This is a genomic window from Hymenobacter psychrophilus (assembly GCF_900107135.1).
Classification (GTDB): Bacteria; Bacteroidota; Bacteroidia; order Cytophagales; family Hymenobacteraceae; genus Hymenobacter; species Hymenobacter psychrophilus.
Genome location: NZ_FNOV01000003.1, coordinates 397,402 through 438,932, shown reverse-complemented (window position 1 = coordinate 438,932; position 41,531 = coordinate 397,402). Strand labels below are relative to the sequence as shown.

General features: G+C 62.2%; 34 protein-coding genes (1 of these 34 running past the window's edge). 22 read left to right on the top strand and 12 right to left on the bottom strand.

Annotated elements, in window-relative coordinates; translation table 11 throughout:
• From BLW21_RS06805 to BLW21_RS06745, 13 genes are all read left to right on the top strand, one after another.
• On the top strand, positions 1-338 hold a 338-nt coding region (locus tag BLW21_RS06805), incomplete at its 5' end, for a transposase (RefSeq protein ID WP_139255111.1).
• 674 nt (positions 339-1,012) lie between these two features.
• On the top strand, positions 1,013-2,047 hold the full coding sequence (locus BLW21_RS06800; RefSeq protein WP_092738691.1) for an amino acid--tRNA ligase-related protein: 1,035 nt from the start codon (positions 1,013-1,015) through the stop codon (positions 2,045-2,047).
• A 118-nt stretch (positions 2,048-2,165) separates the two neighbouring features.
• Complete coding sequence (locus BLW21_RS06795) at positions 2,166-3,005, top strand: dihydroorotate dehydrogenase (RefSeq protein ID WP_092738690.1); 840 nt, start codon at positions 2,166-2,168, stop codon at positions 3,003-3,005.
• Positions 3,006-3,121: 116 nt separating this feature from the next.
• Positions 3,122-3,883 (top strand): orotidine-5'-phosphate decarboxylase, encoded by a 762-nt coding sequence (gene pyrF, locus BLW21_RS06790; protein ID WP_092738689.1) that lies wholly within the window; start codon positions 3,122-3,124, stop codon positions 3,881-3,883.
• 139 nt (positions 3,884-4,022) lie between these two features.
• A complete protein-coding gene (gene pyrE, locus BLW21_RS06785; protein ID WP_092738688.1) occupies positions 4,023-4,640 on the top strand; it encodes an orotate phosphoribosyltransferase in 618 nt (205 codons plus the stop codon).
• Between the two features lie 126 nt (positions 4,641-4,766).
• Positions 4,767-7,796 carry a phosphoribosylformylglycinamidine synthase subunit PurL gene (locus BLW21_RS06780; protein ID WP_092738687.1) on the top strand — a complete coding sequence of 1,010 codons (3,030 nt, stop codon included), beginning with the start codon at positions 4,767-4,769 and terminating at the stop codon, positions 7,794-7,796.
• A gap of 2 nt (positions 7,797-7,798) precedes the next feature.
• Positions 7,799-9,358, top strand: coding sequence for a phosphoribosylformylglycinamidine synthase subunit PurQ (locus BLW21_RS21715; RefSeq protein WP_092738686.1), 1,560 nt, complete (start codon positions 7,799-7,801; stop codon positions 9,356-9,358).
• Positions 9,359-9,441: 83 nt separating this feature from the next.
• Positions 9,442-10,377, top strand: coding sequence for a phosphoribosylaminoimidazolesuccinocarboxamide synthase (locus tag BLW21_RS06770; protein WP_092738685.1), 936 nt, complete (start codon positions 9,442-9,444; stop codon positions 10,375-10,377).
• A gap of 1 nt (position 10,378) precedes the next feature.
• A complete protein-coding gene (locus tag BLW21_RS21470; protein WP_175470883.1) occupies positions 10,379-10,762 on the top strand; it encodes a nuclear transport factor 2 family protein in 384 nt (127 codons plus the stop codon).
• Positions 10,763-10,829: 67 nt separating this feature from the next.
• Positions 10,830-12,116 carry a phosphoribosylamine--glycine ligase gene (purD, locus tag BLW21_RS06760; RefSeq protein ID WP_092738683.1) on the top strand — a complete coding sequence of 429 codons (1,287 nt, stop codon included), beginning with the start codon at positions 10,830-10,832 and terminating at the stop codon, positions 12,114-12,116.
• A complete protein-coding gene (purN, locus tag BLW21_RS06755; protein ID WP_245711830.1) occupies positions 12,100-12,720 on the top strand; it encodes a phosphoribosylglycinamide formyltransferase in 621 nt (206 codons plus the stop codon). Before purD ends, purN begins: the two co-directional genes overlap by 17 nt.
• A 66-nt stretch (positions 12,721-12,786) precedes the next feature.
• Complete coding sequence (gene purF, locus BLW21_RS06750) at positions 12,787-14,298, top strand: amidophosphoribosyltransferase (RefSeq protein WP_092738681.1); 1,512 nt, start codon at positions 12,787-12,789, stop codon at positions 14,296-14,298.
• Between the two features lie 191 nt (positions 14,299-14,489).
• A complete protein-coding gene (locus tag BLW21_RS06745) occupies positions 14,490-15,626 on the top strand; it encodes an AIR synthase-related protein (RefSeq protein ID WP_092738680.1) in 1,137 nt (378 codons plus the stop codon).
• Between the two features lie 20 nt (positions 15,627-15,646).
• Here the strand turns inward: BLW21_RS06745 and BLW21_RS06740 are convergent, their stop codons facing one another.
• From BLW21_RS06740 to BLW21_RS06705, 8 genes are all read right to left on the bottom strand, one after another.
• The gene (locus tag BLW21_RS06740) at positions 15,647-17,893 is read right to left on the bottom strand and encodes an ATP-binding protein (protein ID WP_092738679.1); all 2,247 of its coding nucleotides are present in this window, start codon (positions 17,891-17,893) and stop codon (positions 15,647-15,649) included.
• Positions 17,890-18,435: a hypothetical protein gene (locus BLW21_RS06735; protein WP_092738678.1), complete on the bottom strand. Its 546-nt coding sequence runs from the start codon at positions 18,433-18,435 to the stop codon at positions 17,890-17,892. The genes BLW21_RS06740 and BLW21_RS06735 overlap by 4 nt, the downstream gene beginning before the upstream one ends.
• Positions 18,436-18,543: 108 nt before the next feature.
• The gene (locus BLW21_RS06730) at positions 18,544-19,086 is read right to left on the bottom strand and encodes a VOC family protein (RefSeq protein WP_092738677.1); all 543 of its coding nucleotides are present in this window, start codon (positions 19,084-19,086) and stop codon (positions 18,544-18,546) included.
• Between the two features lie 415 nt (positions 19,087-19,501).
• Entirely contained in the window at positions 19,502-19,972 is a 471-nt protein-coding gene (locus tag BLW21_RS06725) for an META domain-containing protein (protein ID WP_092738676.1), read from the bottom strand.
• Positions 19,973-20,089: 117 nt separating this feature from the next.
• Positions 20,090-20,692, bottom strand: coding sequence for a DUF4136 domain-containing protein (locus tag BLW21_RS06720; protein WP_092738675.1), 603 nt, complete (start codon positions 20,690-20,692; stop codon positions 20,090-20,092).
• Positions 20,693-21,030: 338 nt separating this feature from the next.
• Positions 21,031-21,732 (bottom strand): DsbA family oxidoreductase, encoded by a 702-nt coding sequence (locus tag BLW21_RS06715; protein WP_092738674.1) that lies wholly within the window; start codon positions 21,730-21,732, stop codon positions 21,031-21,033.
• An 89-nt stretch (positions 21,733-21,821) separates the two neighbouring features.
• A complete protein-coding gene (locus tag BLW21_RS06710; protein ID WP_092738673.1) occupies positions 21,822-22,307 on the bottom strand; it encodes a DUF2141 domain-containing protein in 486 nt (161 codons plus the stop codon).
• A gap of 81 nt (positions 22,308-22,388) precedes the next feature.
• Positions 22,389-24,917, bottom strand: a complete 2,529-nt coding sequence (locus BLW21_RS06705; RefSeq protein WP_092738672.1) for a TonB-dependent receptor — start codon at positions 24,915-24,917, stop codon at positions 22,389-22,391.
• Positions 24,918-25,069: 152 nt separating this feature from the next.
• Between BLW21_RS06705 and BLW21_RS06700 the strand changes: the two genes are divergently transcribed.
• Positions 25,070-25,522 (top strand): META domain-containing protein, encoded by a 453-nt coding sequence (locus BLW21_RS06700; RefSeq protein ID WP_139255110.1) that lies wholly within the window; start codon positions 25,070-25,072, stop codon positions 25,520-25,522.
• Positions 25,523-25,612: 90 nt separating this feature from the next.
• Here BLW21_RS06700 and BLW21_RS06695 read toward each other — a convergent pair whose 3' ends face one another.
• Positions 25,613-28,480 (bottom strand): hypothetical protein, encoded by a 2,868-nt coding sequence (locus BLW21_RS06695; RefSeq protein ID WP_245711829.1) that lies wholly within the window; start codon positions 28,478-28,480, stop codon positions 25,613-25,615.
• Between the two features lie 150 nt (positions 28,481-28,630).
• Here BLW21_RS06695 and msrA point away from each other — a divergent pair, with 150 nt between their 5' ends.
• The 3 genes from msrA to BLW21_RS06680 all read left to right on the top strand — a co-directional run bounded on the left by msrA (position 28,631) and on the right by BLW21_RS06680 (position 31,530).
• Positions 28,631-29,323, top strand: coding sequence for a peptide-methionine (S)-S-oxide reductase MsrA (msrA, locus tag BLW21_RS06690; RefSeq protein WP_092738669.1), 693 nt, complete (start codon positions 28,631-28,633; stop codon positions 29,321-29,323).
• A gap of 199 nt (positions 29,324-29,522) precedes the next feature.
• Positions 29,523-30,680: a methionine aminotransferase gene (locus tag BLW21_RS06685; RefSeq protein ID WP_092738668.1), complete on the top strand. Its 1,158-nt coding sequence runs from the start codon at positions 29,523-29,525 to the stop codon at positions 30,678-30,680.
• A gap of 67 nt (positions 30,681-30,747) precedes the next feature.
• A complete protein-coding gene (locus BLW21_RS06680) occupies positions 30,748-31,530 on the top strand; it encodes an amidohydrolase (protein WP_092738667.1) in 783 nt (260 codons plus the stop codon).
• 55 nt (positions 31,531-31,585) lie between these two features.
• Here BLW21_RS06680 and BLW21_RS06675 read toward each other — a convergent pair whose 3' ends face one another.
• The gene (locus tag BLW21_RS06675) at positions 31,586-33,916 is read right to left on the bottom strand and encodes a T9SS type A sorting domain-containing protein (protein ID WP_092738666.1); all 2,331 of its coding nucleotides are present in this window, start codon (positions 33,914-33,916) and stop codon (positions 31,586-31,588) included.
• 42 nt (positions 33,917-33,958) lie between these two features.
• Between BLW21_RS06675 and BLW21_RS06670 the strand changes: the two genes are divergently transcribed.
• Positions 33,959-35,260 carry a UDP-N-acetylmuramoyl-tripeptide--D-alanyl-D-alanine ligase gene (locus BLW21_RS06670; RefSeq protein ID WP_092738665.1) on the top strand — a complete coding sequence of 434 codons (1,302 nt, stop codon included), beginning with the start codon at positions 33,959-33,961 and terminating at the stop codon, positions 35,258-35,260.
• Between the two features lie 97 nt (positions 35,261-35,357).
• Here BLW21_RS06670 and rfbC read toward each other — a convergent pair whose 3' ends face one another.
• Positions 35,358-35,900, bottom strand: a complete 543-nt coding sequence (gene rfbC / locus BLW21_RS06665) for a dTDP-4-dehydrorhamnose 3,5-epimerase (protein WP_092738664.1) — start codon at positions 35,898-35,900, stop codon at positions 35,358-35,360.
• Positions 35,901-35,954: 54 nt separating this feature from the next.
• On the bottom strand, positions 35,955-37,085 hold the full coding sequence (locus BLW21_RS06660) for a glycosyltransferase family 4 protein (RefSeq protein ID WP_092738663.1): 1,131 nt from the start codon (positions 37,083-37,085) through the stop codon (positions 35,955-35,957).
• 186 nt (positions 37,086-37,271) lie between these two features.
• On the opposite strand from BLW21_RS06660, the gene BLW21_RS06655 reads away from it, so the two are divergent.
• The 4 genes from BLW21_RS06655 to BLW21_RS06640 all read left to right on the top strand — a co-directional run.
• Positions 37,272-38,354 (top strand): erythromycin esterase family protein, encoded by a 1,083-nt coding sequence (locus tag BLW21_RS06655; protein ID WP_092738662.1) that lies wholly within the window; start codon positions 37,272-37,274, stop codon positions 38,352-38,354.
• A 312-nt stretch (positions 38,355-38,666) separates the two neighbouring features.
• A complete protein-coding gene (locus BLW21_RS06650; protein ID WP_175470881.1) occupies positions 38,667-39,053 on the top strand; it encodes a c-type cytochrome in 387 nt (128 codons plus the stop codon).
• A 99-nt stretch (positions 39,054-39,152) separates the two neighbouring features.
• Positions 39,153-40,502, top strand: a complete 1,350-nt coding sequence (gene hflX, locus BLW21_RS06645) for a GTPase HflX (protein ID WP_217633841.1) — start codon at positions 39,153-39,155, stop codon at positions 40,500-40,502.
• Between the two features lie 236 nt (positions 40,503-40,738).
• Positions 40,739-41,531, top strand: the 5' portion of a protein-coding gene (locus BLW21_RS06640) for a M43 family zinc metalloprotease (protein WP_092738660.1). Its footprint extends 488 nt past the window's final position; the window shows 793 of its 1,281 coding nt (coding positions 1-793); the start codon lies at positions 40,739-40,741; its stop codon lies off the right edge, out of view.

Genomic DNA, 41,531 nt, shown 5'->3' with positions numbered 1-41,531 from the left:
AGCTCACCCCAGGTGAACAAGCCGATTGCACCGTGCTACCGGAACTGCTGGCCGCCCTGCCCGAAAAGCCCGGCGCTGTGGTGGCCGATAAGGCCTACGACACGAACGCCGTGCTAGCGGCTGTGGCCGGGCAACACGCGCAAGCCGTGATTCCGCCTAAGGCCAACCGGATAGACCAGCGGGCCTATGATGAGAACCTGTATGCGGACCGCAACAAAGTCGAACGCTTCTTTGGCCGGCTTAAGGAGGCGCGGGGCTTTGCCACCCGCTACGAGAAAACCGCCACCTGCTTCTTAGCCGGCGCTCACCTGCTCGCCGCCCTCGATTGGCTCCGATGACTGTCCACACAGTCTAAATCGGGCCCGCCTGCTGCCTTAACCGGATAGGCTGAACATGTGTCTGCCCTAGGTAAATGACCTATTCCGAATTGGGGTAAAAGCAGGAAGCAGGGAGGGGTGCCCGAGGTATTTTTGCTCTTATATAGTACGGAAGCACTGGAAGGAGATATGAAAAATTGTACTATACTAATTTAGTTAAATTTGATGAACAGCTTTCAGTAACAAGTAAACAGCAAAGATAAGGCGTCGATATGCATGTCGGGCAATATAATTAAGGGGTCTAAACAATTTGACTAACAAGTAAATAACTCATCATAGGGTGTCAATATGAAACGTGAGAAAACGCTCGTGTTAACAATTTGGTAATATAAAGGTAACACGGGTAAACTTGCAGGGGTAGATGAAATTGGTACTTTTGCATCGTGCTTCAGCTAAATCAACATTTCCTGATGAAGCGCGGGACCGAGCGAAACGCCGTCCTGCGAGATGACCGAAAGGCCATTCCCTCCGTCGTTTCCCCTATTGATTCTTCCGTTTTCCCGGCTTTTTTGCCTTTCACCGCTTCGGTTTCCGAAGCGGTTTTTTTATGTCCGGCCCATTCGGCCGGTGGCCGCCTGGAAAGCGCCTGACCCTGATTCTTCCTCTTTTTTCAACCCATACCCTCACCACCCAACATGAATGACAATACTACCCTCGCTCAACAGATGGTAGCCGCCGTTCCTGCCGCCTCCCGCAACGTGAACCTGAGCACGGACCCCAAGCGGATGGCCGTGATTAAAGTATGGGACGCCATGTTCCGCGGAGCTCGCAAGTATGTGGAGTCGGAAGGCTTCATCGGCATCCACAACATGCCCCACATTGTGGGCGTAACCGGGGCCTGCGAAAACACCGACACGCTGTTCACCATCGACTGGTACGATGGTAAGAAGATGTTCCTGCCCCAGAGCAACCAGCTCTACATCGAAATGCTGACCCAGGCCATTGGCGGCGGCCGGGTGTATGGCGAAATCCAGAGCTTTCGCAAGGAGACGAAGGCCGACAACCGCCGGCTGGCCCAGTTCAGCCTGTTCGAGATTGAGCACGTGGGCGACCTCGACGAGCTGCTCGGTCACCTCTCGTGCATTGTAGCCGGAGCCGCCCGCCAGGTAGCCCAGGACTGCCCCAAGGAGCTGGAGCTGTTCGGCCGCGACGCCGCCGACCTGAGCAACCTGACCTTCAAGCGCCTGAGCTACGCTCATGCTATCGAGCTGCTCAAAACAGAAGGCTTCCCTGACCTGTTGTGGGGCGACGACTTGGGCGCGGCCGAAGAAAACCGCCTTACCGAGCTGATGGGCCCGATGTTCGTAACCCACTACCCGGCCGACATCAAGTTCTTCAACATGCGCAACAACGCCGACGACCCTCGCGTGGTGAACTCCTCCGACCTGCTGCTGCCGTTGGCCGGCGAGTCGGCCGGTTCGGCCGAGCGTGAGTTCGACGCCGACAAGCTGCGTCACAAGCTCGAAACCAGCTCCATGCTCGAAGGCCTCATCCGTCAGGGCATGAAGCTGTCGGACTTCGACTGGTACCTCGACTTCCACAAAGAAAACGACGTAAAGCTGCACTCCGGCGCTGGCGTGGGCATGGCTCGGGTAGCCCAGTTCATCCTTGGCCAAACCGACATCCGCGACTGCGTACCCTTCCTCATCAACCACGAAAACGTCATCTAGCCTTCCTTTCCAGCAAGCGCCCGGTCATTGGCCGGGCGTTTTGCTTTAGGGAGAGGTATAGAACTGGAACTGTCATTCGGACAGCCACCTAATGGTAACTAAGTCCTAACTTACAGCTATGCAACTCGGTACGCTCACTTTACAGAACCCAGTGTGCTTGGCAGCTGCTCCGTGGCAGCTGGCCGGCGACGGGTATGAACGGCTGGGCGCCATCTTCACCCGCACCGTGACGATGGAGCCGCAGCCAGGCCATTACGAGGAAGGTATCTGGCAGGTAGATGACCAGACACTGCTCAATGCCAGTAACATGCGCACCGAAAGCGCCGAGATTCTGGTGCAGGAGTTTCTGCCCGGATTGCGCCGGTTTGGGGTGCCGGTGCTGGTAAGCATTACGGCTCCCGGCGTGCCGGGCTTCCGCAAAATTGCCCGGTTCCTGGCCCGTGAGGTGGGCAGCCTGATTGCGGGCGTGGAGGTATACATCACCCAGCCCGACACCGGAAACGGGGCGGAGCTGACGGCCGGTTTCGTGCGCGAAGCCACCCGGGCCGTGCGCGACGAGCTGGGCCCAGGCGCCGTGGTGGTGGTAAAGCTGCCACCCTGGCCCGAGCACATCCGGGGGCTGGCGTTGGGCGCCCAGCAGGGCGGGGCCGATGCCATTGCCGCCACCAACCTGCTCAAGGCCCTGCACCTGCCCGACGATGCCACCGCCCCACCCGTGGCCGGCGGCCTTTCGGGCGAGGCGCTGCGGCCGGTGGCGCTGCGCTGCGTGTGGGAGCTGGCCCACGATGAGCAGTTGACGCTGCCCGTGTTTGGTACCGGCGGTATTTTCACGGCCGGCCACGTGACAGACTACCTGCGCTGCGGCGCGGCCGCCGTGCAAATCGGCAGCGGCGAGTGGCTGGAGCCCGGTCTCTCGGCCCGGCTGGCCGCCGAGTGGGGGATTTTAGCAATAGTGTAAGTGCAGTAGCGCGAACCGAAGGACAGCGAAGCTCCAGCTTCGCGGGTCGTTGCTGACTATCGAACGAGTGTGTTCAACGATACGCGAAGCTGGAGCTTCGCGCTACATCCCACCCTATGCAAAAGCTTATTCAGCGTATTCAAAAGGCCAACTCGTTGCTTTGCGTGGGCCTCGATCCGGTGGGCGACGACGCCTACGTAGCCCGGCAGCTGGCCGAAGTTGTGGACCAGACGAGCCCGTTTGCCGCCGCTTTCAAGCCCAATCTGGCTTTCTTTCTGAGCCGCGAAAACGGGGTGCAACTGCTGCGCGAAACGGTGCAGCGCATTCCGCAGGATATTCCGGTAATTCTGGACGGCAAGTTCGGCGACATTGCCAACACCGCTGACCACTACGCCCGCTTCGCCTACGACGTCATCGGGGCCGATGCCGTGACGGTGAACCCCTACATGGGCGACGACGCCGTGCGGCCCTTCGTGCGCGAAGACAAGCTGGTATTTGTGCTGGCCAAAACCAGCAATAAGTCGCAGTATTCGATGCAGAACATGGCCCTGACCCGCGGCGGCTCGCTGGCCCACGGCGTGGCCCAAGTGGCCTGCAAGCTGGATTCCGAAATTGGCGGTATCGGGCTCGTCGTGGGCGCTACCCATCCCGAAGCGCTGGCCGAGGTGCGCGCCATCTGCCCCGAACAATGGTTCCTGGTGCCCGGCGTGGGTGCCCAGGGCGGCGATTTAGCCGCCACGCTCCGCGCCGGTTTGCGTTCCAATGGCTCGGGGTTGCTCATCAACACCTCCCGCGCCATCTGGCAAGCCGAAGACGCCGGTGCCGCCGCCCGGGAACTGATGGAGCGGATCAATGCGCTGCGGCCGGTGACGGCGTAACGACTTCAGCGCCCCAGGGCTGAAGCCCTGGGCTACGGAGCGGTTTTCGCCTATGATAAGCTGTGTTTTTCCTTGTTGTCTTTCCGCTAACTAGCCCAGGGCTTCAGCCCTGGGACATTCGCACGATCCATTCTTCCCCGTGACTTCCCCCCAACCCACCGAATTCACCCCCGAAACCCTGGAGCAGCAGCTGTTGCAGGAAGATGCGCTGCTGCGCGGGCACTTCCGGCTCTCGTCGGGGCTGCATTCCGATACCTACGTGCAGTGCGCCCGCTTCCTGCGCCGGCCCGATCTGGCCGCGCCGGCCGCCGCCGAGCTGGCCCGGCAACTGCGGGAAGCCGGCCTCGTGCCCGATGTGGTGGTAGGGCCAGCCATGGGCGGCGTGGTGATGGGCTACGAGCTGGCCCGGCAGCTGGGCGTGCCCGGCATCTTTACCGAGCGCGACGAATCGGGCCAGATGACCCTGCGCCGGGGCTTCACGATAGAACCCGGCCAGAAAATTATCATTGCCGAAGACGTCGTGACCACGGGCAAGAGCACCAACGAAGTAGCGCGGCTGCTGGAAGGGCTGGGGGCAAAAGTTTTGGCCGTGGCGAGTTTAATTGACCGGACCGGTGGACAAGCTGACCTTTCTTTTCCGAACTTTGCCCTGCTGCCGGTAACGGCGGCCACCTACGCACCCGCTGATTGCCCGCTGTGCCGGGCCGGTCTTCCGGTGGTGAAACCCGGCAGTCGGCCGGAAAAAGCGTTTTCTTAAACCTACTGCGGCGCAACCGGCGCTTCAGCAAGGCATTTTCGGCGTACCTCCGCGTGGGGTGTGCTTCCTCATGACGATACCTTCCTCGTGCATGGGAAACCCGAAAAATAGATAACCTCGTCTCTTTTGGAATCGACCCAGAGAACCATTCAGCTCCTGCTTAAGCCCGGCCAGCACGACGGCGACGGCCAGCGCGTAGCCGAAGCAGCCCAGCGCCACCTCGGCCTGACGACCGGCCGCGTGCAAAGTACCGCCCTCTACACGGTGCGCTACCCGGTAACCGACGCGCAGCTGCGCGACTTCGCCACCCACTGCCTCCAGGACCCGGTGCTGCACGAGGTGGCCTTCGACGAGTTCCGCCACCCGGCCGGCTACAAAAGCTATATTCTGGTAGCCAAGCTGCCCGGCGTGACCGACGACGAAGGCATTTCGGCCCAGAACGCCCTCGGCGACCTGCTCAACGAGCCGCTCGACACCCATACCCAGCACATCTTCAGCAAGCGGCTTTACTTCCTCGAAGAAGCCCTGCCCGAAGCCGACCTGCGCCGCGTGGCCCAGGAGCTGCTGGGCAACAAGCAAATCAACCGCTTCGAAACCGGCCCCATCACTGATATCCGCGACTATACGCCGCGGCCCGGTGGCGGGGCCGAACCCATTACGGACCTCGTGCCGCTGGCAGGCCTCTCGGATGAGGCGCTGGTGAAGCTTTCCAAGGACAACCTCTACGCCCTGAACCTGGAGGAAATGCGCGCCGTGCGCGACCATTACACCAGCATTCAGGCCGAGCGCCAGGCCGCCGGCCTGCCCACCGACCCCACCGACTGCGAGCTGGAAATCATTGCCCAAACCTGGTCGGAGCACTGCAAGCACAAGGAATTTTCGGCCCTGATCAAGTATAACGATGCTGTCACGGGCGAGGCGTTCGAGGTCGATTCGCTGTTCAAGACCTACATCAAAGACGCTACCGCCGAGGTCGACCGGCAGCTGCGGGCCAATGGCAACGACTGGCTGATTAAGGTGTTCTCCGACAACGCCGGGGCCGTGCGCATCAACCCCGAGTCGTTGTTTGTCTGGAAGGTGGAGACGCACAACTCGCCCTCGGCCATCGACCCCTACGGCGGGGCCATTACGGGCATTCTGGGCAACAACCGCGACCCGCTGGCCACCGGCATCGGGGGCGCGCGGCTGCTGTTCAACACCAACGTGCTCTGCTTCGGCAACCCCGAGTTCGACGGCACGCTGCTGAGCAACCAGCTGCACCCGCGCCGCATTTTTGAGGGCGTGCGCAAGGGCATCGAGGACGGCGGCAATAAGTCGGGCGTGCCCACCGTGAACGGTAGCATCGTGTTCGATGACCGCTACGCCGGCAAGCCGCTGGTGTACTGCGGCACCGGTGCCGTAATGCCCATGCAGCTGGCCGGCCTCGATTCCTGGGAAAAGCACATCGAGCCTCAGGACCGCATCATCATGGCCGGCGGCCGGGTGGGCAAAGACGGCATCCACGGCGCTACGTTTTCGTCAATTGAACTAGACGAAACCTCGCCCGCCACGGCCGTGCAGATTGGCTCGCCCATCACCCAGAAGCTGGCCATGGACTTCCTGATTCTGGCCACCCGCCGCGGCCTCATCCGGTGCAGCACCGACAACGGCGCGGGCGGCCTCTCGTCGAGCGTGGGCGAGCTGGCCACGATTTCGGGCGGAGCCGTGGTAGAGTTGGCCGATGTGCCGCTGAAATACCCCGGTTTGCGCCCTTGGGAAATCTTTGTTTCGGAGTCGCAGGAGCGGTTTACGCTGGCTGTGGAGCCCGCCAAAATGGACGAGCTACTGGTGCTGGGCCGCGAGATGGAAGTGGAGCTGACCGACATCGGTTACTTCACGGCCAACGGCTACCTCGACGTGCGCTTCGCCGACAAGCCGGTGGCGTATATCAAGATGGATTTCCTGCACGACGGCGTGCCGCGCAAGGTGCTGGAGGCGGAGTGGAGTAAGCCCACGGCTCAGGAGCCCACGTTGCCCGCCACCACCGAGTACACCAGCATCCTCACCCGCCTGCTCGGCAGCCTCAATATCTGCTCCCGCGAGTCGGTAATCCGGCAATACGACCACGAGGTGAAGGGACGTACCATCATCAAGCCCCTGATGGGTGCGACCGGGCAGGCCCCCCAGGATGCGGCGGTGGTACGCTTCAATTTCGAGAGCTGGGAAGGCGTGGCCGTGAGCAACGGCATTCTGCCCCGCTTCGGCGATTTGGACCCTTACGCCATGTCGGCGGGCTCGTTTGATGAGGCCGTGCGCCAGATAGTGGCCGTGGGCGGCAAGCTGCCCAACCTGAGCTACGGCGACGGCAACTTCTGGTCGGTCAACGACAACTTCTGCGTGCCCGATTCGGTGTACGACCCCGTGAGCAACCCCGACGGCAAGTTCAAACTGGCCAAGCTGGTACGCATGGCCCAGGCCCTGCGCGACGCCACGGCGGCCTACTGCATCCCACTCACCAGCGGCAAGGACTCGATGAAGAACGACTTCAAGGCCGACGGCGTGAAGATTTCGGTGCCGCCCACGGTGCTGTATTCGATGACCGCCAAAATGGAGGACGTCCGCCGGGCCATCACCTCCGACTTCAAGCAGGCCGACGACGTGGTGTACCTGCTGGGCGAAACCTACGACGAGCTGGGCGGCTCGGAGTTCTACCAGCTCTTCGGTGAGTTGGGCGCCAACGTGCCGCAGGTGCGCTTCGAAGCCGCCAAGCAGCTCTATATACTAATAGGAGAGGCCAACGACCAGAGCCTGATTCAGAGCTGCCACGATTTGAGCGACGGCGGGCTGGCCGTAGCGCTGGCCGAGGCCACGTTTGGCTACGGCTTTGGTGCCGAAGTAGAGCTGCCGGCAGGCCTGCCGGTGCATGTGCAACTGTTTTCGGAGTCGCACTCGCGCTTCGTGGCCACGGTGGCTCCGGAAGATGTGGTGGCTTTTGAGCAGCACTTTGGCAGCCGCGCCACCCGCCTGGGCCGCGTGACTTCCGACGGGCAGCTGACCGTAAGCCATACGGGCCAGCCGGTTATTGCCGCCGACTGCGCCACCCTGCGCCACAAGTGGACCAACGGTCCGGTGAACCGGATTATCGGCTTCGGCCAGCACGAAACCGCCCAGCAGTAACCATGGAAGACGACAAGCAACAGCCCAACCTGCCCGACCTCAACCTGCCCCCGCGCCCCCGGCCCGAGGACCCCGGCTACGAAATGGTAGACGCCGACGGCAACATTATGCTGCCCGGCTACAAAAGCGTCGACGGCGGCCACGAATCCAACGAGCCGCTGAAAACCAGCACCGAAGCACGGTCTGGAAACCAGCAGCCGGCAGCTGATTTAGCGGTAGAAGACGCGACGACAAAAAAGCCTGACAACTCTGCAAAAGAACAGCCTAAGCACCAAGCACTAAGTACTAAGCACCAAAAGCCGAAGGCGCTCATTCTCACCGGCTTCGGCATCAACTGCGAGGAGGAATTCGCGGCGGCCTACCAGCTGGCCGGGGCCGAGGCCACCGTTGTGCACCTCAACCAGGTGCTACATGGCCACGTCAGCATCCACGAGTACGACATCCTTAACTTCCCCGGCGGCTTCTCGTTCGGCGACGATCTGGGCTCGGGCGTGGTGCTGGCCAACAAGCTGCGCTACCGCAAAAACGACCAGGGCCGCACGCTGCTCGACGATATCAAGGAGTTCGTGGCCGGCGGCAAGCATGTGCTCGGCATTTGCAACGGTTTCCAGGTGCTGGTGAAACTGGGCCTGCTGCCCGACCTGGCCGGCACCGTTACGCCCGAAGTAACCCTGACCCACAACGCCTCGGGCCGCTACGAAGACCGGTGGGTGCGCCTGCAGGTCAACCCGAATTCAGATACGCCCTTCCTGAAAGGAATGGACACGCTGGAAGTGCCCGTGCGCCACGGCGAGGGCCGCCTGATTATCGGCAGCCCCGAAACCGCCGCCGCCATCGAAGCCCGGGGCCTCAACTGCCTCAGCTACCTCGACGAAGCCGGCGCGCCCACCGCCAACTACCCCCACAACCCCAACGGCGCCGACCTGCACTGCGCCGGCCTGACGGACACCACCGGCCGCGTGTTCGGCCTCATGCCGCACCCCGAAGCGTTCCTCTCCTTGTATAACCACCCCGACTGGGCCCGCCGCAAACGCGCCGACCCTGGGTTGAGCGAGGAAGGAGAGGGGCTGCGGTTGTTCCGGAATATCGTGGAGCATGTGGCATCGTTGCCTCACCCCCCAGCCCCCTCTCCAGGGGGAGAGGGGGAGCCTGACGTTGAAGAATCAGGCAGCCGGCCACGATTGACTGCTGATAAAAAACAGTGGTTTGACCGGTTAAAATCATTCAGCGGGCAGATGCGGCGCGAGCCAACTCCAGCCGAAGATACCCTGTGGCAGGCGTTGCGAAACCGGCAGTTGGATGACGCCAAGTTTCGGCGGCAACATGCCATCGGAAAATTCATTGTAGACTTCATCTGCACCCAACACAACCTGATTGTAGAGGTGGACGGTGAAGTACATGACGAAACCGGACAAGCCGAATACGACACTGGTCGCACGTACGAGTTGGAAGGCATTGGCTATCATATGCTTCGCTTCACGAACGGTCAGGTACTTCACCAACTGCCCACGGTACTGCAGAAAATTAGTGCTGCCCTTCACCAGTATTCTCTGAAAAATTAATGTCGCCTGGCACCCCCTCTCCTCCTGGAGAGGGGGCCGGGGGGTGAGGCAACCAATAGAACGAACCGTAGACGCTCCACTGTATGAACACGCTCAACCACTTCGCCACCCCCCAGCTTGAGCTCCTGCACCGCGGCAAAGTCCGCGACTCGTACCGCGCGCCCTCGGGCGAGCGGCTCATTGTAGTAACCGACCGGCTTTCGGCCTTCGACTCGGTGCTGGAGACGCCCGTAGCCCACAAGGGTGCGGTGCTGAATGGGCTGGCCGCGTTCTGGTTCGATAAGACCAAGCATATCGTGCCCAACCACGTCATCAGCCTGCCCGACCCCAACGTGACGCTGGCCCACGAAGCCGAGCCGATTCGGGTGGAGATGATTGTGCGCAACTACCTCACCGGCTCCATGCTGCGCGGCTACCTGCAGGGCCAGCGCACTTTCTCGGGCGTAACCGTGCCCGACGGCCTCACCAAGCACCAGCAGTTTCCTGAGCCCATCGTAACGCCTACCACCAAGGAGGAATCGGACCGCGAGATTACGCCCGAGAGCCTGGTGAGCGAAGGTTGGGTGGCAGCTGATTTGTACGAGCAGATGCGGGTGAAGGCCCTGGAGCTGTTCAACTTTGCTTCCGCCTGGATGGCCGAGCGGGGCATTATTCTGGTTGATACCAAGTATGAGTTCGGCCTGTTCGAGGGCCAGCTGATCCTGATTGACGAAATCCACACGCCCGATTCGTCGCGCTTCTGGAGCGCCGACGACTACGCCCGCAACCCCGAAACGGCCGAGCAGATGGACAAGGAGTATGTGCGCCAGTGGCTCATCGCCAACAAGCAGGACGGCCAGTACCCCCGCGCCCTCACGCCCGAAGTGGCCCAGGAAGCCAGCCGCCGCTACCTCGACATCTACGAGCGCATCACGGGTAGTCCCCTGCCTACCGGAGACGAAACGACTCCCGGCGGCGACGTACAAGCCCGCCTCATGGGCAACCTGGTGCGCGCCGGTATCATCAAAGAAGCCATCTGAAATGGAAGCTTCGCAAGCAAAAAAGCTGGTAACCGATTACATCGAAGCGTACAATACCTTTGATATAGACGGTATGCTGCGCCATCTGCACGAGGATGTCGTATTTCGCAATATTTCCGGCGGTGAAATCAACCTGACGACTACCGGCAAGGAAAACTTCCGCCAGCAGGCCGAGCAAGCCAAGCAGTATTTCTCCCAACGGGAACAGCGCGTTACCGAATGGCAAATAGCCGACAACCGCGTGGAAGTTCTTATTGCTTACTCAGCCGTGGCGGCTATGGATTTTCCCAACGGCCTGAACGCGGGCGACACACTGCAGTTGCAGGGCAGGTCCGTATTTCAGTTTGCTGATAGCCGGATAATTTCCATCGACGACATCAGTTAGAACGGCTCTGCGAACCTCTGCGAAACCCTCTGCGTCCCTTTGCGGGAACCAACTACAGACCTATCTTATGAGCCCCAGCAATAAATCCATAGTACTCCTCGGCGGCGGGGCCCGCGAGCACGCCCTGGCCTGGAAACTCACCCAGGACGGCGCCTCCGTGCACGTGTTGCCCGGCAACGCCGGCATCCCCAACAGCCACCCCCACATCAGCGCCCTCGACTTTCCGGCCATCAAGAGCTTCTGCGAAGAACACGGCGCGAAGCTGCTAGTAGTAGGCCCCGAAGCCCCGCTGGCAGCCGGTGTGGCCGACTACTTCGTCGGCTCCGATATCCGGGTGTTTGGGCCGGGGCGGGCGGGAGCCACGCTGGAAAGCTCGAAGGTGTGGAGCAAGAACTTCATGCGCCGCCACGGCGTGGCCACGGCTATGTCGTGGCAGTTTCGGAGCGACAAGCTGGCCGAGGCCCGTGCCAAAGCCACGGAGCTGGATGGGCAGGTGGTGGTGAAGTTCGACGGACTGGCCGCCGGCAAGGGCGTGTATGTGTGCTCTTCCATTGAAGAAGCCCACGCCGCGCTCGACGACCTGGAAGCTCAGCATAGCGGCTGGTTCAGCTTTCTGCTCGAAGCAAAGCTCAGCGGCCCCGAAATCAGCATCATCGGCATCACCGATGGCACGGCCATCCGGCTGCTGGCGCCTTCGCAGGACCACAAGCAGCTGCTGGCCGGCGACCAGGGGCCCAACACCGGCGGCATGGGCGCCTACTGCCCGGTACCGTTCGCCGACGACAACATCCTGGCCGCCATCCGCACCCAGATTATCGACCCCACGCTGGAAGGCATTCAGGCCGAGCAATTCGATTTCCGGGGCTTCCTGTACTTCGGCATCATGCTCACGCCCCAGGGCCCCAAGCTGCTCGAATACAACGCCCGCCTCGGCGACCCGGAGGCCGAAGTGCTGCTGCCGGCCCTGCAAAGCAGCCTGCTGGAACTCGTCGAAGCCACCTTCGCCGGCACCCTGGCCCAGACCACCGTGCGCCAGCGCCCCGGCCATTACGTGGGCGTGGTGCTGGCTTCGGGCGGCTACCCGGCCAGTGGCTTTGCTACCGGTTTCCCCATCTCGGGCCTCGCGGAGCTGCACCCCGGTATTCTCGCGTTCCATGGGGCAACCCGGCGCAACGATGCGGGCGAGCTGACGACCAACGGCGGCCGGGTGCTGGTGCTGGTGGGCCACGGCGCCGAGCTGGAAGACGCTGTGCAGTACGTGTACCGCGAGGCGGCCCGGGTTAACTTTCAGGATGTGTACATCCGCACTGATATCGGCCAGCGGCCGGAGCCCGTCCTTGCAACCAACTGGTAACCATAGCGCCCCCAGGGACCGCCTGGCTGTTCTGCTCTCGGGCCGGGGCTCCAATATGGTGGCCCTGGTAACGGCGGCCCAGACCGGCCTGCTGCGCGAGCTGGCCGAAGTGGCCGTGGTGTTCAGCAACCACCCCGAGGCCCCTGGCCTGGCTACGGCCTCGGCCCTGGCCTGCCCCACGGCCAGCCTCAGCAGCCAGGGCCGCAAGCGGGCCGACTACGATGCCGAGGTAGTGAAAATCCTGCGCCAGTACCGGCCCGATTACGTGGTGCTGGCCGGCTACATGCGCATCCTCTCGCCTACCTTTGTGCGCGCCTTTGCGGGCCGCATCCTCAACATTCACCCTGCCGATACCCACCAGCACCAGGGCCTGCATGCCTATGAGTGGGCCTTTGATAATCAATTGGTTGAAACCAAAATAACGGTTCATCTGGTTGATGAGGGGCTGGATACCGGCCCCATCCTGGCCCAGCAGACCGTGGATTTGCGCGGGGCCGAAACTCTGGCCGAAGTCGAGCGCCGCGGCCTGGCCGTGGAGCACCAGCTGTACGCGAAAGCACTGGCCGCATTGATTGAAGCAAGACACCCCGTAGGCCCTTTCTGAAAGCCTGCAACAGCGTACCCCACCCCAGCGGCCCGGCAACCGGCAACTGACAACCGATAACTCAAGATGTGCGGAATTGTAGGTTTTTACGGCCCCGAGGATGTTGCCCACGACATTGTGTTTGGCCTGACGGCGCTCCAGCACCGGGGGCAGGATGCGGCCGGTATGGCCACCTTCGACGGTAATTTCCACCTGTGCAAGGGCAACGGGCTGATTTCCGATGTGTTCCGGCCCAAGCAGCTGCGTAAGCTCAAGGGCAACATCGGCATCGGCCACGCCCGCTACACCACCCAGGGCTCGGGCGATGCCGAGCTGGCCCAGCCGTTTACCACCAGCTACCCGTTCGGGCTGGCCATGGTGCACAACGGCAACGTCATCAACTTCCGCTCGGCGGCCAAGCGCCTGCACGAAAAGTACCACGTGCTGCCCAAAACCAGCAACGACCTGGAGCTGATCATGTACACCTTCGCCTCCGAGCTGCGCCTCAAAAACCTCGATGCGCTGTCGGTGGTCGATATTTTTGATGCCGTCGAAACCACCCAGGAGCTGGTGAAGGGCGCCTACGCCACCGTGACCATCATTGCGGGCCACGGCATGCTGGCCTTCACCGACCCACTGGGCATCCGGCCGCTGGTGCTGGGCCGCCGCCAGACCGAAAATGGCCCGGTGTACGCCTTCACTTCCGAAAGCACCTGCTTCGACTACCTGGGCTTCGAATTTGTACAGAACGTGGGGCCGGGGCAGGCTATCTTTATTGATAACAACTTTGAGGTCCACTACAAGAACCCGTACCAGCTGCCCAAGACGTTCTGCGTGTTCGAGTACATCTACTTCGCCCGCGAAGATTCCACTATTCATGGCCGGCTGGTGGCCCGCGAGCGGGTGCGGCTGGGCAAGATGCTGGCCCGTAAGGTAATCGAGTCGGGCATCCAGCCCGATATGGTGATTGACGTGCCCTCGTCGGGTTACTTTGCGGCCTCGGGGCTGGCCGAGGCCATTGGCGTACCCTACCGCCGGGCGCTGGTGAAAAACAACCACATGGGCCGCTCGTTCATCGTCAGCAGCCAGGCCGGCCGCGAGGACATCGTGCGCAAAAAGCTCAACCCCATCCGCGAGTTCGTGGAGGGCAAGAAGATTGCGGTGGTCGACGACAGCATCGTGCGCGGCACCACGTCGCGGCGCATCGTGCGGATTCTGCGCGATGCCGGTGCGGCCGAGGTGTACTTTATCAGCAGCGCCCCGCCCATCATCGCGCCCTGCATCTACGGCATCGACATGGCCATGAGCACTGATCTGATTGCGGCCAACTATACCGAAGAGGAAATCTGCCGCTACATCGAGGCCGACAAGGTCATCTACCAATCGGTAGAAGACCTGCAGGAGCTGTTTGCCGAGGACAAGGGCCACGGCGGCGGCTGCTTCGCCTGCTTCAACGGCAACTACCCCACCGGCGACATCACCAAGTACCTGGGCCACATCCAGGAGGAGCGCGAAAGCCACCGCACCGACCGCAAAAAGGACGCCGCCGGCCTCGTGCCCTCGGTAAGCGCCAAAGCCCCCGCGCCAACCGAACACTAGTATGCTGAACGGAACTAGGATTAAAGACTAGAAAGCTAGTTCCCCTCCTTGGAAAGGAGGGGCTAGGGGTGGTTGATTCGTTGAACGTCCCATTGGCTTCTAGCTCTAGCAACCGTTCTACCAGCATCAACCACCCCTAGCCCCTCCTTTCCAAGGAGGGGAACTAGCCTTCTAGCTTCTAACTTCTCCCCATGTCCTCCTCCCTCAAAGCCACCGCCGGCTACTCCATCGAAGAAGGCAACGCCGCCTCTAGCAACGCCTACGAGTGGGCCCAGAAAACCTTCGCCACCCGCGCCGGTAAGCCCGGCGAGCCGGCCCGCGACCTGGCCGGGGGCTTCTCCAACGAAATCCGGTTCGGCAACGAGCGGCTGGGCATCGGCTCCGATGGTATCGGGACCAAAATTGAAGTGGCCGAGCGCCTCGACCGCTACGACACGCTGGGCTACGACCTGATTGCCATGGTAGCCGACGACCTCATTGTGGCCGGCTTCGTGCCCACCAACCTCTCCAACATCATCGACGTGAACACGCTCGACTACACGGTGGTCGATGAGCTCATGCGCGGCCTGCACGACGCGGCCCAGTTCAGCCAGATTGCCGTAACGGGCGGCGAAATTGCCGAGCTCGGCAACCGCATCGGCGGCTACCCCGGCGCCCGCATGAACTTCAACTGGTGCTCGACGGCCGTGGGCGTGCTACACCCCAGCCTGGAGCGCCCCCTGAGTGGTGCCAACGTACGCGCCGGCCAGGTGGTGGTGGCGTTGCACTCGCCCTCGTTCCGCTCCAACGGCTACTCGCTGGCCCGCCGGGCCCTCACTAAAGCCTTCGGCGAAAAATGGCATGAGGCCCCTTACAGCGAAGAAAAAGCAGCCGGTCAGGAATCAAACAGTGAGCAGCTGACTACGAGTAACGCGCAAACCTGGGGCGAGGTGATGCTGGCGCCCTCGCTCATTTACTCGCCGGGCGTGGCGGCGGTGCTTGATGCGGGGCTGCCCGTGCACGCGGCGGCCCACATTACCGGCGGCGGCCTGGCCGACAACTTCAAACGGGTGCTCAAAAACGGCGTCGGGGCCGAGCTGGACAGCCTGTTCGAGCCCCTGCCCGCCATGCAGCAGCTCGCCGATTTGGCCGGCATCAGCCCCACCGAGGCCTACCTCTACTGGAACATGGGCAACGGCATGCTGCTCGTAACCGACGATGTCCAGGCCGAAGCCGTGGTAGCCAGTCTGCGCGGCAGTGGCTATCGGGCCCAAGTGGCGGGCCGCATCACGGCCGAGCCGGGCGTAACGTTGCGCGTGGGCGCAGGCGAGCTGCGCTACGAGGGGTAGCAGCAGCCGGCCAGCCGATTTCAGCGGGGCAGCCGCATCGTAACCTCGGTGCCGCCGCCCGGCTGGCTGCTTATGCTGAGTGTGCCCCCGTGGCCCTGCACGATGATATCATAGCTCAGCGACAAGCCCAGGCCAGTGCCTTCGCCGGGCGGTTTGGTGGTAAAAAAAGGTAGCAGCGCCTTCTGCCGGGTTTCTTCGCTCATGCCAATACCGTTGTCCAGAATCCGGACCTGCACTTGTTGGGCGAGTAGGCTGGTGTGCACCTCCAGCTTGAGTAGGCTACCCGGTAAGCCCTGGGCGCTGCGTTGCGCCAGAGCATAAAAAGCGTTGGCGTAGAGGTTGAGCAACACCCGGCCTACATCCTGGGGTACCAACCGCACGGCCGGCAACTGGGGGCTTAGGTCGGTAAGTAGCGTGGCCTTGAAAGAAGGGTTTTTTGCCTGGAACAGCTGGTAAGCCAGCGCCAGATGGTCGGTCACCAGCGTATTCAGGTTGATGGTTTCGTAAACCCCGGCGCTGGTCTGGGAGTGCTGCAGCATGCCCTTCACAATGCTGTCGGCCCGGTGGCCATGCTGGGTTATTTTTTGCAGATTATCTGTGAGCGTAGTCAGCAGCTCGGTAGCGTAAGCTTTTTCGGCTTCCGGTAGCTGCTGCCAGGGGCCATCCATAAACTCTTCCACCAGCTCGGTGCTCACCTCCGAAAAGTTGTTGACAAAGTTGAGCGGGTTCTGGATTTCGTGCGCAATACCAGCCGTCAATTCGCCCAACGACGCCATCTTTTCGCGCTGAATTAACTGGTTCTGAGTCGATTTGAGGCGGTCCAGCGCTTGGGTCAGGTCGGCTAGGGCGCGGGTCAGGTCGTCGCGCTGGCGGGCAACCTGGGCATTTTGGGCGTTAAGGTGGCGGTTGATGCGCTGCTTAAGGTGTACGTTGCGGCCCATCAGGCCTACCATCAGTATCAGGCCCGCAAAACCGGCCAGCAGCGCATATAGCTGCAGGCGCTGGCGGGCACTTTTCTGGGTCTGCAGTTGCCGCGTTTTCGTAAGCAGAGCAATCTGGGTTTCCTTCTTGTCGAGCTCGTAACCGTAGCGCAGGTCGCTGGTTTTGCGTTGGGTTGCCTCGCCGGCCACCGTATCCTGGTAGGCTGCAAACAGGCGCTGCTGCTGGTAAGCTGCCGGGTAGTTGTTGAGTTCGGCGTAGGCCTGGGCCAGCAGCTCGGTAGCCGCCGACAGGTTGCCGTTGCTGCGGGTTTGCTGGCTGAGCTGCCGGGCGTGGCTGGCCAGCAGCAGGGTGCTGTCGGGCTGGTGCAGCAGCAGAAAAGCCCGCGCCAGCAGCAACTCTACCGAGGGCTGGTTGAAATCGTCTTGGGTACTCCTGACCAGCGTGCGGGCCAAGCGGCCGTGCAGTAGCGCGCGGGCCGGCTGGCCCTGCTCAATGTACACTTCGGCCAGTCCGATTTCATTCGCCAGCTGGTTCTGCATATCGCCCATGCGGCGAGACACCGCCGCGGCCCGCCGGAAATAGCGCAGGGCTTCGGGCCAGTTACGCTGCAGCTGATACACGCTGCCCAGGCTGTTGAGCACGGCCGCCACTACCTGCTGATCACCCAGAAGGTGGCCGTTATACAGGGCTTGGTTGAGGATGGGCAGCGCGCTGGTATAGTCGCCCAACTTGCCGTAGGTATCCCCGATAATGGCCCGCAGCTGCGTCTGCACTGCTTGGTCGGAAGTCTGTTCGGCCAGCCGCAGCCCGCGCAAACCCCAGTTGAGGGCGGCCGTCAGGTTGGTTTGCTGGGCCGCAATCAGGCTCAGCTCCAGGCAGGCGCGGGCTTCCCGCCGCCGGTCGTGGCGGCTGGCGTAAAGCTGCTGCGCCAACAGCGTGTAGTAGCGGGCCGAGTCGTAGTTGGGTAGGCGGCGCTGCAGAATGCTAAGCCAGAGCAGGCTGCGGCCAATGGAAGCCGAATCGGCCAATCGGCGCGACAGCCGCAGTGCCTGGTGGCTCAACCGCATGGCCTGCGGGGCATTGGAAGCGGCCAGCTCCTGCACCAGCCCGTGCAGGCGCTGCACCCGCAGCGTATCAGGATGCGGCCGGGTCCGGAGAAGCTGGCGGAGACTGTCGGCACGGCGGTTCTGGGCGTATCCCTGCTGCTCGACGCCCAGCCCTAGCACCAGCAGTTGCAAGAGCAAAAGCAGCCGACCGATACGCCTGATAAGCGAACCGAGCGAACCGGCTAGGCCGGAAAGGGGCGACGGGTGGCCTCGAATCATTTTGGTGGGTAAACTGGGTTGTTGATCACGCCAATCTGGTTGCCCTCTGGATCTAAAACGATGAATCCCCGAACCTGCGTGACCCCTTCCGGATCGGTGCTGCCGGCAGCACGGCGCTCCTCCTGTGAGGAGCGGCTGCTGTCGAGCTGGCGCATTTTGCTGAAAAGACCACCATTGAATTTATTGGCCCGGTTGGCGCTCAGCGACTCAAATTTGGCCACTACATCTCCCGGCGTTGGCAGCGTCCAGTAAAATACCGGCTCGCGCAGCTGTAAAAACTGGGGGTCAGTTTCCAGACGCACTTCCGTACCATCCACCTGAAATAGGGCGTAGGGGTACGGCGTGTCCTGTTCTATGCGGGTAGGCGGAGTGCCGAAAAAATCGGTATACCAGGCAATAGCGGCAGGTAAACGGGCCGCGCTGCTCACCGGATATACTAGTGTTTTCTGGGCCGAAAAGCCGGCCACAGCCTTTTCCTGGGCCTGGGTCAGCACGGGCCAAAACAGCAATAGCAGCAGAGAAATCCAGAGGAGCTTTTTCATACGTCGGAAGGTGCATACCCCCAGTGCTGGCAACCGCAACAGCATCCGACCGCAGGTGCCTGACAGGCGAACCGGCCGGGCCCGTAGGAGGCAACAGAGGGCCTTAAATCAGTAGGTGGGCACGTAAATCGGATTGTTGGTAACGCCTACCTCGTTGCCTTCAGGGTCAAGAATGATAAATCCCTGAACAGTAGAATCTTTGCCTTTTTTCTTGCTGGTGCCAGAGCGCCGAGTGGGAAGCTTGGTGCTGCTAAAATGGCGCAGTTTTTTAAAAAGCCTCAGGTTAAATATATTATCCCCGCTCTTGCTCAATGAATCGAGTTTGGCCACCACGGCTTCCGGCGTTGGTAGCGTCCAGTAGAACAAAGTCTCCTTGAGCTTGGAATACTTCGGGTCGGTATCCAAGCGCACTGTTATGCCGTCCACCTCAAAAAGGGCATAAGGGTATAGGGTGTCCTTTTTTATGATATTGGGCGCCACACCAAAAAAATCCGTGTACCAGGTAATGGCCGCGGGTAGGCGAGCGGAATCTCTTACCGGATACAGTATTGTCCTTTGGGCCTTAAAACCCTGCTCGGTTTTGTCTTGGGCGTATGTCAGCACGGGCCCAAGCAACAAGAGTAGCAACGCAATCCAGAAGGCGTTTTTCATAAGGCGCAGAGTGAAGCGAGCCAGTGCGTAACGGTTGTAGCGTGGGCTGGTGTGGCCGCGGTGCTCAAAACCGATGCAATGAATTATATATAGTACTAAGTTAATAAAAAATAAGGATATATTTTGATTGTCTCCGGTTGATTTCTTTTAAGTATCCATTAATAGATGGGCCTTTAGCAGTCAGGTGGTTATAAAAGCAGCAGAGCCCGGTAAGCAGCCAGCGGACTTGCAATAACTCAGACAACTGTAAAAGAGGCGGGGCTACGCGGCGCTCAATCCCGCCCCCAACTGGTCGTTTTGTATGCCCCAACCGATCAATTGCGGAAGCTCATGAAACCCCAAAAGCCCTGCTCAACGAGCAGGGCTTTTGGGGTTTCAATGGTAAGTGGCGTAAGCTGCCCGGCGATAAGCGTGCCTAGCGGCTCAGCGTAACTACCGCTGTGGTGCCATCGAGCAGCGTGAGCATATCGGTGCTGAGTTGGTAAGTAAGGGTTTTGGAACCCAGGGCGGTCATCAGGCCGGCCTCGGGGCTGTTGGGCGGACAGGCCATGCGGGTGGTGGCCAGCGGGCCAAACGTAATGCCCGCGCCGCTGGTAGTGTAGGTGCCCATCAGGCGGTTGCAGCCCGTCGAGCCCGATACCTTGTTGGTGGTAGTATCGAAGCTCAAAGCCGCTGTACTGGCCGCCTCGGCGGGCAGTTCGGCGCCGTTAAGGGTGCGAATGTGCCACTCGCCGGTCAGCGCGGCCGCGTCGGGCATGACGGCCGTGGCAGCAGCTACAGGCGTAGTGGGGCGGCCGCTGGCATCGGCTACCGGCTCGGTGGTTTTGGCCGTGCAGCCGGTTAGCGCCAGCGCAGTTAGTACAACATAAGGGGCGAAGCGAAACATAGTTGAGGAGGAGGTAGGTGGTCGAAAAACAGGAACGAATGGGGGCGCCGGGCTTCGGCTGGGCAGCCTTAAGCCCAGCGCCCAACCATTGGCCCAACAGGCCTGAAGCCTGCGGAACTACATTTTCTGCACCGGAAACTCGTCAAGGATTTCTTTAGCGGTACGGCTGAACTCGCTGCCCAGGCGGGCCGGGTTGTTCACGGCATCTACCAGCGAGCCACGCCATACCAGGTTGTTGGTGCGGGCATCAATGAAGTCCAGAATCATGGTGCCCTCTTGGTAAGTTTCGGTGCGGTAGCTGGTGCGGTAGCGGGGCGAGCCGTACCAGTAACCGTAGTTGATGGGCAGATAGCCACCACGGTACGACACGGAGTAGGGAAAAGCGTAGCCAACCGCCTGCGGATTGGCCACGGTACGCTCGGCCTCATCAATGTACAGGTGGTAAGTAAGGTAGAAATCGGGCTTGGTGCTGCCCGTAGCCTGGCGAATACCGCGCTGGGCCAACTCGCCGCTGATGGCCTGCTGAATTTGGTTGTCGTTGAGGCTGCTCTGGTAAATCGGGTTCTGCGAATCGGCCGATTTTACATCGGTTTTGGCCCAGTCATAGGTGCGATACTGGCTGAAATCGGTGCCGGGCTTTTTCTGCACCGTAACCCCCGGCGAGCAGCCGGCAAGCAGGGTCACGAGGGCAAAAAGCAGCGGTAGGAACGTGGTTTTCATGTTGATTGGTTGTTTTAAGGAAAGAAGTAGCGCTCCTGTTTTACTCTTTACCAGCCGGCTGGGTTATAGCTTTTTGCGGAGCGAAGCTGGTTTGGCCGCTATGGCCGCGCCATACTACTACCGCCATCCGGGCGCACGTTGCATCCGCCGCCCAAGCCCCAATAGCGCCTGCCTCGTAACTGTAGCCCGGTAGCCTTGTCGGGCTGGGCCGGTAACGCAAAAAGCCGCCTGACTAACAGGCGGCTTCTTTTACTGGTTGACTGTGGTTGTGGCACCCGGCAGCTGGTCGGCAACCGGGGCACCAATGCTAACTTTCCAGGCGGAGCTATCCGGCCTGGTTAGCAATTGCTGCCGTCGAGGCCGCAGGCGGCACCATCGGCGCCCACGATGGCTTCGTGGCGGGGCTGGGTTTCGGCCCAGGCTTTTTCCAGAACTTCCCCAAACAACTCGGCCGGCTGGGCTCCCGACACGGCGTACTTATCGGCAAAAACGAAGTAAGGCACGCCGCGTACCCCAATTTGCTGGGCCTCGTACTCGTCGTGGCGCACTTCCGGCTCAAACTCGCGCGAAGCCAGCACGGCCGTTACCTCGGATTCGGGTAACTCCAGGTCGGCCCCGAGGCGGCGGAGTACGGCGTGGTCGTTGATGTCGAGGCCTTCTTCGAGGTAGGCCTTAAACAGGCGCTCCTTGGCGGCATCCTGACGGTCGTGGCGGGTGGCCAGATGAATGAGGCGGTGGGCGTCGAGCGAGTTAGCGGGCACCAGGCTGTCGAAGTCGAAGGCCAGGCCCTCTTCGGCCGCCATCTGCACCATGTTGGCGCTCATCTGGCGGGCCCATTCCTCGGTGTTGCCGTATTTGCGGGCCAGGCGCACGTACTGGTTTTCGCCGGGCGTGGGGTCGGCGTTGGGGTCGAGCTCGAAGCTGCGCCATTCCACCTGCACCTTATCGGCGTGGGCGAAGCCGGCCAGTGCCTTTTCGAGGCGGCGCTTACCAATGTAGCAGAAGGGGCAAAGAATGTCGGACCAGATTTCGATTTTCATATCAGTAAAAAAGTATGGCGAGGGAATTCGGTATAAGCTGGCCACACCCGAAAAGGTTTGCGTGCTACCGTCCACCGGTCGGCCCCGGCCTACTTGAGTAGCCGGATGCTGACCACCTGGCCCGGCTCGCGAACCATGAACTTGCAGTCGTCGAAGGCGGGTGGGGCCAGGCGGGGGCGCACGTTGTTGGAGAAGGCGAAGGGCTCGGTCGGGATGCCGAGCAGGTTCTTGTCCACTTTGTCGTTGTTGTTCAAGTCCTGCGTAATGGCCACAGCCCACTCGCCGGGCGGCAGCTGCACCGGCAGGCGCACCTGGCGCTGGCCGTCGGGCTTCACTACCCGCATAAAGGCATAGCCCTTCGGAACGAGGAAGTTTTCGCGCACATTGTAGAAGTATAGCTTCACGGCCGAACTTTCCGAAGCCAGCGCCGACACTACGACCGTTACCGACAGGCCGCTTGCCGCGGGTTCAACAACTACTGTTCCTCTCGGCAAAGTGGTACCCGGATTTGTGGCGGCGGCTGGCAGGTGCGGGCCGGCCCAAAGCAGGCTCAGTAACGGAAACAGGATGCGCATAAAGAAACGGGTAGGAGGGAAGGTGTCAGGTATCCGGGCCTAACAGCCTGCCCGCCAAAAACATTCGCCCTGCGGCCGGCTTCAGGGCTGAGCAGCTACCGAAAGGGCGGCCTCCGCCGTAGCGGGCTGGCCTGCCAGGCTTACCCCCTCAACCGAAGCGCGAAAGGCGCCGGCCTGGTCGGCGGTATAAAAGCTCACCCGGGCGCGGCCCGAGGCGGGTACCGTCAGGCGGGGCTGCCAGTAAAGGGTAGTGGCGCGCGGGTCAGGCTTATCCGGCTGGCGGTTGGTGTCGTAGCGGGGGGCGTAGAACTCGCGGGCCCGGTGGTAGGCGGGCAGCCGGCGGGCTATTGCCCCAGGGGTGTTGCTGTTCGGGTTGTCACTTATACCCTGTTTGGTAAATATGGCTACAACGCCGCTCTTCATGCCGCCCAGACTACCAGCATACATGGGTGGGGGAGGACCCTTCAGTACTTCAATCCGGTCAACCGTAATGGGCGAAACGGAGAGCAGAATGTCACTGTCGGTCAGTAGTACGCCATCGAGCACGAATACGGGCGGGACGGAGCCACCCAGGCCCGTAACGCCGCGCATAACCACTGCGTAGCTGTTGCCAGAAGGGTATACTTCAACCCCTGCAAAGCGACTTTGCAGCATTTCAAACACGTTGCGGTAGGAAGCTACACTGGGTAGGTCGCTTGCTTTGAGTACCTGAGTGCGCCCTGGCGGCAGCGAAAACGGCGACCTGACGGGCGTGCGCTTGCCCTTGATGTCAACGTTGCGTAGCACAATGCCGCTGGTAGCATCGGGCCGGAACTGCTGTTCCAGCAGTTGCTGGCGGCGGCTGCGCTGCCCGTAGGCTACCACGGCCGGCGCCGTAACTTCGGCCGGTGGTAGTGGCGCTAGTGGCCGCCAGCGCTCAGCCGGCGCGGGCCACAATTCGTTTATACGCACCTGCGTCTGGCTGTTGCCTTTGGGGGTGAGGCCCTGCACCACCACATGCGTGGTGTCGAGGCCTTCGAAGCCGGTTAGCAGGAACCGGCCTTCGGCATCCGCTTTCAACTGCACTACATTCAGATCGGTGCCGAACATAATAGACAGTTCCCCGGCGGGAACGGGCTTGTTGTTGAGGCGCATCAATTGGCCACTAAGCGTGAGGCTGCGCTCCAGCGGATGCAGGTATTCGGCGGCCGGCGAAACCGGCGCCAGCACCTGCTGCCAGGTAAACCGGCTCCAGCCCTGGGTCAGCAATAGGTTGTCGAGGGCCTGTTGAATCTGGGGGGTGCGGGGCTGCAAATAATAGGCGGGATTCTCGACGTAGCCCCGCAGTTCGGAGGTCAGCAGCAGATGCGCCCGTACGGTGGTAGCATCGCCGGCCCCAGCTGGCAGCCCGGCCGTGTTGGCCACGGCCAGCGAGAGTTCGGCCGGGGCGGGCCGGCCGTCCGCCGTTGTCACTTCCACTTCCAGGTTAACCAGTTGGCGCGGGCCGTAGGTGGCTTTATCGGGGCGCAGGCGCACCTGCAGGGGCCTGGTTTCAGGCACGAACACCAGGCGCTCGGCCTGCGGGGTGCTGGTCCCATCGAACAGGGTTATGTGCAACACCCCCGCCGGGGCCTGACTCTTGGGAATAGCCGCGAAAAACGTTTCGCCAGGGCCTACCCGCCCATCGGCGGCGTATACGGCTTTGCTCCGAACGTGCGCCACAAGCTGCAGCGGCTCGGGCGTAGTGCCGCCAGCGCGGCGCACAAATACCCGGAATTCGTCGCCTATTTCGCGTACGTTCAGCCCCCAGCCCGTCGCTTGCACCGTGGGCAACTGGTAGCCAACCGTCGAGCCGTCGGGCAGTTCTACCTCGGCGCGGTATTTCTGGCCCGCCTGCGGGGTGAGATTTATCGATGTCATTCCCAGAGCCGGCGTACTGAAGCGGGCTACTTCCCGGCGGGTGCCGTCGAAAATGCTGCCTTGCACGGCTAGCCCGTGTCCGCTGGCGTCGGTAGCCTTCACGCCCACCAGCGTTGCCAGGCCCGCCACCAACTCGCCTCCTTCAGGAAAAAACTGTACATCGGGCTTGGCCGCAGCCTTTATGGCCCGGTTGGCCCGAACCGCCAGCAGGGCCCGGCGCGATGCTGGGGTATCGTCGCCCCAACTGGGCGCCGACGCCTGCCAGATGGGAATGCGGCGGGTAAAGAAGAGCCCTTCGTCGTTGTTGCGCATCCAGCTGGTGTAGGCGCGCAGCGTGTACACGCCCGAAGTGAGCGTGTCGGGCAGCACAATATCACCGGCGGCCTGGCCATCAGTGAGCGCCAGGGTACGCTTGAACAGCACCTGGCGGTCGGGCGCCACCACATCCACGTACAGCACCTTGCTCAGCGAATCGGGCTGGTGGGCGCGGGCATCGAGCAGATACGCTTTGAACCAGAGCGTTTCGCCGGCCGCGTAGGCGTCCTGGTCGAGGTGCAGGTAGCTGACTTCGGGCTGGCTGGAACGGTAGAATTCTACTACCCGCTGCAGCAGGTAAACCGGAGTAGATGCCGTATCGAAGCTAACGGATAAGAGGCCAGCTGCCAGCAAAGCCGCCAGGCTACCGGCATGGCGGAGGGAAGCAATTTTCATATACACGAAAATTAAATAGAGAAGAATGGAACTAATCTTCTGAGCAGACTACAAATAGTTGGCCACTTCGACTGGCCGATGCAACTTTTTGTATTATTTTTTCATCCCATTGAAAGGTCGCTACTTTGCCAGCCGAAATCTTCCAAGTGCCCATGAAAATGCCCCGCCGATTTTCCGCTGCGCTGTTGTCGTTACTGGTGCCCGCCAGCCTGCTGCTCGGCGGCTGCTCTAAAGGCCAGGAGCCCATGCCTGCGCCCCTTTACCTGCTCGATCAGTCCTGGCGACTTACGGAACTGGAAGGGACGCCCGCCCCGGCACCTGCCGGCGCCGCTATTACCAGCCTCACGCTAAGCTCGGTTGATAATCTCAGCTCCGGCCAGGCTTGGTGCAACCAGTACGGCGGCCGTTTTACGCTGGTGCCCGGCACCTCCTACCTTACTTTTTCAGATCAGGCCAGCACGCGCATGACCTGTCCCGAGCAGCCGCAGGAAAGTCGTTACCTCACGCTGCTGCCGCAGGTGCGGCGCTATACCATCAGTCACCGTCAGCTTCAGCTCTTCGACTCGGAGCACGAACAGCCGCTGTTGGTGTTTGAGGTGAAGTAATGATTTAAGGATGTAGATGCCAGGGCTTGGATGGCAGACGCGCAGAACCAGCACGACCGTTATCTGAGCCTTGAGCCTTCAACCCCTGGTTTAAAATCCAATATTGAGTACCAGCGGCTGCACTTCCCAGGTGCCGTAGTAGGAGTTGTAAACCGTGCGCAGGCCTAATTCGAGGGGTGTGCGCAGGCGTAGCGGGTTGAAAACGGCCGACACATCCAGCCCGGCCGAGTGGTAGGAGCGACGCACCGGACCCGACTCTCCCCGGACGTAGTCGAGGAACAGGTTGGCTTTGAGGCGTTGCACGTAGAGCAGGCGCGTGAGCTGCCAATGCACGTCGGCCAGCGGCAGGCGGTACTCGCCGCTAAGCGAGCTGAGGCGGTCGAAGCTCAGGTAAGGCAGGCCCCGCGGGTAGAAAACGGCCGCCCCAAACCGGTACTCGCGCTGCTGCTGATACTGGTAGCCGGCGCGCAGCCGCACGGCGTGGTGCAGGCCGATGCCGGGCAGAAACAAGCTACCCTGCGCGGCCAGCTGCCGGGCCTGCAGGCCCGTGCCAAAGGGCGTGTCGCGGCCCGTCAGCAGCAGGCTCTGGCCCCAGCGCGGAGCCACGTCGCGGTAGCTCTGGCGCAACGTGCGGCTGAAGCTGAGCGAGCCCAGCAGCGCGTGCAGCGGCTGGCGCCCTACTTCGTTGGTGTAGCGCCCCGGTAGCTCGTAGCCCTGGGTTTGCTCCAGCTGGTAAAACGCACCCACTGTAAGCGAGGTCAGCATTTTAGACGTGGTGAGCACCAGGGGCAGGCGGCTGCCCACGCTCAGGCGGGTGTAGCGCCAACGGTCCTCGGCCACGCCGCCGTTAGGCAGAAGGAGGGCCGCCCGGCGGCCCCCGTTTTCTATTCCGAAATCGAGCACCGGCCCCAGGCCCTGGTAGCTGACATCAGCAAACACGCGGCCGGTGCGCTCGGTGGCGTCGTAGCCCAGGCCCGCTATGGCCTGGGTGGTGCTTAGCACGTCTTGGGCGCGCAAACCCAGGCTGAGGCCGCTGCCGCCGGGGCTCTGCACCAGGCCCCAGCCATAGAGGTTGGGCGCGTGGGGAAGGCGGCGGTAGCGGCGAGCCACCAGCGCCGGTCCGGCCACCGAATCAAGCGGTAAAACCGGCCCCACGGTGGCCGCGCCCGGCTCCCGGGCCGTCAACTCGTCGGCGTAAAGGTCGGCGGGCGAAACATCGGCCCGACCAACGGGCCAGGCGGCGGGGCGCAGCGGCATTTCGACTATCCGGCTGCCCTGGGCCCTTATTTCGTGGAAAGCCAGCCGCTGCCCATCGGGACTGACGGCGGCGTGGTAGCTGCCCACCGGCCGGCTGCTTACCGGCCGCACCGCGCCGGTGCCAAGCTGCACGGCGTACACCTCATCCTGCCCGCTACGGGGCGAGTTGAACAGCACATACTCCTGCCAGGGCTGAGGGTGTGAAATGTTGTCGTTGGTAGCGGGCAGCACGGTTTGGGTCGCGCCCGATTCTACATCGAGCAGCTCCAGGCGCTTGCCGGCCGCCTCCAGCCGCACCACGGCCGCCGTGCGCCCGCCCGCTGCCCCGGCCCCGAAGCGCGGGTGCAGGTAGGGTTCGTTGGCGGGGTTTGCGAAGGTGCGCAGTACGCGGCCGGTTTCAGCATCGAGCAGGTGCAGGCGGTGCTGGTAAGCCGAATCGGTGCTGACGGCCAGCAGCCGGCTTCCGTCGGGCGAGAGCACGGCGGCCGTGTAGCGGGTGCGGCGGCCGGGCCGGCTCAGGCGGCCGGTGCGCAAATCGAGCACCCGCAGCTCCGAGTACACCTGCTGCTGCCAGCGCGGGTCGTTGCGAAACTCCAGCCACGCGGCCTTTCCCCCGCCCACCGACAGCTGCTCGGCGTTGTGATGCAGGCCCAGCACCAGCCGGGTGCGCTCAGGTTGGCCGCGGCCCAGCTCTACCAGCCGGGGCGTGTGGCCCAATCCGCTCTTAAGGGCCAGCACCGTGCTGTCGGTCAGGTATTGCGGGTACTGATATTCGGTGAAGACCTTTTCGGTCGCCTCAACCGGAAAGTCGCGGGTCGGGGTCAGCTCGCGGCCGGTTTGCTGTGTTTTCCAGAGGCTGTCGAGTTCCTGGGTGGTTTGGCGGTAGAGGTCGTCGGTGCGCAGGCCGGTCAGGCGGCGCAGCTTGTCGGAAAACGAGAACGGGTAAACCGGAAAATCGTAGTACCGGTCGAGTACCTGGCCCCAGGCCGTGGGGCCGGCCGTGCGCTTGAGGCGGGTGCTGAGGTAGTAGCCCAGCACGTAGTGGTTGGGCACGTAATGGCGAAACGAGCCGCCCGTGGCCTCGGCGTAGCTGTAGCGGCGGCCGGCCAGCAGGTTGGCCCGGTAGTAGGCCCCGAAGTTCGGAATCCGGCCCCGGCCACTCCGGGTAAGGGCCGTTTCGGTGCCCACGGCGTCGCCCTCGGCAAACCAGTCGGGCACGCCCAGCGTGGTCAGGCCCAACCCGCCAAACCCGCCGAACAGGTAGCCCAGCTGCCCTACGCCCCGGTGGGCCTTATCAAACTGCACTACGTGGCGGTACTCGTGCACCGTCAGCTGGTCGAGCCAATCCAGCGTGCCCACCAGATAAGGGTCCTGCGGGAAGGTGGTGTAGAACTCGGAGTGGCGCGGCAGCAGCGTTACAAAACCATTGCCGACGGTGGTGTGAGTTTGCAGCACTACCGTTACGGGGCGGGCCGGCGCCCCGAGCGAGGCGGCGGCCGGCTCGTGCACCTGCTCCAGCCGGTGGGCCGTGCGCCGGGCCCGGTCGGCGAAGCCCTCGGGGTACAGCACCCGGAAATGCGGTGTGCGCACCTCGTACCAGCGCACCCGGGTGGGCACCTGCTGCGCTATCGGGAGCAGGGTTTGGGCAGCGGCCGGCCCGGCGGCCAGCAGGCCCAGCAGGGCCGGAAAGAGAATACGCACAGACAAATAGTATTAGCGGGCCCCGAAGAAACCACCCGGCCGGCCCGAATGCAAGCACGGGCCCCACGTCCGGGCGGCGCCGGCCCGCGTATGTAGGCGCGGCCGCCCCGGCCGCCAAACTTTCTGTTGCAACATTTTGTCTTTGTACCTATGACCAATCTACTGAAAAACAGCTTTGCCGCCGCCTGCATCCTGCTGCTGACGGCCTGCTCCGAGCGGCCCGCCGAAGCCCAGAAAACCAGTGCCCAGGGCTCGGCCGCTACCCGCTCCACGGCCGGCCCCGCGCCCACCAACCTGCAGGGCCTGGCCACCGCCGATTTTGCTGGGGGCTGCTTCTGGTGCACCGAGGAGGTGTTCGAGGAAATTAAGGGCGTGAAGGCCGTCGTATCGGGCTACAGCGGCGGCCCGCAGGCCAACCCCACCTACGAGCAGGTGGGCCGCGGCGAAACCGGCCACGCCGAAGCCATTGAGGTGTACTACGACCCCAAGGAGGTGACTTTCGCCACGCTGGTCGATGTGTTCTTCCGCGGTGCCCACGACCCCACCACGCTCAACCGCCAGGGTCCCGATGCCGGGGCGCAGTACCGCTCCGTAGCCTTTTACCGCACCCCCGCCGAAAAGCAGATTATTGACGAAGCCATCAAGCGCGTTGATGCCAGCAAACAGTACAGCAACCCCATCGTGACGCAGGTCGTGCCGTTCAAAAAATTCTGGCCCGCCGAGGGGTACCACCAGGGCTACTACCGCCTGCACCCCACCGAGGGCTACGTGCAGAACGTCTCGGTGCCCAAAGTGGAGAAGTTCCGCCACAAGTTTCCGGAGCTGCTCAAGAGCCCCTTGTAGGGTTCGGGGCGAAAGCAACGTTTGGGCTGCCAACGCAGAACGTCATTCTGAGCGAAGGCGCAGCCGTAGTCGAAGAATCTCTACCGCCATGGTAACTCTGTTGCCAGGAACTACTTTAGCAGTAGAGATTCTTCGACTACGGCTGCGCCTTCGCTCAGAATGACGTTTTTATTTCTTACTCCATAGTATTTTCCTTCCTATGCTGACCTCCAAGCTGCCCGATGTGGGCACGAGTATCTTCTCAGTGATGACCCAGCTGGCCCAGGAGCACGAGGCCATCAATCTGGCCCAGGGCTTTCCGGACTACGACCCGCCCCGGCCGCTGCTGGAGGCCCTGGCCCGCCACGTGCTTACGCCCGGCCACCAGCAGTACGCGCCCATGCCCGGCCTGCCGCGGCTGCGCGAGGCCATCAGCCACCAAACGGCCCTGCGCTACGGCTACACCCCCGACCCGGCCACCGAAATTACCGTTACCAGCGGTGCCACCGAGGGCCTGTACGCCGTAATGGCCGCCGTTGTGCGCCCGGGAGATGAGGTACTGCTGCTGGAGCCGGCCTACGACTTGTACGCCCCCGCTGTGCGCCTGCAGGGCGGCGTGCCGGTGTACGTGCCGCTGGCCGCGCCCAATTTCCGGCCCGACTGGGACCGGGTGGCGGCCGCGCTTTCGCCCCGCACCCGGCTCGTGCTCATCAACTCGCCCCACAACCCCACCGGCGCCGTGCTGTCGGCCGCCGACCTCGATACGCTGGCCGGCCTCCTGCGCGATACGGATGCGCTGCTGCTCAGCGACGAAGTGTACGAGCACATGGTGTTCGATGGAGCCGCGCACAACAGCGTATCGGCCCACCCCGAGCTACGGGCGCGGGCCTTCGTGCTGTCGTCGTTTGGCAAAACCTACCACGCCACCGGCTGGAAGGTGGGCTACTGCCTGGCCCCGCCGGCCCTCACGGCCGAGCTGCGCCGGGTGCATCAGTTCATTACCTTCAGCGTGAGCACGCCCACCCAGCACGCGCTGGCCGACGTGCTGCCCGACGCCGCGCTCTACGAAAGCCTGCCGGCATTTTATCAGCAGAAGCGTGATTTGCTGCGCGAGCTGCTGGCGCCCACCGGCTTCGAGCTGCTGCCCTCCGGAGGCGGCTACTTTCAGGTAGCCAGCTTCAAAAATCTGGCCCCGGGCCTCGACGACGTAACCTTCAGCCGCCGGCTCACCCAGGAAAGCGGGGTGGCCGTGGTGCCGCTGTCGGCCTTCTACCACAACGGCCACGATGCGCAGCTGGTGCGCTTCTGCTTTGCCAAAACCGAGGCAACGCTGCGGGCTGCCGCCGCCCGGCTGGTCGACCTGAAGGTGTTTAGCTGAGCTGCGGTTGCGGCCACTTCGGTTATTTGTGCTATGTTGAAGCCAGACCTTTAAACTGTTCTTAGCCTTGTCCGACCTCACTGTTTCCTTCATCCAGACAAGCCTGCACTGGCACGCGCCGGAAGCCAACCGGCAGCACCTGGAGCGCCACGCGGCCACCATTTCGGTGCCCACCGACCTGCTGGTGCTGCCCGAAATGTTCACGACCGGCTTCAGCATGAAGCCCCACGGCCTGGCCGAGCCCACCGACGGCCCCACGCTGGCCTGGATGCGCCAACTGGCCGCCACCCACAACGCCGTGGTAACCGGCAGCCTGATGGTGCAGGAGGCCGGCCAGTACTTCAACCGGCTGCTGTGGGTGCGCCCCGATGGCTCGTGGAGCCACTACGACAAGCGCCACCGCTTTACCATGGCCGGCGAGCATAAGGTGTATGAAGCCGGTACGGAGCGGCTTATCGAAGAATGGCGGGGCTGGCGCATCTGCCCGCTGGTGTGCTACGATTTGCGCTTCCCGGTCTGGAGCCGCAACAACCCCGCCGCGCCCTACGACCTGCTGCTGTACACGGCCAACTGGCCCGAAGCCCGCCGCACCGCCTGGATAACGCTGCTACGGGCCCGCGCCATCGAAAACGTGGCCTACACCATGGGCGTCAACCGCATCGGCCGTGACGGCAGTGGCACCGACTACGCCGGCGACTCGGCCCTGCTCGACATGCGGGGCGACTACCTCGTCGAAGTCGGCAACCAGGACACCAACATCACCCGCACCCTGCGCCGCGACGAACTCCAGGAGTTCCGCCAGCGCTTCCCCGCTTTGCAGGATGCGGACGAGTTTGAGGTGCGCTGGTAAGCCGGTGCAACCGCAGCACGTTAGCGAATCTACAGCAACTGGAAAACTGCTGTAGTTACTCCTTTACGGCAAGGCGCTGCAGGCTTACGATGCCGGCTGCACTCTGGCAGCGCACCAGATAGATGCCGGCGGCCAGGCCGCTTACCGATACCTGATGCACGCGGGCCGGCAGGGTTTGGGGGCGTACCGTACGGCCCAGCAAATCGAACACCATCAGCCGGATTGGTTCGGTGGCTTCTACGGTAACCTGGGCGGTGGCAGGGTTGGGGAACAGGCGCACCTCGGGGCCAGCCAGGGCGGCCGGAGCAGAGGTCAGCAGGCCGCCGCGCCCCACAAACGAGCTGATGCCGCCGGTTTCCTGGCCCAGAAACAGCTCCGGCACCCCGTCGCCGTTCACATCGGCGGCGGCCGGCACCAGGCGCATATCAAAGGTGCCGCCCCAGCGGGCCGCTTCCAGCTGCTGGTTCAGGGGGTTGAAAAGGACGTTGCTGCGGCCCGCAAAGGCGGCCGGCTGGGCGCGCAGGTCGGCAAAGAACCGGAGGCTGCCCTCGGTATCGGCCGTGAGCAGGTCGGGGCGGCCGTCGCGGTCGAAGTCGGCCACCACGGGGCTCAGGAAGCCGGGCAGCGAGCCGTCGGAGTTGCGTAGCTGGCCGTAGTCGTTGTTTTCGAGCCGGAAGCGCTGACTGAGCGCGCCGGTGCCCGTGTTGCGGTAGTAGCGTAGCGGCCCGCCCGGAAAGGCCGTCGAGGCGCCCGTAACGCCCAGCAATAAATCGGGGTGGCCGTCGCCATCTACATCAGCCACGGCGGGCATGGTGTAGCGCTGGGGTGGCAGGTTGGGTAGTTCCACGGCGGCTTCCAGGTTGAAAGCGGCGGGCTGGCCGGCGGCGGCCGTGTTCAGCACGTAGCTTATGGTGCCGCCGCCACCGCCTCGCAGGCTGAAGGAAGAGTACAGCAAATCGGGCTGGCCGTCTTCGTTGAGGTCGGCCAGCACCGGGCGCAGGGCCGCCAGCTTGCGCCGGCTCATGCCCAGATAATCGGCCTCAATCAGCTTGAAAACGGGTTTCTGACGGGTGCCCACGTTGCGGTAGTAGCTTAACGCGGCCCGGAAGGGGCCGCCGGCATCGGGGCGGTTGAGGCTGCCCACCAGCATATCGGGCAGCCCGTCGCCATCGAGGTCGGCGAAGGTGGGGGCGGCCTGCTCGCCCGCATCCAGCATATCGGGGTGCAGAAATCCGGCCGGCTCGCGGGCCAGTTTCGGGCCGGTGGCCGCGCCCGTGTTGCTGTACAGCTGCACCGTGTTGCGGGTGTCCACGGTGTCGTTGTTGTCGCGGTTGTCGAACAGGTTGGGGGCCAGCAGCAGGTCGGGGCGACCATCGAAGTTCACGTCGGCCGGGTAGGCGGCCGGCAGGCTGGGCACTTGCGGGGCCTGGCCATTAAAAGGCGCGGGCGCGTTCAGGCCGGCCGCCGTGAAGCGGGCCAGCTGGGCCGTGCCCTCGTTGCGCAGCACCGTTACTTCGGGGCAGTTGGTGCGGCCGGTCAGCAGGTCGGGGCGGCCGTCGCCGTCCACGTCAAACACCGTCAGGTTATAGCCCGTGGTGTGGTTGGGCCGCGCCGGCGCGGGGCGGCACTGGTCGGGGGCGAAGGTGAAGCCGCCGCAGCTGAAGCCACAGACGCGCACGCCGCCCCAGTAATCGGAAGCCAGCGCGAAGCTCAGGCCGCCGCAGGCCGCAGTGCTGGTGTTGCGGTACAGGTACAGGCTGGGCGTGCTGCTGTCGAATTCAGTTACCACCACATCGAGGCGGCCGTCGCCGTCCACGTCTTCAATGGCGGGCATATTATAGGCCCCGGCCGCAATATTGATGTTGCCAAAATTGCCCGAGGCGTAGCTGAGGGTATTGGTAATGAGCCGAAAGCCGGGCCGGCCCTGCGCGTCGGGCTCGTTGCGGAACACGCGGATGTTGCTGCCCCGCTCGTCGGCCGTAAACAGATCGGGCCGGCCGTCGCAGTCGTAGTCGCGCAGCAACACCCAGTTGCGCAGGCCCTGCGGGAACAGGGTGGCGTACTCGGGCGCGAACTGCCAGGCCCGGCCGGTAGCCGTGGCCACGCTCAGGAAAGGCAGCACCCGGTGGCTGATGCGGTCGAAGACCACCAAATCGGGCTGCTGGTCGGCGTTGAGGTCGAGGTTGGAGAACTGGGGCGAGTTGAGGCCGCCGGCCCAGGCCTGGCGCAGCGTGTCGTTGCCCTGCACTACTTTTGCCACCGGCCGGAACTCAAACCCGAACCCGGCACTCTGCTGGGCCGTGGCCGGGCGGCTTGTGCCGACCAGCAGCGCTACGGCCAGCGCAGGCAGCCAGCGCCAGTTATTCAGCGACGAAGAAATGGTCATGGGCGCAATTTCGTTTAGCTTCTAAAATTAGGTATAAACCGCATGGCAGACCTCGGGGCGCTCTACGCCCGTTTCCAGCAATCTTCGGCCGTTAGCACCGACACGCGCCAGCCCCAGGATGGCACGCTGTTCTTCGCCCTCAACGGCCCCAATTTCCGGGGCCGCGACTTCGCGCCGCAGGCCCTGGCTAAAGGGGCCCGCTACGCCGTGGTTGATGACGCCGAGCTGGCGGCCACCGACCCCGACCGCTATACCTACGCCCCCGACCCGCTGGTGGCTTTGCAGCAGCTGGCCCTGCACCACCGCCGCCAGCTGATTGTGCCGGTGCTCGCCATTACGGGCTCCAACGGCAAAACCACCACCAAAGAACTGGTGCAAGCCGTGCTCAGCCAACGGCTGCGGGTGCAGTACACCAAAGGCAACCTCAACAACCACATCGGGGTTCCGCTCACGCTGCTGAGCATCCGGCCCGGCGAGCACGAGCTGGCCATTATCGAGATGGGGGCCAATCATCAGGGCGAAATTGAGCAGTTGTGCCAGCTGGCCGAACCCACCCACGGCCTCATCACCAACATCGGCAAGGCCCACCTCGAAGGATTTGGTGGGGTTGAGGGCATTGCGAAAGGCAAGGGGGAGATGTTCCGGTTTCTGGCCCAGGTGGGCGGCACGGCTTTCGTGAACACGCTCGATGCCCGCCTGCCTGCCTTGGCCGCGCCGGTAGCCGAGCGCGTCAGCTACCCCGGCCCCACCGATACCTACCCGGCCCGGCTGCTCAGTGCCGCCCCCGAGGTCATTCTGGAGCTGTTCAGCGGCGATTTAGTTGATGCCCGGATCACGGGGAGCTACAATTTCCCCAACCTGGCCGCCGCCGCCGCCGTGGGTGCGCACTTCGGGGTGCCGGCCACGGCCATTGCCGAAGCACTGGCCGCCTACGAGCCCAGCAACAACCGCTCGCAGCAAATGCGCACAGTCCGCAACGAGTTGGTGCTCGATGCTTATAATGCCAACCCCAGTAGCATGGCCGCCGCCCTTAGCAGCTTCGCCAGCCGCCCCGGCAACCCGGCCGCCAAAGTGGTTATCCTGGGTGATATGTTCGAGTTGGGTACCGAGAGTGAGGATGAACACCGCTCGCTGGGCCGGCTGGTGCAGGGCCTGCCCTTCGGCACGGTCATCCTTATTGGCCCCGAGCTGGCCCAGGCCGCCGCCCTCGACTCCAGCATGCTGCACTTCTCTACCAAGCCCGAGGCCGCCGCCTGGCTGCTGGCCAACTCCCTCACCAACCGCCAGATTCTGATAAAAGGCTCCCGCGGTATGGGCCTCGAAACGTTGGTGGAGCTGTTGTGAAGTCAAAGAGAAGAAGTCAAAGGCAAAAGTTACTGAACAAGACCATTTGGCCCGTTCAGTGACTTTTGCCTTTGACTTCTTCTCTTTGACTTAGCCCTTAGAACGGGCTCTTGAACTCGCTCAGCGTGGGCAATACCTGGTCTTTGGCTGAGATAGTGGGGTTTGAAACGCCCCAGTCGATGTTCAGGGCGGGGTCATTCCAGAGCAGGCCGCCTTCTGATTGGGGGGCGTAGTAGTCGGTGCACTTGTAGAGGAAGAGCGTGCCGTTTTCGAGGGCGGTGAAGCCGTGGGCGAAGCCGACGGGCACGTAGAGCATGTTGAACCGCTCGGCGTCGAGCACGATGGACAGGTGCTGCCCGTAGGTGGGCGAGTCGCGGCGGATATCCACGATAACGTCGAGGGCGCGGCCGGCGGCTACGCGCACGAGCTTGGCCTGGGCATGGGGCGGCTTCTGGAAGTGCAGGCCCCGCACAACGCCCCGGTCGGAGCGCGACTGGTTGTCCTGGACCCAGTCGCCCACAATGCCTGCTGCCGCCATTTTCTCAGCACTAAACGACTCAAAAAAGGCCCCGCGGGCATCCCCAAACACCCGGGGCTGGATTTCGACTACGCCCGGAATATCAAAGTGTATAAACTCCATGCACTGTATAAGTTAGCTGGCGGTGGCCGGATTAGAGCCGCAAGTTAGGCAGATTTACCGGCGGCCGGTGCGGTTTTTTCCTACTTCAGTCACTACGGCCAGGTACTTGTCGAGCACTATTTGCTCGTCGAACTTGGTTACGGCTAACTCCCGGCCGGCCCGGCCCATCTGTTCCAGCCCGGCCTCGGGCAGGCGCAGGATTTGCAGCATTTTGGCGGCCAGGTCGGCGGCGTCGCGTACTTGGCAGAGCAGGCCGTTGCTACCATCCACCACGGTTTCGCGGCAGCCGGGCACATCGGTCGTCACGATGGGTTTGCCCATGGCCGCCGCTTCGAGCAGGGTTTTGGGCGTGCCTTCGCGGTAGGAAGGCAGCACTACGCAATCGGCCTTGGCCAGCAACTCGGCCACGTTGTCGGAGGTGCCCAGGTACTCGACGTGGCCGGCGGCCAGCCACTGCTCGAACAGGGCCCGCTTCACGCCCACGCCGCCGCTTTCGTCGATGCCCCCCAGCAGCTGCACCCGCGTGCCGGGCGCGGCCTCGCGCACCAGCCGGGCCGCCTCAAAATACTCCTCCACCCCCTTTTCGTAGAGTACCCGCGCAATCATCAGAAACACAAACGGCGCGTTGCGCCGGAACTCGGCCGCGGGCTGGAAGCGCGTGATATCCACTCCGGAACCGGGCAGCAGGTCGGTTTTAGCGGCCTCTACCAGTCCGTTGCTGACGAATAGCTGCCGGTCGTCGCCGTTCTGAAAAAATACGCGCTTCGGAAACTGAAACGCGAACTTGTACAGGCCCAGCGCCACCTTGCTCACCAGGTTTTTTACGATAAACACCGTGCCCAGGCCCGACACGTTGTTCACGCTCGGGATGCCCGCCAGCCGGGCCGCCAGCGTACCGTAAATGTTGGGCTTGATGGTGTAGTGCAGCACCACATCGGGCTGCTCGCGCTTATAAAGCTGGTAGAAGCGGCGGGTGAGGGCGGCGTCCTTAAGCGGGTTGGTGCCTTTGTTTTCCATCAGAATGGGTACGAAGCGGCAGCCCAGCTCGGTTTCCAGCCGCGCCGAGTAGGCGTCGGGCGGGGCAATGGCCAGCACTTCGTGGCCGGCGGCCTGCAGGGCCTGCACCAGGCTGCGGCGGAAATTCCAGATGTTCCAGGCGGTATTGATAACGATGGCAACGCGCATTCGGCAGAGAAGAGAGGTAGCGCCGCAAAGGTACGCGGCCGGGGCGCAGAGGACGCTGTTTAGTAGGCGCTACATTCCAAGCGGCTGGCCAATGCTGGCCGCCGCCGGGTGCAACCCCGCCGCCGTAGCCGCACTCTAGCTTGTGGAGAGCATAGTTTCTAGTGTTCCGCACCCGAAAAAACCCTGATGAGCTACAGAAAGATTTTGCCGCTGCTAGTCCTACTGTGTCCCCTGTCGCAGACCTACGCGCAACCTACCCCCGACCGGCTGGCCTATATCCGCGAAAATGCCGTCGTAGTCAGCAACGTAGAGCCTGCCAACGAAGACTACACCGACTTAGCACCGCTTCAGCAAAGTCTGAAAGACATGGTTGTGGTGGGGCTGGGAGAACAGTCGCACCACGATGGCAACACCTTCAAGGCTAAAACCCGGCTAATAAAATTTCTGCATCAGGAAATGGGCTTTAGTGTAATTGCTTTTGAGAGTGGATTTTATGATTGCTACAAAGCCTGGCAGGAAATAAAAAAAGGGGAGAAGGCGATAGATGCCGCCCGAAAATCAATATATCCCTTTTGGATTAGCACGGAAACAGAAGAACTTTTCGCCTATATTGATAAGCAGAAGAATACTGATAATCCCTTGATATTAGCTGGTGTAGATTGTGAATTTTCCGGTACTTACTCTGAAAGAAATCTGCTTCCTGATATACGGGAATATTTGCAAAAAATCGATTCGGGCATAGCACGGGATACTGCTCGATGGAGAGTTTTTAGCGCATCGCTGACGCACGTTATCGCAGTTTCAGATTACTTGACTAAGCCAAAAGAAGCCGATACGCTGATCCTAAACCCGGCGTTAAAAAATATTCTGCTGGAGATAAAGGAAGAAACCCAGTCTTCGGTAGCTGCTATGCAAGAGCATTTGTTTTGGGAGCAATTCTGCCGAAGTACGCTTGCCGAACTGAGTAAGCGGTTTACCAAGGAGCAGGTGCGGGACCGGCAGATGGGCGAAAATCTGGCCTATCTGCAACAGAAGCTATACCCCGATAGAAAGGTCATCGTTTGGGCGGCTTCTTCTCACCTGACATACAACGGAGCCGCCATAGAACACGAATTCTATCAGAAGAATCTTCGGCTAGGAGATTATATTAAGCGGGCATACGGCGACAAATATTATAATATTGGATTTGTCGGCTATGAGGGAAAAATAGCAAAGCTTTTTTTCTTTTATCTGGTAAATATTAAAAAGCATCAAATCAATAGTATATAACACGTTTTGGGGCAGACAAAGCAACCGTTTCTGTTCCTTGATTTAAACAAGCCTAACCTGCCGCAATGGCTGCAAGACCCGCTGGTGGCCCGGCCATTCGGGTATCGGGAAATGCGGATGAAACTCCCGCTGGTCATGGATGGTCTGTTCTATACGGAGGAGATTTCTCAGAATCATTTCATTCCTCCCGCAGTAGCACCAGAGAAAAAGCCATAGCCCGCCTTAACGTCAAATCGGGCTGACTTGATGATGAATGCGCGGGCCAGAAAGCTAATGCTGGCCCCCAGCCTGTTGGCCTGCGTATCTTTGCGTATGCCCCGACTCTTTCGTTTTGCCACTCCCCTTTGGGCTTCCGTGCTGCTTTACGGCTGTACTTCTGCCCCCGAAGCGCCTGCTACTCCGCCGCTGCCCCCGATTCCGCCCGTTGAGGCCGTAACCGAAGGTGCGGTTGCTGCCGGAGCCGAGGCGGCGGTGCTGGCGGCCGGGCAGGCGCTGTTCGCCCAGAACTGCGCTCTTTGCCACGGGGCCAACGGCAAGCGCGGCCTCAACGGCGCCCACGACCTCACCAAAAGCAACCTCAACGCCACCGGCCGCACGTATATGGTGGTGAACGGCCTGGGCCAGATGCCTGCCTTTAAGGGCCAGCTGAGCGACGAGCAGATTGCGCAGGTAGTGGCTTACTCGCTTACGCTGCAGTAGCCCGCGGGCAGTTGTGCCTTTTTTGGCCGTGCTGCGTTATAGGCTCGGGCCGCCTTGCAAACAGCCGACCCATTCTTTCCTTTTGATTACTCCTGACTGATGGCGAATAAACCTACTTCCAAGGGCCGCAAAGACCAGAACAGCACCCGCCACCCCGGCTCCGTTGACAGCGTGAAGGGCCGGGCGGGCCGCATCCTGACCAAGGCCGCCGTAAACGGCACCTACGATACAAGCGTGGACGAGGAAACGGCTGTGCTGGTGGCCGTGCCCGACAAGCGCCAGGCCGAGGCCCAGACCACCGAATACCTCGATGAGCTGGCCTTCCTGGCCGAAACGGCCGGCGCTACTGTCGTGCACCGCTTCGTGCAGCGTCTCGACAAGCCCGACAGCCGCACGTTTGTGGGCGAGGGCAAGCTGGCCGAAATCAAGGCCTACGTGGAGCACTCGGGGGCCAGCATGGTCATTTTCGATGACGACCTTTCGCCTTCCCAGCTGCGCAACCTGGAGGCCGAGCTGAAGGTGAAAATTGTGGACCGCAGCCTGCTGATCATCGATATTTTCGCCCGGCGAGCCAAAACAGCCACCGCCCAGACCCAGGTCGAGCTGGCCCAGTACCAGTACCTGCTGCCCCGCCTCACGGGCCTCTGGAGCCACCTGGACAAGCAGCGCGGCGGCGGCGTTTCGCAGCGCGGACCCGGTGAAACCGAAATTGAAACCGACCGCCGGGTAGTCAATGACCGGATTGCTTTCCTGAAAGAGCGCCTCAAAGACCTCGACCGCCAGAGCCAGACCCAGCGTAAATCGCGCGGCGGCATGGTGCGTGTGGCGCTGGTGGGCTACACCAACGTGGGCAAAAGCACCATCATGAACCTGCTGAGCCGGGCCGATGTGTTTGCCGAGAACAAGCTCTTCGCCACCGTCGATTCCACGGTGCGCAAGGTGGTGCTCGACACCGTGCCCTTCCTGCTCTCCGACACGGTGGGCTTTATCCGCAAGCTGCCTACCCGCCTTATCGAGAGCTTCAAGAGCACGCTCGACGAAATCCGGGAGGCCGATCTGCTGATTCATGTGGTCGATATTTCGCACCAGAGCTTCGAGGAGCACATGGCCGTGGTCGAAGACACGCTCAAGGATATTGGGGCGGGTGAGAAGCCGGTGCTGGTGGTGTTCAACAAAATCGACCAGTACGATACCGGCGAGGCCGCTTACCACGACGGTTTCGAGGGCATGAACGCCGATGAGAATGCGCCTGCCCCGCGCCCCACCCTCGAGCAGCTGCGCGCCACCTACATGGCCAAGCTGCACAATAAAGTCGAGTTCATCTCGGCCCTCGACCGCACCAACCTCGACGAGTTGCGGGCCCGGCTCGTGAAGCTGGTGGCCGCCATCCACAACGAGCGGTACCCGTCGGTGCACCCTGTGCGCGACGAGGAAGGCTGGCAGGCGTAAGCCCGCGAGTTTTGGGCTCCAAAATAATCCGTCGTCGGGCGGGTCTGCTCGCCGCATCAGCCGGCTGGGCGACCTGCCCGACGGCGGATTTTTGTTGCCAGGTACATGAGGCTCGTTGGAATAAAAAGGTGCTTTTACTGAAATATTTGTTGTTTAGGTGGTTTAATATTGATAAATAAATAATTTAACCCATCTTGAAGGAGTAAAAATGATTTTCTCATCCGTAGCACTCCTTTATGAAAAGAACTTTCTACTCATTTGCGCTTGGCCTTTCCAGCCTGACGGCGCTTTCAGCTTCGGCCCAGTCAATCAACATCAGCCGGCTGTCGGAAAAAGTCGATCTACCCTCGCATGATCGGGGTTGCGCCACCATGGAAGTATTCGACCGCCAGCTGGCCGAGGACCCGCAGATGGCCCGGCGCGTGGCCGAAATTGAGGCCCGCACCAGTCGCTTCGTGGCCAACCCAATGGCCAACCGCGCCGCTGCTACAGGTCCGGTTACCATTCCGGTGGTCGTGCACGTGCTGTATAACAACGCGGCCGAAAACGTGTCCGACGCGCAAGTGCAGGCCCAGATCGACGTGCTCAACCAGGACTTTGCCAAAACCAACGCCGACGCCGGGCTGATTCCGGCCGCGTTTGCCGGTGCTGCTGCCAGCACCAATGTTCGCTTTGCCCTTGCCCAGCGCGACCCCAGCGGCCGGGCTACCAACGGCATCATCCACAAATCGACGCGGGTGAAGTCGTGGAGCACCAACGACGCCATGAAGCAGTCGAAGCGCGGCGGCGATGATGCCTGGGATACCTCCCAGTACCTCAACATCTGGGTCTGCGACCTGGGCAATGGCCTGCTGGGCTACGCGCAGTTCCCCGGCGGCTCGGCCAGCACCGACGGCGTCGTGATTCTGTACTCCTCGCTGCCCGGCGGTTCGGCGGCGCCCTACAACAAGGGCCGTACCGCCACCCACGAGGTGGGCCACTGGCTGAACCTGCGCCACATCTGGGGCGACGCCAGCTGCGGCAACGACC

Coding starts and splice junctions, on each gene's coding strand:
- BLW21_RS06660 (WP_092738663.1), bottom strand. CDS start 37,085: ATGCGCGTTGCCATCGTTATCAATACCGCCTGGAACATCTGGAATTTC.
- BLW21_RS06800 (WP_092738691.1), top strand. CDS start 1,013: ATGAATGACAATACTACCCTCGCTCAACAGATGGTAGCCGCCGTTCCT.
- BLW21_RS06655 (WP_092738662.1), top strand. CDS start 37,272: ATGAGCTACAGAAAGATTTTGCCGCTGCTAGTCCTACTGTGTCCCCTG.
- BLW21_RS06720 (WP_092738675.1), bottom strand. CDS start 20,692: ATGAAAACCACGTTCCTACCGCTGCTTTTTGCCCTCGTGACCCTGCTT.
- BLW21_RS06670 (WP_092738665.1), top strand. CDS start 33,959: ATGGCAGACCTCGGGGCGCTCTACGCCCGTTTCCAGCAATCTTCGGCC.
- BLW21_RS06770 (WP_092738685.1), top strand. CDS start 9,442: ATGAACACGCTCAACCACTTCGCCACCCCCCAGCTTGAGCTCCTGCAC.
- purD (WP_092738683.1), top strand. CDS start 10,830: ATGAGCCCCAGCAATAAATCCATAGTACTCCTCGGCGGCGGGGCCCGC.
- rfbC (WP_092738664.1), bottom strand. CDS start 35,900: ATGGAGTTTATACACTTTGATATTCCGGGCGTAGTCGAAATCCAGCCC.
- BLW21_RS06745 (WP_092738680.1), top strand. CDS start 14,490: ATGTCCTCCTCCCTCAAAGCCACCGCCGGCTACTCCATCGAAGAAGGC.
- BLW21_RS21715 (WP_092738686.1), top strand. CDS start 7,799: ATGGAAGACGACAAGCAACAGCCCAACCTGCCCGACCTCAACCTGCCC.
- BLW21_RS06700 (WP_139255110.1), top strand. CDS start 25,070: ATGAAAATGCCCCGCCGATTTTCCGCTGCGCTGTTGTCGTTACTGGTG.
- BLW21_RS06740 (WP_092738679.1), bottom strand. CDS start 17,893: ATGATTCGAGGCCACCCGTCGCCCCTTTCCGGCCTAGCCGGTTCGCTC.
- BLW21_RS06715 (WP_092738674.1), bottom strand. CDS start 21,732: ATGAAAATCGAAATCTGGTCCGACATTCTTTGCCCCTTCTGCTACATT.
- BLW21_RS06685 (WP_092738668.1), top strand. CDS start 29,523: ATGCTGACCTCCAAGCTGCCCGATGTGGGCACGAGTATCTTCTCAGTG.
- BLW21_RS06730 (WP_092738677.1), bottom strand. CDS start 19,086: ATGAAAAACGCCTTCTGGATTGCGTTGCTACTCTTGTTGCTTGGGCCC.
- msrA (WP_092738669.1), top strand. CDS start 28,631: ATGACCAATCTACTGAAAAACAGCTTTGCCGCCGCCTGCATCCTGCTG.
- BLW21_RS06650 (WP_175470881.1), top strand. CDS start 38,667: ATGCCCCGACTCTTTCGTTTTGCCACTCCCCTTTGGGCTTCCGTGCTG.
- BLW21_RS06725 (WP_092738676.1), bottom strand. CDS start 19,972: ATGTTTCGCTTCGCCCCTTATGTTGTACTAACTGCGCTGGCGCTAACC.
- purF (WP_092738681.1), top strand. CDS start 12,787: ATGTGCGGAATTGTAGGTTTTTACGGCCCCGAGGATGTTGCCCACGAC.
- BLW21_RS06795 (WP_092738690.1), top strand. CDS start 2,166: ATGCAACTCGGTACGCTCACTTTACAGAACCCAGTGTGCTTGGCAGCT.
- BLW21_RS06675 (WP_092738666.1), bottom strand. CDS start 33,916: ATGACCATTTCTTCGTCGCTGAATAACTGGCGCTGGCTGCCTGCGCTG.
- BLW21_RS21470 (WP_175470883.1), top strand. CDS start 10,379: ATGGAAGCTTCGCAAGCAAAAAAGCTGGTAACCGATTACATCGAAGCG.
- pyrF (WP_092738689.1), top strand. CDS start 3,122: ATGCAAAAGCTTATTCAGCGTATTCAAAAGGCCAACTCGTTGCTTTGC.
- hflX (WP_217633841.1), top strand. CDS start 39,153: ATGGCGAATAAACCTACTTCCAAGGGCCGCAAAGACCAGAACAGCACC.
- BLW21_RS06705 (WP_092738672.1), bottom strand. CDS start 24,917: ATGAAAATTGCTTCCCTCCGCCATGCCGGTAGCCTGGCGGCTTTGCTG.
- BLW21_RS06710 (WP_092738673.1), bottom strand. CDS start 22,307: ATGCGCATCCTGTTTCCGTTACTGAGCCTGCTTTGGGCCGGCCCGCAC.
- BLW21_RS06735 (WP_092738678.1), bottom strand. CDS start 18,435: ATGAAAAAGCTCCTCTGGATTTCTCTGCTGCTATTGCTGTTTTGGCCC.